At 72.6% G+C, this 55,064-nt stretch carries 54 protein-coding genes, 5 tRNA genes, 1 other RNA gene and 2 pseudogenes (2 of these 62 cut by a window edge); 34 read left to right on the top strand and 28 right to left on the bottom strand.

Annotation, left to right across the window (positions count from 1 at the left end):
• On the top strand, positions 1-323 hold the 3' end of the coding sequence (gene cimA / locus IXW69_RS03225; RefSeq protein ID WP_194784933.1) for a citramalate synthase. Its footprint begins 1,381 nt before the window's first position; only the last 323 of its 1,704 coding nucleotides appear in the window; its start codon lies beyond the left edge, outside the window; it ends in the stop codon at positions 321-323.
• Positions 324-463: 140 nt separating this feature from the next.
• On the opposite strand, the gene IXW69_RS03220 is transcribed toward cimA, so the two are convergent.
• The 6 genes from IXW69_RS03220 to orn all read right to left on the bottom strand — a co-directional run bounded on the left by IXW69_RS03220 (position 464) and on the right by orn (position 4,543).
• Entirely contained in the window at positions 464-1,495 is a 1,032-nt protein-coding gene (locus tag IXW69_RS03220) for a hypothetical protein (RefSeq protein WP_194784932.1), read from the bottom strand.
• Positions 1,496-1,509: 14 nt separating this feature from the next.
• The gene (locus IXW69_RS03215; RefSeq protein ID WP_194784931.1) at positions 1,510-2,028 is read right to left on the bottom strand and encodes a hypothetical protein; all 519 of its coding nucleotides are present in this window, start codon (positions 2,026-2,028) and stop codon (positions 1,510-1,512) included.
• Entirely contained in the window at positions 2,025-2,657 is a 633-nt protein-coding gene (locus IXW69_RS03210) for a hypothetical protein (RefSeq protein ID WP_194784930.1), read from the bottom strand. Before IXW69_RS03210 ends, IXW69_RS03215 begins: the two co-directional genes overlap by 4 nt.
• A gap of 78 nt (positions 2,658-2,735) precedes the next feature.
• Positions 2,736-3,455, bottom strand: a complete 720-nt coding sequence (locus IXW69_RS03205; protein WP_194784929.1) for a hypothetical protein — start codon at positions 3,453-3,455, stop codon at positions 2,736-2,738.
• A gap of 69 nt (positions 3,456-3,524) precedes the next feature.
• Positions 3,525-3,600, bottom strand: a tRNA-His gene (locus IXW69_RS03200).
• A gap of 322 nt (positions 3,601-3,922) precedes the next feature.
• Positions 3,923-4,543 (bottom strand): oligoribonuclease, encoded by a 621-nt coding sequence (gene orn / locus IXW69_RS03195; protein WP_194784960.1) that lies wholly within the window; start codon positions 4,541-4,543, stop codon positions 3,923-3,925.
• A 221-nt stretch (positions 4,544-4,764) separates the two neighbouring features.
• On the opposite strand from orn, the gene IXW69_RS03190 reads away from it, so the two are divergent.
• The 4 genes from IXW69_RS03190 to IXW69_RS03175 all read left to right on the top strand — a co-directional run bounded on the left by IXW69_RS03190 (position 4,765) and on the right by IXW69_RS03175 (position 9,074).
• Positions 4,765-4,840 (top strand) — tRNA-Arg (locus IXW69_RS03190).
• A 144-nt stretch (positions 4,841-4,984) separates the two neighbouring features.
• Positions 4,985-6,688 carry a GTPase domain-containing protein gene (locus tag IXW69_RS03185; protein WP_194784928.1) on the top strand — a complete coding sequence of 568 codons (1,704 nt, stop codon included), beginning with the start codon at positions 4,985-4,987 and terminating at the stop codon, positions 6,686-6,688.
• Positions 6,685-8,214 carry a GTPase gene (locus tag IXW69_RS03180; RefSeq protein ID WP_194784927.1) on the top strand — a complete coding sequence of 510 codons (1,530 nt, stop codon included), beginning with the start codon at positions 6,685-6,687 and terminating at the stop codon, positions 8,212-8,214. Before IXW69_RS03185 ends, IXW69_RS03180 begins: the two co-directional genes overlap by 4 nt.
• Before the next feature lie 173 nt (positions 8,215-8,387).
• Positions 8,388-9,074, top strand: a complete 687-nt coding sequence (locus IXW69_RS03175; RefSeq protein WP_194784926.1) for a single-stranded DNA-binding protein — start codon at positions 8,388-8,390, stop codon at positions 9,072-9,074.
• Here the strand turns inward: IXW69_RS03175 and IXW69_RS03170 are convergent.
• The gene (locus tag IXW69_RS03170; protein WP_194784925.1) at positions 9,058-9,561 is read right to left on the bottom strand and encodes a TY-Chap domain-containing protein; all 504 of its coding nucleotides are present in this window, start codon (positions 9,559-9,561) and stop codon (positions 9,058-9,060) included. The genes IXW69_RS03175 and IXW69_RS03170 overlap by 17 nt on opposite strands.
• Before the next feature lie 133 nt (positions 9,562-9,694).
• Here IXW69_RS03170 and ftsE point away from each other — a divergent pair, with 133 nt between their 5' ends.
• The 6 genes from ftsE to ssrA all read left to right on the top strand — a co-directional run bounded on the left by ftsE (position 9,695) and on the right by ssrA (position 15,642).
• On the top strand, positions 9,695-10,384 hold the full coding sequence (gene ftsE / locus IXW69_RS03165) for a cell division ATP-binding protein FtsE (protein WP_194784924.1): 690 nt from the start codon (positions 9,695-9,697) through the stop codon (positions 10,382-10,384).
• Between the two features lie 21 nt (positions 10,385-10,405).
• Positions 10,406-11,323, top strand: a complete 918-nt coding sequence (gene ftsX, locus IXW69_RS03160; RefSeq protein WP_194784923.1) for a permease-like cell division protein FtsX — start codon at positions 10,406-10,408, stop codon at positions 11,321-11,323.
• 4 nt (positions 11,324-11,327) lie between these two features.
• Positions 11,328-12,656: a M23 family metallopeptidase gene (locus IXW69_RS03155; RefSeq protein WP_228524612.1), complete on the top strand. Its 1,329-nt coding sequence runs from the start codon at positions 11,328-11,330 to the stop codon at positions 12,654-12,656.
• 155 nt (positions 12,657-12,811) lie between these two features.
• Positions 12,812-13,342: an SsrA-binding protein SmpB gene (gene smpB, locus IXW69_RS03150; protein WP_194784922.1), complete on the top strand. Its 531-nt coding sequence runs from the start codon at positions 12,812-12,814 to the stop codon at positions 13,340-13,342.
• 509 nt (positions 13,343-13,851) lie between these two features.
• Positions 13,852-15,072, top strand: a complete 1,221-nt coding sequence (locus tag IXW69_RS03145; RefSeq protein ID WP_194784921.1) for a DUF2207 family protein — start codon at positions 13,852-13,854, stop codon at positions 15,070-15,072.
• 199 nt (positions 15,073-15,271) lie between these two features.
• Positions 15,272-15,642, top strand: a transfer-messenger RNA (tmRNA) gene (ssrA, locus tag IXW69_RS03140).
• A 484-nt stretch (positions 15,643-16,126) separates the two neighbouring features.
• Here ssrA and IXW69_RS03135 read toward each other — a convergent pair.
• A pseudogene (locus tag IXW69_RS03135) lies at positions 16,127-16,420 on the bottom strand (NAD(P)-dependent oxidoreductase); the annotation flags it as partial.
• 29 nt (positions 16,421-16,449) lie between these two features.
• Here IXW69_RS03135 and IXW69_RS03130 point away from each other — a divergent pair.
• Entirely contained in the window at positions 16,450-17,265 is an 816-nt protein-coding gene (locus tag IXW69_RS03130) for an LLM class flavin-dependent oxidoreductase (RefSeq protein WP_194784919.1), read from the top strand.
• 87 nt (positions 17,266-17,352) lie between these two features.
• On the opposite strand, the gene IXW69_RS11980 is transcribed toward IXW69_RS03130, so the two are convergent.
• From IXW69_RS11980 to IXW69_RS11860, 4 genes are all read right to left on the bottom strand, one after another.
• A complete protein-coding gene (locus IXW69_RS11980; protein WP_407646520.1) occupies positions 17,353-17,856 on the bottom strand; it encodes a DUF1206 domain-containing protein in 504 nt (167 codons plus the stop codon).
• Positions 17,805-18,074 carry a DUF1206 domain-containing protein gene (locus IXW69_RS12165; RefSeq protein WP_407646519.1) on the bottom strand — a complete coding sequence of 90 codons (270 nt, stop codon included), beginning with the start codon at positions 18,072-18,074 and terminating at the stop codon, positions 17,805-17,807. The genes IXW69_RS11980 and IXW69_RS12165 overlap by 52 nt, the downstream gene beginning before the upstream one ends.
• A 196-nt stretch (positions 18,075-18,270) precedes the next feature.
• Complete coding sequence (locus IXW69_RS03115; protein WP_194784917.1) at positions 18,271-20,304, bottom strand: solute carrier family 23 protein; 2,034 nt, start codon at positions 20,302-20,304, stop codon at positions 18,271-18,273.
• 195 nt (positions 20,305-20,499) lie between these two features.
• The gene (locus IXW69_RS11860; protein WP_267240538.1) at positions 20,500-21,297 is read right to left on the bottom strand and encodes a FadR/GntR family transcriptional regulator; all 798 of its coding nucleotides are present in this window, start codon (positions 21,295-21,297) and stop codon (positions 20,500-20,502) included.
• 323 nt (positions 21,298-21,620) lie between these two features.
• Between IXW69_RS11860 and IXW69_RS03105 the strand changes: the two genes are divergently transcribed.
• The 8 genes and pseudogenes from IXW69_RS03105 (at position 21,621) to IXW69_RS03075 (ending at position 28,359) form a co-directional block, all read left to right on the top strand.
• On the top strand, positions 21,621-21,905 hold the full coding sequence (locus IXW69_RS03105) for an HU family DNA-binding protein (protein WP_194784915.1): 285 nt from the start codon (positions 21,621-21,623) through the stop codon (positions 21,903-21,905).
• A 106-nt stretch (positions 21,906-22,011) separates the two neighbouring features.
• Positions 22,012-22,647 carry a cation transporter gene (locus IXW69_RS03100; RefSeq protein WP_323745142.1) on the top strand — a complete coding sequence of 212 codons (636 nt, stop codon included), beginning with the start codon at positions 22,012-22,014 and terminating at the stop codon, positions 22,645-22,647.
• Between the two features lie 126 nt (positions 22,648-22,773).
• Positions 22,774-23,366, top strand: a pseudogene (locus IXW69_RS03095) (ABC transporter ATP-binding protein); the annotation flags it as partial.
• Between the two features lie 151 nt (positions 23,367-23,517).
• Positions 23,518-24,282, top strand: coding sequence for a hypothetical protein (locus IXW69_RS11500; RefSeq protein ID WP_228524608.1), 765 nt, complete (start codon positions 23,518-23,520; stop codon positions 24,280-24,282).
• Positions 24,283-24,368: 86 nt separating this feature from the next.
• Positions 24,369-25,088 (top strand): hypothetical protein, encoded by a 720-nt coding sequence (locus IXW69_RS11495; RefSeq protein WP_228524607.1) that lies wholly within the window; start codon positions 24,369-24,371, stop codon positions 25,086-25,088.
• Between the two features lie 176 nt (positions 25,089-25,264).
• Complete coding sequence (nagB, locus tag IXW69_RS03085; RefSeq protein ID WP_194784914.1) at positions 25,265-26,035, top strand: glucosamine-6-phosphate deaminase; 771 nt, start codon at positions 25,265-25,267, stop codon at positions 26,033-26,035.
• Between the two features lie 123 nt (positions 26,036-26,158).
• Positions 26,159-26,545 (top strand): DUF3039 domain-containing protein, encoded by a 387-nt coding sequence (locus tag IXW69_RS03080; RefSeq protein WP_194784913.1) that lies wholly within the window; start codon positions 26,159-26,161, stop codon positions 26,543-26,545.
• Positions 26,542-28,359: a DEAD/DEAH box helicase gene (locus IXW69_RS03075; RefSeq protein ID WP_194784912.1), complete on the top strand. Its 1,818-nt coding sequence runs from the start codon at positions 26,542-26,544 to the stop codon at positions 28,357-28,359. Before IXW69_RS03080 ends, IXW69_RS03075 begins: the two co-directional genes overlap by 4 nt.
• Positions 28,360-28,485: 126 nt before the next feature.
• Here the strand turns inward: IXW69_RS03075 and IXW69_RS03070 are convergent, their stop codons facing one another.
• Positions 28,486-29,883 (bottom strand): nicotinate phosphoribosyltransferase, encoded by a 1,398-nt coding sequence (locus IXW69_RS03070; protein WP_194784911.1) that lies wholly within the window; start codon positions 29,881-29,883, stop codon positions 28,486-28,488.
• Between the two features lie 273 nt (positions 29,884-30,156).
• Here IXW69_RS03070 and clpS point away from each other — a divergent pair, with 273 nt between their 5' ends.
• Genes clpS through IXW69_RS03045 form a run of 5 tightly spaced genes read left to right on the top strand, consistent with a single transcriptional unit; the run spans position 30,157 to position 33,633 of the window.
• Complete coding sequence (gene clpS / locus IXW69_RS03065) at positions 30,157-30,477, top strand: ATP-dependent Clp protease adapter ClpS (RefSeq protein ID WP_194784910.1); 321 nt, start codon at positions 30,157-30,159, stop codon at positions 30,475-30,477.
• A complete protein-coding gene (locus IXW69_RS03060) occupies positions 30,477-31,232 on the top strand; it encodes a DUF2017 family protein (protein ID WP_194784909.1) in 756 nt (251 codons plus the stop codon). Before clpS ends, IXW69_RS03060 begins: the two co-directional genes overlap by 1 nt.
• A 31-nt stretch (positions 31,233-31,263) precedes the next feature.
• On the top strand, positions 31,264-32,220 hold the full coding sequence (gene murI, locus IXW69_RS03055; protein ID WP_228524651.1) for a glutamate racemase: 957 nt from the start codon (positions 31,264-31,266) through the stop codon (positions 32,218-32,220).
• Positions 32,221-32,235: 15 nt separating this feature from the next.
• Positions 32,236-33,066 carry an MBL fold metallo-hydrolase gene (locus tag IXW69_RS03050; protein ID WP_194784907.1) on the top strand — a complete coding sequence of 277 codons (831 nt, stop codon included), beginning with the start codon at positions 32,236-32,238 and terminating at the stop codon, positions 33,064-33,066.
• Positions 33,067-33,108: 42 nt separating this feature from the next.
• Positions 33,109-33,633, top strand: coding sequence for a DUF3054 domain-containing protein (locus tag IXW69_RS03045; RefSeq protein WP_194784906.1), 525 nt, complete (start codon positions 33,109-33,111; stop codon positions 33,631-33,633).
• A gap of 230 nt (positions 33,634-33,863) precedes the next feature.
• Here IXW69_RS03045 and IXW69_RS03040 read toward each other — a convergent pair whose 3' ends face one another.
• The 4 genes from IXW69_RS03040 to rph form a co-directional block, all read right to left on the bottom strand.
• Positions 33,864-34,181, bottom strand: a complete 318-nt coding sequence (locus tag IXW69_RS03040; protein WP_194784905.1) for a transcriptional regulator — start codon at positions 34,179-34,181, stop codon at positions 33,864-33,866.
• The gene (locus IXW69_RS03035) at positions 34,174-34,599 is read right to left on the bottom strand and encodes a hypothetical protein (protein ID WP_194784904.1); all 426 of its coding nucleotides are present in this window, start codon (positions 34,597-34,599) and stop codon (positions 34,174-34,176) included. Before IXW69_RS03035 ends, IXW69_RS03040 begins: the two co-directional genes overlap by 8 nt.
• 245 nt (positions 34,600-34,844) lie before the next feature.
• Positions 34,845-35,519, bottom strand: coding sequence for an RdgB/HAM1 family non-canonical purine NTP pyrophosphatase (rdgB, locus tag IXW69_RS03030; RefSeq protein ID WP_194784903.1), 675 nt, complete (start codon positions 35,517-35,519; stop codon positions 34,845-34,847).
• A gap of 11 nt (positions 35,520-35,530) precedes the next feature.
• The gene (rph, locus tag IXW69_RS03025; protein WP_194784902.1) at positions 35,531-36,316 is read right to left on the bottom strand and encodes a ribonuclease PH; all 786 of its coding nucleotides are present in this window, start codon (positions 36,314-36,316) and stop codon (positions 35,531-35,533) included.
• Positions 36,317-36,468: 152 nt separating this feature from the next.
• On the opposite strand from rph, the gene IXW69_RS03020 reads away from it, so the two are divergent.
• Positions 36,469-36,771: an antibiotic biosynthesis monooxygenase family protein gene (locus IXW69_RS03020; RefSeq protein WP_194784901.1), complete on the top strand. Its 303-nt coding sequence runs from the start codon at positions 36,469-36,471 to the stop codon at positions 36,769-36,771.
• Positions 36,772-36,889: 118 nt separating this feature from the next.
• Here the strand turns inward: IXW69_RS03020 and IXW69_RS03015 are convergent.
• A tRNA-Leu gene (locus IXW69_RS03015) sits at positions 36,890-36,971 on the bottom strand.
• A gap of 55 nt (positions 36,972-37,026) precedes the next feature.
• Here IXW69_RS03015 and IXW69_RS03010 point away from each other — a divergent pair.
• Entirely contained in the window at positions 37,027-38,163 is a 1,137-nt protein-coding gene (locus tag IXW69_RS03010; RefSeq protein ID WP_194784900.1) for a Gfo/Idh/MocA family protein, read from the top strand.
• 117 nt (positions 38,164-38,280) lie between these two features.
• Here the strand turns inward: IXW69_RS03010 and IXW69_RS03005 are convergent, their stop codons facing one another.
• The 5 genes from IXW69_RS03005 to pip all read right to left on the bottom strand — a co-directional run bounded on the left by IXW69_RS03005 (position 38,281) and on the right by pip (position 40,873).
• Positions 38,281-38,757, bottom strand: coding sequence for a peroxiredoxin (locus IXW69_RS03005; RefSeq protein WP_194784899.1), 477 nt, complete (start codon positions 38,755-38,757; stop codon positions 38,281-38,283).
• Positions 38,758-38,920: 163 nt separating this feature from the next.
• Positions 38,921-39,106, bottom strand: coding sequence for a hypothetical protein (locus IXW69_RS03000; protein WP_067943789.1), 186 nt, complete (start codon positions 39,104-39,106; stop codon positions 38,921-38,923).
• A gap of 433 nt (positions 39,107-39,539) precedes the next feature.
• A tRNA-Lys gene (locus tag IXW69_RS02995) sits at positions 39,540-39,616 on the bottom strand.
• A 38-nt stretch (positions 39,617-39,654) separates the two neighbouring features.
• Positions 39,655-39,728: transfer RNA gene (locus IXW69_RS02990), tRNA-Lys, on the bottom strand.
• Between the two features lie 122 nt (positions 39,729-39,850).
• The gene (gene pip, locus IXW69_RS02985; protein ID WP_194784898.1) at positions 39,851-40,873 is read right to left on the bottom strand and encodes a prolyl aminopeptidase; all 1,023 of its coding nucleotides are present in this window, start codon (positions 40,871-40,873) and stop codon (positions 39,851-39,853) included.
• A gap of 58 nt (positions 40,874-40,931) precedes the next feature.
• Here pip and IXW69_RS02980 point away from each other — a divergent pair, with 58 nt between their 5' ends.
• Both IXW69_RS02980 and IXW69_RS02975 read left to right on the top strand, forming a co-directional pair.
• Positions 40,932-41,852 (top strand): ATP-grasp domain-containing protein, encoded by a 921-nt coding sequence (locus IXW69_RS02980; RefSeq protein ID WP_194784897.1) that lies wholly within the window; start codon positions 40,932-40,934, stop codon positions 41,850-41,852.
• 108 nt (positions 41,853-41,960) lie between these two features.
• Positions 41,961-42,344 (top strand): YccF domain-containing protein, encoded by a 384-nt coding sequence (locus tag IXW69_RS02975; protein ID WP_194784896.1) that lies wholly within the window; start codon positions 41,961-41,963, stop codon positions 42,342-42,344.
• A gap of 17 nt (positions 42,345-42,361) precedes the next feature.
• On the opposite strand, the gene ybaK is transcribed toward IXW69_RS02975, so the two are convergent.
• Together ybaK and IXW69_RS02965 are read right to left on the bottom strand one after the other, a co-directional pair.
• Positions 42,362-42,877: a Cys-tRNA(Pro) deacylase gene (ybaK, locus tag IXW69_RS02970; RefSeq protein ID WP_194784895.1), complete on the bottom strand. Its 516-nt coding sequence runs from the start codon at positions 42,875-42,877 to the stop codon at positions 42,362-42,364.
• 42 nt (positions 42,878-42,919) lie between these two features.
• A complete protein-coding gene (locus IXW69_RS02965; protein ID WP_228524644.1) occupies positions 42,920-44,260 on the bottom strand; it encodes an amino acid permease in 1,341 nt (446 codons plus the stop codon).
• Positions 44,261-44,414: 154 nt separating this feature from the next.
• On the opposite strand from IXW69_RS02965, the gene mmuM reads away from it, so the two are divergent.
• Positions 44,415-45,359, top strand: coding sequence for a homocysteine S-methyltransferase (mmuM, locus tag IXW69_RS02960; RefSeq protein ID WP_194784893.1), 945 nt, complete (start codon positions 44,415-44,417; stop codon positions 45,357-45,359).
• Between the two features lie 37 nt (positions 45,360-45,396).
• Here mmuM and IXW69_RS02955 read toward each other — a convergent pair whose 3' ends face one another.
• The 3 genes from IXW69_RS02955 to IXW69_RS02945 all read right to left on the bottom strand — a co-directional run bounded on the left by IXW69_RS02955 (position 45,397) and on the right by IXW69_RS02945 (position 50,166).
• On the bottom strand, positions 45,397-46,227 hold the full coding sequence (locus tag IXW69_RS02955) for a TSUP family transporter (RefSeq protein ID WP_323745141.1): 831 nt from the start codon (positions 46,225-46,227) through the stop codon (positions 45,397-45,399).
• Between the two features lie 85 nt (positions 46,228-46,312).
• The gene (locus IXW69_RS02950; RefSeq protein WP_194784892.1) at positions 46,313-49,024 is read right to left on the bottom strand and encodes a DEAD/DEAH box helicase; all 2,712 of its coding nucleotides are present in this window, start codon (positions 49,022-49,024) and stop codon (positions 46,313-46,315) included.
• A 65-nt stretch (positions 49,025-49,089) separates the two neighbouring features.
• On the bottom strand, positions 49,090-50,166 hold the full coding sequence (locus IXW69_RS02945; protein ID WP_194784891.1) for a hypothetical protein: 1,077 nt from the start codon (positions 50,164-50,166) through the stop codon (positions 49,090-49,092).
• Positions 50,167-50,501: 335 nt separating this feature from the next.
• Between IXW69_RS02945 and IXW69_RS02940 the strand changes: the two genes are divergently transcribed.
• The 4 genes from IXW69_RS02940 to IXW69_RS02925 form a co-directional block, all read left to right on the top strand.
• A complete protein-coding gene (locus IXW69_RS02940; RefSeq protein WP_194784890.1) occupies positions 50,502-51,665 on the top strand; it encodes a DUF4241 domain-containing protein in 1,164 nt (387 codons plus the stop codon).
• Positions 51,666-51,817: 152 nt separating this feature from the next.
• Entirely contained in the window at positions 51,818-53,326 is a 1,509-nt protein-coding gene (locus IXW69_RS02935) for an alanine/glycine:cation symporter family protein (protein ID WP_194784889.1), read from the top strand.
• Positions 53,323-54,864 (top strand): alanine/glycine:cation symporter family protein, encoded by a 1,542-nt coding sequence (locus tag IXW69_RS02930; protein ID WP_194784888.1) that lies wholly within the window; start codon positions 53,323-53,325, stop codon positions 54,862-54,864. Before IXW69_RS02935 ends, IXW69_RS02930 begins: the two co-directional genes overlap by 4 nt.
• A gap of 3 nt (positions 54,865-54,867) precedes the next feature.
• On the top strand, positions 54,868-55,064 hold the beginning of the coding sequence (locus IXW69_RS02925; protein WP_194784887.1) for an alanine/glycine:cation symporter family protein. The gene runs 1,258 nt beyond the window's last position; the window shows 197 of its 1,455 coding nt (coding positions 1-197); its start codon is at positions 54,868-54,870; its stop codon lies beyond the right edge, outside the window.

The following is a 55,064-nucleotide window of genomic DNA, read 5'->3' as shown; positions in this document are numbered from 1 at the left end:
TGCGCATGTGGGTCGGCGGGCGGCGCTACGCCGTCCTCGGTGAGGGCAACGGACCCGTCAACGCCCTCGACCACGCCCTGTGCGACGCGCTCGCCGAGACCTACCCCGAGATCCGAGGCTTCGAGCTCACCGACTTCAAGGTGCGCATCCTCGACTCCGAGCGCGGGACGCAGGCCATCGTGCGCGTCCTCGTCGACATCACCGACGGCGAGCGCACCTGGTCCACCGTGGGCGTGGGCACCGACATCATCGAGGCCTCCTGGGAGGCGCTGACCGACGGGCACGTCGTCGGACTCATCCGCGCCGGGCTCGAGCCGCGGTAACTTCGTACGTGCGCGAGCAGGACGTCCCTGGACGAGCGATGCGCCGTCGGCGTCGCTCTCGTCCGCAGGCGTCTGGTTGGTGCCGAGCACGGCGCCGCGAAACCGCGCGCAGGTAGCGGTCAGCCGGGCACCGGTCGAGCTCAGCCGACCCCAGGCTCCCAGGTCCCGACGTACTCGTCCGGCGTGAAGCGCCACGCGACGACGTCGGAGCCTGCAGGGGTCAGCCCGCTCAGCCCGAAGGTCTCGTCCGGGTTCCATCCGGCGACGACGCTCGCCACGCCGTCATCCACCTCGATGGCGCGACCGGCGAGCGCGAGGTACGAGGCCACCGGCAGGTGGACGCCGTCGACGCCGTCGGCCGCCACCGCGGCCCAGTCCGGCATCACCCAGGCGCCGTCACGGCCGGTCGTGCAGAACCAGTCGTGGCGCACCGATCGCGTGACGACGAGCGGGTGCCGGCGGCACAGGTCAGCCCAGTCCTCCGGCGAGCGGATCTCAAGAACGTGCGCGTCGTCGGGGACGTGGACGCCGCGCACGACCGCTCGCACCGCTCCGTCGCCGTCCTCCTCGCACCACAGGCCGACGGGGGAGCCGTCCGACAGACGCCGCGACGACGTCGGCACGCATCGAGACGGCGTCGACCACCACGCGCCCGAGGCGTCGTCGGCCGGGGCGTCCGGGAACGGGGTAGTGGAGGCCGCGTCCTCCATCTGCGTGCGCAGGACGACGTCGTCCTGCAGGGCTGCGGCGGGGTGACCCAGAACGGGAGCCGGAGGGGCGTCGTCGTCGGCCCACGTGACCTGGGCCTGCGAGGAGCTCATGGTGGACCACCACCACTCGGTGAGCGGGGATGACGCCACGTGCGCGGCCACGCGGCGAAGCGCGTCCACGACGGGCGGGGCGGCGAGCACTGTCTCGAACGGTTCCTGCGGCTGCCAGTACAGGGCCTGCCCGACCCGCACGCTCAGCGCGCGGATGAGCGAGCCCTCGGTGAGACGCGGCAGGGGGAGCGGTGCGAGCCGGGCGGCGAGGTCGCGCGCGCTCAGAGACTCGAGCTCGGGACGCCAGGTCTCGCGGTCATCGAGGAGCAGGTCGAGCAGGAGACGCCGACCGCGAGGACCCGCGAGGAGGTGACTCGTGGCGTGGGCAGGGCGCTTTACTGCGGTCCTCATCGGCAGTGACGTGCTCAGGCCGGTGCACCCACATCGCCAGCCTGGGACGCCGCAGGCGCTCCAAAGCTCGGTAGCTCGTCCCGACGCAGATAGCCGAGGACCAGCGGAGGCAGGCCGAGTGCTGCCGTAAGAGCCGTGAGGGACTGACGGACGTACGGGTAGACGAGGAAGTACGCGTTCGTCTGGATCCACGCCGCGAGATCAGCGTCTTCCACGACCAGGTCCGGCTCGGCGGAGAACTCCGCGACGTGGAAGACGATGATCGGTGTCTCGCCGCCCTCGGACCCGTCGAGCCGGCACGTGAGTGAGTGGCCGACCCGCACAAGCAGCATCTCCGGGTCGCTCGACCAGTCGTACTGGGGTGGAAGTGGGGTCACGTCGATCTGCATCTCGGGGCCGACTGCACCAACCGGACCCGCGTGCACCTCGTCGACGCGCACGTTGCGCAGCTCAGTGCCCGCGACGATCGCCGCGATCCCGGCGTGCTCAGCGACTGAGCGGGAGTGAGTCACCTTGGCGTCCGGCTCACTCACGAGACCTTCTCCCTGGTGGCCGGTGTAGCCCAGGCGTCGGTGCGCGGGGCCATGGCGGGCTTGAGCCGGACCACCTGCGCCATCGTCGCCGTAGTCGTTCGTGGAGACGGGCGTCCGGCAGCCGGCAGGTCCTTCCACTGAGGTGCCGTTGACGTCACGCGGGCGAGAGCGGTCTCCAGCTGACTCATCTCCTCGAGCGTGAGGAGCGAGTCGTCCACCAAGACCCCACGGCGGGTTCGCAACCACTCGACGATCTGGGTCCATGCCCAGAGCCGCTGGAAGTCGATGCCGACGCAGTCAAACACGGCAGGGAAGTCAGAGCGGCTCGTCCACTTCCGCACGGCCTCGCGGGAGACGCCGACCCGTACAGCGATCTGAGAGGTAGTCACGAGATCCCGGTGGACGCCCACGAGGCGCAGGGCTGGGACGGCCCGTGCGAGATCGCGGTAGGTGATGACCGCCTCATCCAGCGCACGAGGTGCCGCGACGTTGAGCGTCATGAGTGTCAGACCTGGACGCTCCTCCCACAAGATCAGCGGGAAACGGGCTCCGAGCAACTCGGCGGTCGACTCATCATCAAGGTCAATGCCAGTCACGCTGAGCGTGACCTCAACAGTGGGGTACTCCATGGTGGTTCCTCCTGCCGATACTGTACGTGAAGGTTGACAAGTGCCAACCGGATTTGCGCGTGGGTATTCCCACAGCGTTCAGCGGAGCTCGGAGCGAAGCGACAGCAGGCTCTGCTTCAGGGAGTCGTGCCGCTCCTTGAGGTGCTGCCACTCGGAGTGCCTGCGAGGCAGGTCGTCGCGCAGCTTCAGATTGGCCTCCCTGAGGGATGAGGTGGCGTCCCGTGTCAGGTCCGCAGGGGCCATCGAGGAGCGTTCCCCACCGAGGCTCGCCGCGGCACGGCGCTGCGCCGCCTCCTGGTCGATCATGGCTGCGTCGAAGTCCTGCTCCATCTCACTCAGGACACCGCTCGCGTCGTCGAGGTTCGCGAGGATGTCCTCGATTCGCTGCTCGGCATCCGCGAGGGCGAGGAGTGCCTCGGCGCCGTCGAGCAGCCGCTCTGCACCGTCGAGACGCGTGCGGATCGTCGTCAAAACCACCGACACATCGCGATGACCGCATCGCTGCACCCTCTTGAGGGAGGACTGTGCCACGGATTCGGTTCCTCGCCCCGTGGAGAAGATTCGGATCCGGTGCTCCGGAGCGTGCTCTGGGCACTGGAGGATCAGCCCTCCATGGTTGGAGGCGCGCTCGGCGTGCCAGCCGTACTCGCGTGCTACCTCAAGGACCTCCTGCCACGTCTTGTTCTGGTGGCTCCAGACGTCTTTCGTCATCCGGATGACCTCCTCGAACCCTGTGCCAATAGTGAAAGTCTTGCACGCGTGCATGACAATTATCTGCGCGTGGATGAGGCGACTCACGTCGGGATCGTGTGAGCGGCGCGTCGGGCACGACGAAGGCCCCGACTCGATGAGCCGGGGCCTTCGTGATGGGGTGGCTAACGGGGCTTGAACCCGCGACCTCCTGGACCACAACCAAGCGCTCTGCCAACTGAGCTACAGCCACCATCGCTGCGAACGCGTCGCAACGAGTCGGTACTTTATCGGCTCGTACCGGGATGGGCCAAACCGGAGCCCGTGCACTGCGTCACGTGGTGCTGAGCGGCGCCCCAGGTGCCGACGTCGGACGGCTCAGGGTGCGATGGAGCGGGGCCCGCTGGGCGCGGCGAGCTCGGGCGGGGCGGGCCGCGACGGGGCGGGGCGAGCTCGGGCGGGAGGGGGCAGCCAGACGTTGCGACGTGGACGGGATCGGCCGGGGTCGGAAGCGGCAACGCCGGCCACCGCGCGGAGGCGGCGACCGGCGTCGTCGGATGGCTCAGGGGAGCGGATCAGGCGCGGTCCGCCGTCGGGTGCGCGACGATGTCCTCCGCCACGGCCTGGCACTCCTCGCTCGTCGGGCCCTCGCCCTTGGGGAAGAGGACGGCGCGGTAGTAGCGCAGCTCGTCGATCGACTCGAGGATGTCCGCGAGCGCGCGGTGGCCGCCGTGCTTCTCCGGGGACTGGAAGTAGGTGCGCGGGTACCACCGCTTCGCCAGCTCCTTGATCGAGGAGACGTCCACGATCCGGTAGTGCAGGTAGTCGATGAGCTCGGGCATGTCGCGCGCGAGGAAGGTCTTGTCCGTGCCCACCGAGTTGCCGGCGAGCTGCGCCGTGCGGGCCTCCGGGACCAGGGACTTCACGTAGTCGAGGACCTGGCGCTGCGCCTCCTCCATCGTGAGGCCCTCCTCGAGCTCGTCGAGCAGGCCGGAGGAGGTGTGCATCTTGCGCACGAAGTCGTTCATCTGCTCCAGGGCGACGGCCGGGGGCTTGATGAGGACGTCGATGCCCTCGCCCAGCGGCTTGAGCTCGTAGTCGGTCACGACCACGGCGACCTCGATGAGCGCGTCCGCGCTGAGGTCGAGGCCGGTCATCTCGCAGTCGATCCACACCAGGGGATCTGAGGTACTCATCTGTCGACTCACGGTGGGAAGTCTAGCGCCGGCGTGATCGCGGTCCCTGGCGGGTGCGCGGCGTAGGCGGCGAGCGCGTCCGAGGGGCCGGGGGCACGTGGCCCGGGGGAGGGCGCGGCCGGGGCCGCGGCGCCTGTGCGCGTGGTGGTCGTCGTGCCGGGACGGCTCCCGCGTGTCGTAGTCTTGGCGCGCTCCCGGCGCCCGAGGCGGGTGGGGGGCCCGCCTCCGTAGCTCAATGGATAGAGCATCGGCCTTCTAATCCGCAGGTTGCCGGTTCGAGTCCGGCCGGGGGCACCACCGCGCTCGCGGGCTCGCCCCCCCCCGACGCCGATCCGCCCAAGCGCGCGGGCTCCTCCGTCCGGTGGACGCGTGCCCCGCCCGGGGCGCGCACCCTGCGGACCAATACCGGGGTCCGTCGCCACCCCCTCCTAAGGTGGCCCCATGGCCCTCCCCGACCCCTCGAGCCCCGACGGCGACGCCCCTGTCACCGCGCTCAGCCGAGGCCGGCTCTCCGACGTCCTCAGCGACACCCTCGCCTCCCTCCAGTCCCTCAGCCTCCCGCTCGCCGCCGACGGCGTCGACGACGCCCGCCGCCTGCGCGACCGCCTCACCGACCAGCTCCGTGACCAGGTCCTCCCGCGCCTGGCCGACGCCGACGCGCCCGCTGTCGTCATCGTCGGAGGCTCCACAGGCGCCGGGAAGTCCACCCTCGTCAACTCGATCCTCGGCAGCGAGGTCTCCGAGGCCGGCATCCTGCGCCCGACCACGCGCACGCCCGTTCTCGTCACCAGCACCGAGGACGCGGCCGCCCTCGCCGAGCACCCCGTCGCCCAGGTCTGCCGCACCGTCACCTCGGAGGTCGTCCCGGCTGGCCTCGCCCTCGTCGACGCCTCGGACCTCGACTCCGTGCACGCCGGCAACCGTCGCCTCGCCGCCCGTCTCCTCGAGGCCGCGGACCTCTGGCTGTTCGTCACCACCGCTGCTCGTTACGGCGACCACACCCCCTGGGCCTCGCTCGAGGAGGCGGCTCGGCGCGGCACCCCGACGGGCGTCGTCCTCAACCGCGTCCCGGACGCCTCCCTCAAGGTCGTGCGCCGCGACCTCCTCGAGCGCCTCGACGCGCTCGGCCTCGCGGACGCGCCCTTCTTCGTCGTGCCCGACGTCGGCCCCAACGAGGGCCTCCTGCCGACCGAGCTCGTCGCCGAGCTGCGCGCCTGGCTGCGCGCCCTCGCCGGCCGCCACCGCGCCGCCGGCCTCATCAGCCGCACCGGTCGGGGCGTGTGGACCGCGATGCGCACCGACCTCACCGCCCTCGCCGACGCCGTCGACGCCCAGGCGGACGCAGCCGACGCGCTCGACGCCGCCCTCACCGCCCTCCCCGCCGAGCGGCTCACCGTCCTGCGCGAGGACCTCGGCACCGGGCGCCTGGGGGAGGGAGCCCCGTCCACCCGCTGGGTCTCCCTCGCCTCCTCGGGCGGCCCGCTCGCCTCGCTCTCCCAGGGCGAGCGCCTGCGCCGGGGCCTGCTCGGCCGTGCCGAGAGGAGCCGTTCCGAGGCTCTCGCCTCCGTCGCGCAGGAGGCTCGTACCTCGATCGCGGCCCGGCTCGACGCTGCCGTCGTCACGCTCGCCGTCGAGGCCGACCGCCTGCGCGCCGCCGCCACGAGCCGCGGGAACGACGACGCCGAGGCCGAGGACGCCCCGGTCGCTGTGGCCGGCGCCCAGCGGACGAGCACCGGCCCGACCGATGCGCCCGCCGACACGGCCCGCGCCACGGCCGGCGAGACCGTGGCCCGCCGCGCCGTCACCGCCTGGGCCGACGGCCTCACGGCGCTGCCGGGCCACGCGCAGCCTCCGTGCGGCCTCACGGCTGACGCCGCACGGGACCTCGTCCTGGCCGCCGCCGTCGGCGTCGACGGCACCCGCGCGGCCTGTGACCGACTGGGCCTCGACGAGCCGCTCGCCGCTGCCCGCACCGCCCTCGACGCCACGATCGAGCGCACCCTCTCCGACGCCGTCGAGTCCCCTTCCGGGGTCGGCGTCGGCGGCGCGCAGGCCCTGACCGCACCCGACCCCTCGCTCGCAGCGGCCCTGCGTCTGCGCGCCGGCGAGCTCACGCCCCTCACCCGTCCCGGAGCCGCCGCATGACATCCACCCCCACCACGCCCTCTATCAGTGCTGCGACCGGGCGCTCCGCCGGCCGCCACCGCGCCGAGTCCGAGTACTCGGCCCGGCTCGCCACCCGCCTCGACACCCTGCGCTCGGCACTCGCGACCGCTGGCGACGAGGTCCCCACGTGGCTCGCCGGCCCCGCCCGTGAGGGCCTCGACCGCGTCGAGGAGCGCCTTGAGCTCGGCGTGGACCACACCGTCGTCGCCCTCTTCGGGGGGACCGGATCCGGCAAGTCCTCCCTCTTCAACGCCCTGTCCCGCCTCGACTTCGCCGACGTCGGCGTGCGCCGGCCTACCACATCCGTCGCGGCCGCCTGCTCGTGGGGCGACGACGCCGAGGCCCTTCTCGACTTCCTCGGCGTCGCACCGAAGCGCCGGATCCGCCGCGAGTCCCTGCTCGACGCCCACGACGAGGACGAGCTCGCGGGCCTCGTCCTGCTCGACGTGCCCGACTACGACTCCGTCACGACCGACCACGCCCTCCAGGTGGACCGCCTCGTGCCCGTCGCCGACGTCCTGCTGTGGGTCGTCGACCCGCAGAAGTACGCCGACGCTGCCCTCCACGAGGGCTACCTCCGCGACCTCGGCGCCCGCGAGGAGGACATGCTCGTCCTCGTCAACCAGGTCGACACCGTTCCCGAGTCCGGCGTCCAGCCCCTCCTCGACGACGTCCACGCCCTCCTCGCTGCTGATGGCCTCACTGACGTCGAGGTCCTCCCCGTCTCCGCCGTCCGCGGCGACAACATGGCGCGCCTGCGCGAGATCCTGCGCGGCCGCGTCGGCATCGAGTCCAACGCCGCCCGCACCGCCGACGCCGAGCTCGACGCCATTACCGGCCGGCTGCGCGGCGCCGTCGCCCCGAGGCGCGTCGCCCACGACGCCGAGATCGACGCCGCCGCAGCGAACGCCCTCATGCGCGCCGGCGGCGCCACCGCTGTCGCCGACTCCATCCGCACCGGCCTCGCCCGGCTGCGCCCGCCGGCCCTCGCCCACCCCGGCGCGCCTGCCGTCTCCGAGGCGGAGGCCGTGCGCGACTCGTGGCTGGCCCGAACGACGCCGGGACTGCCCGAGCCGTGGGTGCGTGCCGTCGACCAGGCCGCCTCCCGCCCGGCGCCCCTCGCCACGGCCACCGGTGAGGCTGCCGGTGCCGTGGGGCTCCCCGCCGCGCACCGCGCCGGGATCGAGATCGCCTGGTGGCTGGGGCTCCTCGCCCTCGTCGCCGGCGTCGGCTGGGGCGTTCTCGCCGCCGTGACGGGCGGTGCCCTCGGAGGCGCCGGTGGTGCGGCCACCGCGGCCGTCGCACCGGCGGTGCTCATCGTGCTCGGCGTCGTCCTGCTCGCCTGGGCGACAGCCGCCCGACGGCGCCGCGCCGTCCGCGAGGCGGAGGCCTACGCAGCGCGCGTGCGCGAGCGCCTCGACGCCGTCGTCTCCGCCGAGCTGGCGACCCCGGCGGACAACGTCCTGCGCCGGCACGAGGTGCTGCAGGCCGCGCTCGGGCTCTGACGCGGAGCGATCCCGGGCCGCACAGGCGCCGCGGTGACGGGCAGCTCCACAGGCGCTGGACCGTGCGCAACAGACGGAGCCGGACTGCAGCCACGCTGGTCGAGGACCGGTACCAAGACCGGCCCGACCGGCGCAGCAGCCGGTCGCAGCACGCATCCGTCAGGAGCACCGTCATGACCCGCCAGCCCGAGCTCACCGTCCAGGCCGTCCTGGGCACCAACCCGGTCCTCAGCCACGTCGGCGAGGACAAGCGCCCCTTCTGCCGCTTCCGCGCCGCCACGACGCCCTCCGTCCGCACCGCCGACGGCGGTTGGCGCGACGGTGAGACCGTCTGGCTCACCGCGAAGGCCTGGGGCGCGCTCGCCGAGAACCTCGCCTTTTCCCTGCGCAAGGGTGAGCCCGTCCTCCTGCACGGACGACTCAGTCAGGAGACCTGGAGCGGGGAGCGCGGGGAGACGACGAGCAACGTCCTCACCCTCATCACCGCCGGCCACGACCTCACCCGCGGTTACAGCCGGTACACGCGATCCGGCAGCGAGGGAGCGGCAGGCTCAGCGCTTTCAGGCCCCTCAGGGGATTCGGCCTCCAGCGCGCCGTCGGCCGCCTCCGCGGGCTCGACGGCGGGCTCCGCGGCAGGCGCCGGCCTCTCTCAGGAGCACTGGGCGACGGGCGCGTCGGACTCTGACGGCGTCGAGGGGAGCGGGGCCGAGGAGACCAGCCGAACCGACGCCACCGGCGGCGCCGAGGGCACGGCGACGATCGCGCCGTCCGGTGGCCCAGCGACGGGGGAGGAGACCGAGGCGAGCACGCCGCCCTACCTCCTTGCCGACCTCGAGGAGGGCGTCAGCCTGCCGTCGTGACGAGGTGGTCGAGGTCGGCCGGGTGCGCCACCCGCAGGATCTCGATGAGCGCGCGCGTCGCGGCGTCTGCCGCGGCGCCGGCCTCGGGGACGAGACGACGCAGGAGGTCCTCCTCGCGCGACCAGCCCAGCAGCCCCATCTCGTCGCACGCGTCCTCACTCAGCAGCACCCGACCGGCCGCGTCCAGTACGGGCGCGTCAACCTCGACGCCGTCACCGCGGCGCAGCAGCACGAGCCCCGGCACCTCCGGGCTCGGCACCCGTCGCGGCCCGCGCCGCAACCACGAGCGCAGCCCGCCACGCGTCGCCACCGACTCCTCCGTGACCACCGGGGCCGGCGCCGTCAGCAGGATCGTCGTCCCCACCGGGACCTCCTCGAGGTACCGCGCGAGGGACGGGCCGAAGGCCTGCCACGAGCCGCGGTCGACGACGTCGTCGAGGGGAGCGGGGGCCGGGGCGCCGGCGTCAGCGGGGGAGGAGGTCGTCATACGGCCAGGGTATCGGGGTGGGCGCCACAGCACTCACCCGCGTGTCCGCCGCCCTGCTCCGCCCGGCCCTCGCTACGGTGACCGCGAACCGGGGTGCGCTCGCACCCGTCTCGGCCAGGAGAGCAGACATTCGATGATCCGATTCGACCACGTGTCCAAGGTCTACAAGCGGGGCGCCCGTCCGGCCCTCGACGACGTGGACATCTCGATCGAGCGCGACGAGTTCGTCTTCCTCGTCGGAGCCTCCGGGTCGGGCAAGTCCACCTTCCTGCGCCTCGTCCTGCGCGAGGAGCGCCCCACCTCCGGGCGCGTCCACGTCCTGGGCCGCGACCTCTCCCAGGTCTCCTCCTGGAAGGTCCCCCAGCTGCGCCGCGAGATGGGCTTCGTCTTCCAGGACTTCCGGCTCCTGGAGTCCAAGAACGTCATCGAGAACGTCGCCCTCGCCTCGCAGGTCATCGGCAAGCCCGCGCACTACGTCAAGACCGCCGTGCCCGAGGCGCTCGAGCTGGTCGGCCTGTCCGGCAAGGAGAAGCGCATGCCGCACGAGCTCTCCGGCGGTGAGCAGCAGCGCGTCGCCATCGCCCGCGCCATGGTCAACCGCCCCAAGATCCTCCTGGCCGACGAGCCCACCGGCAACCTCGACCCTTCCACCTCCGTCGGCATCATGCGGCTCCTGGACCGCATCAACCGCCAGGGCACGACGGTCGTCATGGCCACCCACGACGACGAGATCGTCGACCAGATGCGCAAGCGCGTCATCGAGCTCAAGGCCGGTGAGGTCGTGCGCGACCAGGCCAACGGCGTCTACGGCTCCGACCGCTGAGCCAAGGGAGCGAGTACCACCATGCGATTCCGCTACGTCCTCTCCGAGACCGGCAAGGGACTCACCCGCAACCTCGCGATGACGGTCTCCGTCATCCTCGTCGCCTTCGTCTCCCTGCTCTTCGTCGGCGCCTCCGCCCTCCTCCAGGCGCAGATCTCCACGATGAAGGGCGACTGGTACGACAAGGTCGAGGTCAGCGTCTACATGTGCCCGCCGTCCTCCTCCTACCCGCAGTGCTCCTCGGGCGAGGCGACCCAGGCGCAGATCGGCGCCGTCGAGAAGCTCGTCAACTCCACGACTCTCGAGCCCTACGTCGCCTCCTACACGATCGAGTCGAAGGAGGCCGCCTACAAGAACTTCATGAAGGCCTACGGCAACTCGTCGATCGGTCGCAACGCCACCGAGGACATGATGCCCGTGTCCTTCCGCATCAAGCTCAAGGACGCGGAGAAGTACCAGGTGGTCGCCGAGCAGTTCGAGGGTCGCGACGGCGTCGAGCGCGTCGTCGACCAGCGCTCCACCCTCGAGCCGCTCTTCCTCGTCATGAACCGAGCCTCGTGGATCACCGGCGGCCTCGCCGCCGTCATGGCGCTCGCCGCGATCCTCCTCATCACGACGACCATCCGCCTGTCCGCCATGAGTCGTTCGCGGGAGACCGGCATCATGCGGCTCGTGGGCGCCTCGAACACCTTCATCCAGCTGCCCTTCGTCCTCGAGGGCGTCATCGCGGCGCTCATCGGTGCGCTGCTCGCCGTCGGCGCGCTCTTCGTCGGCGTCAAGTACGTCGTCACCGACTGGCTTGCCGGCTCCATCAAGTTCACCTCCGCCTTCATCGGCACGAGCGACGTACTGCGCCTGGCACCCTGGCTGCTGCTCGCGGCGGTGCTCATAGCGGCGCTGTCCTCGGCCCTCTCGCTGCGGAAGTACACGAGGGTCTGATCTCATGGGTCTCTCGCAGGTCTCAGCCGCGCGCCGTCGGCTCATCGCCACCCCCGTGGGACCTCGGGGCCGACTCGCGGTGGCGGCCGCCGTCGCCGTCGTCGTCATGGCGCCGATGAGCGCCGTCCAGGCCGATGAACGCTCCGACGCCGCCGACCAGCAGTCCTCGGCCCAGCAGAAGGAGCAGGAGCTCACCGCCTCCCTCGAGGGCGTCTCCTCCGAGCTCGGCCAGGCCTACCTCGACCTGCAGACCGCCACCCAGTCGCTCTCGACCGCGGAGTCCGACCTCTCCACGGCGGAGAAGACGCTCGCCACCAAGGAACGCGAGCAGCAGACGGCATCCGACCAGCTCGACGTCGCCCAGACCGACCTCGACGAGCTCACCAAGGACGCGGACTTCACCAAGAAGACCGCCGACGAGACCGAGTCGAGCGTCGGCCAGCTCGTCGTCTCCACCTACCAGGGGGACAACTCCCTCACCTCATGGTCCTACGTCCTCTCCTCCGACGACGTCGAGCAGCTCACCGACCGTGCCGACACCATGGAGATCGCCTCCGGCGTCCAGGAGTCCGCCCTCCAGGCTGCTGAGACCGAGCGCGCCCGGGCCGCCAACCGCAAGGCGCGTCAGGACGCCACCACCGCCCGGGTCGCCACCCTCAAGAAGCAGGCGGACGACGCCGCGAAGGCCGCACAGAGGGCCAAGGACGACGCTCAGGCCAAGCGCGACGAGGTCGCGAGCCTCAAGACCGAGAAGGAGAACGCCGCCAAGACCCTCGAGGACCAGAAGGGCGACCTCGAGGAGCAGCTCAAGCAGGCCAGTGCCGACGAGGCCGCCGCCGCCGCGAAGATCGCCGAGATCGACGCGCAGAACCAGGCCTCCGCCGCCTACACGGGCACGAGCGGCTCCGTGGACGCCTCCTCGCTCGGCTCCGGCGCTATCGGTCACCCGATCACCGGGCCCCTCACGGTCGCCTCGCCCTACGGCTACCGCGTCCACCCCATCGCCGGGGTCCGCAAGCTCCACGCGGGCGTCGACCTCGTCGCCGCCGAGGGCCAGCCCCAGTACGCCGCGGTCTCCGGCACGGTCACCTACAACCAGAACTCCTCGTGCGGCAACGGCATGTACATCAACGGCGGGATCATCAACGGCCAGTCCGTCGTCCTCGCCTACTGCCACTTGTCCGCCTACTCCGTCCCGGACGGGGCGACCGTCTCGAAGGGGGACCAGATCGGCCTCACCGGGCACACGGGCGGCGCGACAGGACCCCACTGCCACTTCGAGGTCCACATCAACGGGCAGACCCTGGACCCCATGACCCTGCCCGGATTCTGAGCCGTCGCGGGCGGTCACCGGTGCGGCTGGCGGTCCGTCGCTCGCCTGCGCGGGCCGGCGGGCCACGCCTTGACGCCTCGCGTAGGCTGAGCAACCGCGCCGCGCGCCGAGCCGGCGCCGCCGCGTCCAGCGGGACCCAGGGGAAGGAGACGCTCATGGCCAAGAAGCCCGAGAAGCCGCGCAAGCCCACGGCGGGGGAGCGTGCCAAGGCCGCCTCCGACGCCCACAAGACCATCGCCCGGAACAAGAAGGCGACCCACGACTACTTCATCGAGGACCGTTACGAGGCCGGGCTCTCCCTGACGGGAACCGAGGTCAAGGCGCTGCGCATGGGGCGGGCCTCGCTCACCGAGGCGTGGATCGAGATCGACCGCCACGGCGAGGCCTGGCTCGAGGGCGCGCACGTCCCCGAGTACCTGCAGGGCACGTGGAACAACCACGCCCCGCGTCGCAAGCGCAAGCTGCTCCTGCACCGCGCCGAGATCGATCGCCTGGCTCAGCGCGTCCAGGCCAAGGGGTACACGATCGTGCCGCTCGAGCTCTACTTCATCGGCGGACGCGTCAAGATCGAGATCGCTCTCGCGAGGGGCAAGCAGGACTGGGACAAGCGCCAGTCGCTGCGCGAGGCCCAGGACAAGCGCGAGGCCGCGCGAGCGATGTCGGCCGTCAACCGCCGTCGGGGCTGAGCCCACCGTGCTGCGAGGCGCCGCGGCCTCACGAGCGCTCCGCCGGTGCGGGGCCCGTCCCTCTCATCCCCGCAGCGCCCCGAGCGAGGGTTGGGGAGCGTCTGAGCCGCAGCGTGGCTCCGGCTCTCCCTCCTGGCGCGATCCCTTGTTGCGGTTCCGGTCGTCCTCGCCGTTCACCCCCCCCCGGGTGAATTCGGCGCTTCACCCCCTCCTGTGACCGAGGCCCCACCCGGGCCGCACGCGAGGATCTGACCAGGTGAGACGTGGGTGAGTGACGGGTGAATGCCGCGTCACCCTCGTCTACCCCGCAGGGGCCCCGAATGTCTGGGACCTAAGTCATGGCGTACGAAACGGCTCTGTCTCCATGATGTCACGGTGACGTCGCATTGCTGCAACGCACCGCAAGAAGGGGTGTCCGCCCTGCTGTCATCACAGCGGCGCTTGTAGGGTCCTAGCAGCGCCAACACATGGCGTTTGACGAATCCCCCAAAAACTATGAGGAGCTCTCAGTGAGTCCGTCCACGAACGACCGCGCGACCTCGATCGCCCGCGCCGACCTCGCCGCGCACGCCGTCGTCATCGCGTGCCTCGCCGTCGCGGCCCTGTGGCTGCTCAACGGGACTCCCGCTGCCGCCCTGCGCGGCGCCACCCGCGCCCCGCTCGCCGAGACCTCGAACGCACCCTGGGTCGAGGTCCTCACCTCCACCCGCTGGGCCGTCACCTGGGCCGTCCTCGGCTCCAGCGTCATCGCCGGCGCCCTCGCCGGCCGCGTCGGGGCGCGCCGCCGCCGCCTCGAGCGGGACGCGTGGGCCACTCCGGGTGCCACCCAGACCATCGACGGCGTCCTCGTCGCCGGGCGCGCCCCCCTGGGCCTCCACCCCGGCGTCGGCGGTGCCCTCCTTTCCGACGGCGCCACCGAGCGCGACGTCGTCACCTCCATCGTCGAGCTCGCCCGTCGTGGTCACGTGCGACTAGAGCAGGACTGCGTCGGCTCCGCGGTCGCCGGCGTCGACCGCCTCAGGGCGCTCACCGTCCGCCTCACCGCCGGCGACGACGAGCCCAGCGACCTCGAACGCGGCATCCTTGCCGCCCTCGCGGCGCACGGCGGCACCGTCGCCCCGGCGCGCGACGCCGAGGCCTGGAGGGACGTCGTCGCCCGAGGCGTCGTGGCCATCGACCGCGCTGCCATCGCCGAGGGCTACTACCGCCTGCCCCGCCGCGCCATGGTCTCCCGGATGCGTCTGGCGGGCTCGCTCATCGCCGCCGGTGCGCTCCTCATCGCCGCACTGTTCGCGATGAACGGCCTGTCCGTGCTGTGGGCGGCGCCGGTCGTCGTGGCCGGCCTCGTCGTCGCCGAGCTCGGCCACGTCGTCCCGGTCCTCACCCTTCCCGGTGCGACCACCGTTCATCAGCTCGAGGCACACCGCGCCCACCTCCTGCGCAGCTCCACGGTCGAGGCGGTCGCCGACCTGCGCGAGGGGCGCGCCGCGTCCGCGCTCACCTGGGCCAACGCCTACGCGATCGCCGTCCCCGCCACCGAGGTCGACGGCCCGCTCGGCCGAGGCGAGGCCGCCGGCGTGCGTCGGGGTCACGACTGGCTCGCCCTCTGGCCCGCCTGGGCGCTTACTGGTACGGAGTCGACCGAGGACGCGGTCAACGCCGTCGGACGCCGTGCCGCGGAGGAGATCCGCTTTGGCTCCGACCTGCGAGGCATGTCCGTGCTCGCCTGAGCGGGCTTCCACGAGCCTGGAGCCCTGCTCCTGCCAGGAGGGTCGGGGCTCCCTCGTGTCCGACACCTGTCAGACGAGGTCGGGCGCGGCCGTCGCGAAGTGACTCGGCCGGGCCGCGCTGGTACAGTAAGGAGCCGCCCGCACGCGGGCACGTTCCCCGGCTCCGACGCTCCGGCGCCGACCGGGTGACAACTCCACAGGGGATGATCGGTTTCGACGACGGTCGTGGGTTCAGGAGAAGCGGGTCGAGGATGCACAGTCATCTCGTCAACGCTCTGTGCGAACCAATAGGTGCCGATAACTCTCGCACCGACTTCGCCCTCGCCGCCTGAGCGAGCCTCGAAGTCCGTCAGCCCGGGGACTGCTTCCGCCCCGGTTCCTGGCGTCATCTAGGGAGCCACTGCTGAGGCCCCATGTCACGGGGGGCCTCGGGACTCTTACGTGACTGAGCCCGTCGGCGTCCTTGCTCGTGTGAGACGTCGGGGCTGAGAAAATCGCTAGCGAGCTGCGCCCGGAGAAGTCCTGTTGCACCACCGTCGGACCGGGGTTCGATTCCCCGCATCTCCACCTGTGAACGGCCCGGCCGCCACCCTGAGGGGAGGTGGCCGGGCCTTCGTCGTGCGCCTTGCGCGCCGTGCCAGCCCACCTGCACGTCGGTGCGGCTCGCGCCGCGCCACGCCTCGAGTGAGGCCCCCCTGGTGGGCGCCGTCCCGCGGGGTGCGTGTCGGGCCACGGCGGTGGCGAGCTGCTCGGCGTCGAGCCAGGCGCCGAAGAGTCGGCCGTCAGGGCGGAAGAGCCCGGCGTGCTCGGGCGGCACGGCCACGGCGCCGAAGCCGAGCAGGTCGACGAGCTCGCTCGCGGTCGCCTGGGCCTCGGGGTCGTCGGAGACGACGCCGAGGACGCGCCGGGTCCCGCCCTCGGAGCCTGGGCGCGCGGAGTCGATGAGCTCCTCGTAGGAGACGTGGTTGAGGGTGCGGGCCACGTGCTTGCCGGGGTAGCGGTCCGTCGCGGTGGGCGGCGCACCGGTCGGGGTGCCGGCGGTCCCCGTGGTCTCTCAGGGGTTCGTCGCGTCGATGATCGTGCCGCGCACGTGGGAGAGGTCCAGGTCCGCGACGGCGGTTGCGGGCACGGCGAGGACGACGACGTCGGCGCGCTCCTCGGGCTCGGTGAGGCGGTCCCAGCTCACGAGCTCGGCCTCGGGCAGGACGGACCCGACGATGACCGGCAGAAGGGACGAGGGGTGCGCGGTGACGAGGGTGGTGAGACCTGCGGCGGCGGCGAGCCTCCCGACGGCGGCCCCCAGCTTGCCGGCTCCGATGATGCCCGCGGTCCTGATCATCATGCCGTGGGAACCGTGCTGGTCGTGCGCGGTATTCCGTGCGAGGCCGGGCGGCCGTCATCGTCCTGTCCTCCGACGGCCCCGTGCGCGTCTACGAGCGCATCTCCACGCTCAACGCCCTGTCCGGGGGACGCGCGGAGCTTACCGTCGGACGCGGCTCCTTCACCGAGTCCTTCCCGCTCTTCGGCTGCGACCTCTCGAAGTACGAGGGCCTCTTCGAGGAGAAGCTCGCCATGCTCGTGAGGCTCTGGCGCGAGCGCCCCGCCACCTGGGACGGCGACCTCGCCCAGTCGCTGCGCGAGCAGGAGCTGTATCCGCCGCTCGACGCCGCCGGCTCCGTCCCGCCCCTCGCCGTCGCCGTCGGCGGCTCTCCTCAGTCCGTCGTTCGCGCCGCCTACGACGACCTCGACCTGCGCCTGGCCGTCATCGGCGGCGCACCCGAGCGCTTCGTCCCCTTCGCGGACCTCTACCGACGCGCCCAGGACGAGTTCGGCCACGCCCAGGACAGCTCCATCGCCTTCCACAGCCCCGGCCTCGTCGCAGACACGGACGAGGAGGCCGCGGAGGCCTTCTACCCGCAGTACGCCGCCAACAACAACCGCGTCGGTGCCGAGCGCGGCTGGCCCCGCACGACCCGGGCGCGATTCAACGACGAGGTCGCCCACGGCGCCCTCTTCGTCGGCTCTCCCGAGACCGTCGCCCGCAAGGCCGCCGACGCGATGCTGGCGCTCGGCGCCGACACCTTCGACCTCAAGATCGGACTCGGCTCCCAGGAGGCGCAGCTGCGCTCCATCGAGCTGCTGGGGATTAGGGCGGCCCCGATGGTGCGCGAGATGGTCGACGACGCGGCCTGACAGCACCTCGCCCCCCCCCGCGTACGACGACGTCGGCCGGCCCCTACGGCGGAGACGGCCGACGTCATCGCGTCTAGGGCGTGGGCCTCACATCTCCTGGTAGCGGGCCCTGAGGACCGAGTACGCGCCGTAGAGGATGAAGCCGACGCCCGCTGCGCCCAGGAGGACGCTCCCAGCCGGGAGCCTGCTCATCTCGCGGAAGGCGGCGTCCATCCCGCGGACCTTGCCCGGGTCCGTGCTCACCGAGGCCCACACGAGCATCGCCCCGACGCCGGCGAGGGCGAGGCCCTTGGCGACGTAGCCGACGGCGCCTGTCAGCGTGATCGCCCGCCCGACCTGGGCGTCACCGCTGGGGGAGAGGCCCCGCTTGAAGCGCTGCGTGGTGCCGTTGTAGACGTGGTATGCGCCGACGCCGATGACGACGAGTCCGGCGACGACGACGAGGGCGCGACCGGCCCCAGAGCCGAGGAGGCCTGACGTGGCCGACTGCGTCTGGTCGCTCGAGCTCGAGCGGCTGCCGAGGGCGAACCGGGCGGCCGTCACCGCGAGCGCGAGGCAGACGACCCCCCCCTTGCCGGCCGACTTGACGATCGAGCCCCAGCGCTCAGCGCCGTCCCGCCTCGCACCGTCCCCGCCCGCCTCGCACCGTCCCCGACGACCGCGTCGAGCGGGTAGAAGACGGCGAGCGCGACCATCGCGACAGCTCCCAGACCGAGAACGACCGCTCCGCCTGGCGCCTGGGCCAGCTCGGCGAGTGCTCCCGACTGGTCCGCTGAGCCTCCCGCGCCCCCGCCGGAGCCTCTGGCGATGCTCAGGCTGACCCACCGGGGTGGTCACTCATCGGGCAAGCGTAGAGCGCGGAGCGGGACACGTCGGGGTGAGGGCCGGAGAGGCGTTGCCGGTGCCCGGGCCGCGCCTCCCGCGAGCCGTCCAGCACGACGTGGGCCGATCCCCGCGGGGGACCGGCCGACGTCACCGTGCCCGGCTGCGGCCGGGCGACCGGGCTCAGTCGAGCTGCTCGAACTTCCGGGTCCAGGCCGAGCGGATCGGGTTCGCGTCCGCGACCATCGCGTCGAAGCGCTCGTCGGCGATGTCGACGACCTCTCCGATGGCGGTGCGCGCCTCGCGGACGGGCGATGCTTCGACGCGCTTCCAGCCGGCGGACACGAGCCGCTCGCGGTCCGCGACCCTGGCGACGCACATGACGAGTGGACGACCGAACTTCTCGTGGTACGCGTCGGTGAGGGCCCGCAGTTCGGCCTCCTCGGCGTCGTTCATGTCGGCCAGGGCGAGGGATGCCGTGTCGAGCTGCGCCTGGCGGGCCGCTTCGTCCTGCTCGCGGCCGGAGGCCGGCACGAGGAGGTCGACGACGTCGTCGTAGCCGGCGATGAGCTCCTCCTGCTCGGCCGGGGAGGCGGCGAGGACCTCGTCCTCGAAGGCCTGGCGCAGGTCGGTGGTGGAGGCGAAGGGGCGGTGCTCCCAGACGCGCTCGGCCGGCCACCGCGCGCCCGCGTGGAGCCGCGAGAAGGTCTCGACGAAGGTGCCGCGGTCCATGGCGTTGACGTCCTCGACGCTCACGGCACGGCCGTCGACGAGGGCGACGTCGGTGCTCTCCTGGTGACCCACGTGGAAGAAGAGGAGGTTGAGGACGACGGCGGTGAGCGCACCGATCGTGACGCCGGAGCCGAAGATGATGGACAGCCAGGACGGCACCATCGAGGCGATGCCGGGCTGGAACGTGACGAGCAGCGCGAGGCCGATGGAGGTCGAGACGATGACCTCGTTGCGGGTGTCGTGCATGTTGACCTTGCCGAGCGTCTGGATGCCGACGACGGCGACCGAGGCGAACATCGCGAGCGAGGCCCCGCCGATGACGGGCGTGGGGATCGCGTCGACGACGGCGCCGGCCTTGGGCAGCAGCCCCAGCACGATCATGATCGCGCCCGCGACGGTGACGACCCAGCGTGAGCGCACGCGCGTGAGCCGCACGAGGCCGACGTTCTGCGCGAAGCAGGTGTACGGGAAGGAGTTGAGGACGCCGCCGAGCATGGTGGACAGGCCGTCCGCGCGCAGGGCGTTCGCGATGTGCCGCGGCGTGATGCGGCGTCCCACGACCTCGCCGGTGGCGAAGACGTCGCCGGTGGTCTCCACGGCGGTGACCGCCATGACGATGAGCATGGACACGATGCCGGTCACCGGGAAGGTCGGCAGGCCGAAGAAGAAGGGCGTCGTCACGCCGAAGGCGTGGGCCTGGGAGACGCCGGAGAAGTCCGCGTCCCCGAGCGCCCAGGCGACGACCGTCATGGTGACGAGTGAGACGAGCACCGAGATCGTCGCCATGAAGCCCTTGAAGACGCGCTGGACCAGGACGATGAGGGCGATCGTGCCCATCGCGTAGGCGAGACCCTTGAGGGTGAGCGCCGTGGCGTCCTGCCCGGCGGTGGCGTTCGTGCCCCAGGAGACGATGTCCGAGGCGGAGACGTTCATGAGGGTCGTGCCCATGACCGTGAGGAGCGTTCCGGTGACGACCGGCGGGAAGAAGCGCAGGAGGCGCGCGAACCACGGGGCGGCGATGAAGGTGGCCAGTCCCGCGGCGATGATCGAGCCGTACATGGCGGCCAGGCCCGCGGTGCCGCCGGAGCCGCCCGAGGCGGCCAGGCCGATCGCGATGAGCGGCGAGACGGCGGTGAAGGTGACTCCCTGGATGAGGGGCAGCCGGACGCCGATGTGCTTGCCGAGTCCGGCCGACTGGATGATCGAGGCGATGCCGCAAGTGAACAGGTCGGCGTTGATGAGGTGGACCGTCGTGATCCCGTCGAGCTTGAGCCCGGAGGCGATGACGAGGGGGACGACGACGGCGCCGGCGTAGAAGGCGAGGACGTGCTGGATGCCGAGGACGGTGAGGCGGCCGACCGGGGGGACGGCGTCGACGGGGTCCTTGGGGCGGTGCGTCGTCAGCGTGGCGCTCGACGGCACGGTCGATGAGGGGCCGGAGGCGTGGGCCGCGGTGGCGGCCGAGCCCGGGGTGTCCTGAGCCATGAGTGGTGCTCCTGGGGTCCGGGGACGGTGGAGGGGACCGGAGCATTCTGCGCTCGTGCGACGCGGGCGAACGAATCGCGCTGGTGGGGGGGCTCTGCGGCCGGACGGGCGACCCGCGCGAGGGCACGCCGGTGGAGGCGCCTTCTCGCGCTCCCGGAGCGAGGGTCGTGACGGGGCGTGTCGAGCGCGGGCGGCTCAGGAGCGCGCGGGGCGCGCGGCCTGGTGCCCGGAGTCCTCGACGAGCGCGGCCAGCGCTGCGTCGCGCTCGCGCAGGGCGCCGCGCAGATCCTCGACGTCGGCCCCTCGCAGCGCCTCGACGATCGCGGCGTGCGCGCGGGCGACGCGCTCGTCCGGAGGGACGAGGCGGACCGCCTCCGGGGGAGCGGTGCGCAGGGCGACCTCGGCGGCGGCCTGGGAGAGGCGTGCCAGGAGGGGCTCGTCCCCGAGGGGCGCGAGGAGCACCTCGTGGAAGCGGTGCGCGGTGGTGAGGAGGCAGCCGGTGGACGGAACGTCGCCCTCGGTGACGGCAGGCCTTCTGGGGGAGGTCCACCCTGGACCGCCCATGGAGGCGGCGGCCTCCTCGAGGGCGAGGAGGCCTCCTGCCGGCTGTGCGGCCCACGCGCGGACGAGCTCGGGGGCGAGCGCCTCGTCCAGGACGGTGCGGGTCGCCATGACCTCGCGCAGGCTGCTCAGGTCCTCGCCCGGGCTCAGGAGCCCCCGGAACACGAGGGACTCGACGGCCGGGCGCAGCGAGACCGAACCGACGAACATCCCGTGGCCGTGCCGGACCTCGACGATGTCGAGGGCCGCGAGCGTGCGGACGGCCTCGCGCACGCTCGAGCGCGAGACTCCCAGCTCCTCGCACAGCCGCGCCTCGGTCGGCAGGGGGTCGCCCGGGGCGAGGTGGTCGCGCAGGATGTAGGAGCGGATGGCGTTCTGCGCGGCCTGTGCCTGGGTGCGGGAGGCCGCGCCCGAGCCTCGGGCGGTGCGCATGACTGCCATTGTGACCGCCTACGGGCGTCGGCGGGGCCGAACGGGAGAGGCAACCCGGACGCCCTCCTTCCTCCGGAGGGACGGCGCCTCGCGTCGGCCGGTACTGACGCCCTTGAGCCGTGTCCGCGGCGCGCTGGGGCGGCTCCGCACGCGCCCCGATGCGTGTGTGGCGGGTGTGACTCAGGGTGCGAGATCTCGGGTGAAGACGAGGCGCCACGCCGGAGAAATCGCCGTCATATCTGACAAAACGGCCCGTTTGTGCATAGCGTTGCCGCCAGCGGCACCGAGCCAGAGGTGCCGACCCACGATCGAGAGGCAGATACATGTCCGTCAACCGCACCGAGCTCATCGCCGCCATCGCCGAGAAGGCCGGCCTCACCAAGACCGACGCCGACGCCTTCCTCGGCGCCTTCCAGGACGTCCTCGTCGAGTCCGTCGCCAAGGGCGAGGCCGTCAAGATCACGGGCCTCATGGGCGTTGAGCGCGTCGAGCGCGCCGCTCGCACCGGTCGCAACCCCCGCACGGGCGAGGAGATCCAGATCCCGGCCGGCTACGGCGTCAAGCTGACCGTCGGCTCCGTCCTCAAGAAGGCTGTCTCCTCCAAGTGAGTCGGGCCTGAGGGGCGCCGCTCCCCAATCGCCGCGAGGCGCGCCGTCCCGACCGGGACGGCGCGCCTCGCGCTGTCTCCGAGCCGGCACTGGGCACCATCGGGCCGTGAGCACTCCCTCCGTCCCGAGCCCGGCGCGCCCCGTGCGCTCCCTGCGTCGCGTCATCCTGGCCGTCGCCCTCGCGAACCTCCTCTACGGCCTGCTCGAGGCCGCCGTCGGACTGCGCATCGGCTCCGTCTCCCTCCTCGCCGACGCCGCCGACTTCGGCGAGGACGCGGCGATCAACCTGCTCGTCGCCCTCGCCCTGGGCTGGAGCGCCCAGCGGCGGAGCGTCACCGGGCGCGTCCTCGCCGTCATCGTCCTCGTCCCGGCCGCCGTCGCCGGGTGGGAGCTCATCGGCAAGCTCGGCGACCCCGTCGCTCCGGCCGCGGGCGCTCTCACCCTCACCGCGGTCGGTGCCGCGGTCGTCAACCTCGGTTGCGCCCTCGCTCTCGTGCGCGTGCGCTCGCGCGGGGGCTCGCTCACGGCGGCCGCCTGGTACGCCGCCCGCAACGACGTCCTCATCAACGTTCTCGTCGTCGTCGTCGGTGCCCTCACGGCGGCCACGGGCTCCGTCCTGCCCGACGCCGTCGCCGGCGCCCTCATGATCCTGCTCGGTCTCCACGCCGCCTGGGAGGTCTGGGAGGCCGCTGAGGGCGAGGAGGACGAGGAGGACGAGGAGGATTGCGCCGGCCGGGCCTGAGGGGCGCTGGCCGAGACGCGTCCGACGCGCGGACGACCCCTGTTCGTTCCCGGGGGTGAAGTGCGTCCGTGGCCCGGCTCATAGCCTCGCCCCATGAGCAAGATCCCTCCCGGCCCTGACCTCGTCGCCGGTACCGCCCTCGTCCACGGCGTCGACGTCTGGGCTGAGCCCACCCGGTCCAAGGCGCTCCTCGGCGTCCTGCCCGACGGCCTGAGCACCTCAGACCGACTCAGCGGCCTCGACCTCGTCGCCCACTCCGGGCGCCTGCGCGGCCTCGACCGCGAGACAGTTGCCCCGCGCGCCACCGAGCTCCTCCACGTCCTCGGCCTGTGGGACGCCGGCACCACGCTCGTCGCCGACTACTCCGCCGGCATGCGCAAGAAGGTCCACCTCGCCTGCGCCCTCGTCCACTCGCCCAGCGTCCTCGTCCTCGACGAGCCCTTCGAGGCCGTCGACCCGGTCTCCGCCCAGACGATCCAGGGGATCCTGCGGGACTTCGCAGGGGCGGGCGGAACCGTCATCATCTCCAGCCACGTCATGGCCACGGTGCAGCGCTTCTGCGGCCACGTCGCCATCATCAACCGCGGGATCGTCGTCGCCGCCGGCACGACGGCGCAGGTCGCCGACGGCGCCGCGACCTCGAGGACCGCTTCGCCCAGCTCGTGGGCGCCCCGACGGCGAGGGAGGGCCTGTCGTGGTTGCGACCCTCGTCCGACTGAGGCGGCGCCTCACCCTCAACGCCGTCACCCGCAGCCCGTGGATGATCGTCACCGCCGTCATCGGGGGCCTCTACGGCCTCGCGGTGCTGGTGTCCCCGTCAGCGGGGCCGCGGCGCTGGGAAGCCGCGCCTCCACCGAGGCGATCGCCACGGTGCTCGCAGCCGTCGGCGCGCTCGCCGTCCTCGCCTGGACGCTGCTGCCGCTTCTCCTCACGGGCCTCGACTCGGCCCTCGACCCACACGCCATGGCCGCGCGGACGGTGCCCTCGCGGGGCCTCGCCCGCGCTCTCGCCGTCGGCGCCGGAGCCGGCCTGCCCGGGATCCTCACCGGGCTGGGGACGCTGCTGCCCGCGCTCACGTGGGCGCTCGCGGGGCAGTCGGGCCCGGCGCTGCTCGCCGTGCTCATGGCCCCCGCCGCCCTCGCCACCTGCGTCCTGCTCAGCCGCGTCGTCGTCATCGGCGCCGGGCTGACGGGCTCCAGGCGCGGGCGCGACGGCGTCGCCGTCATCGGGGTCGTCCTCATGCTCGCCATGTCTATGGCCCCGAGCCTCGTCTCCACGGCCGCCGCCTCGGGCTACTTCGACGGCGCACGCCTCGCCACCGCGGGTCGGGTCGCGGGCCTCACGCCCTTCGGCTGGGCCCTGGCCGCACCCGGCTACCTCGCCCTCGGGGAGCCCGTGCTCGCGGTCCTCCTCGCCCTCGGAGCGATCGCGCTCCCGGCGGCGCTGCTGCCCCTGTGGGAGCGCGTCGTCGCCCGCGTCATGACGGGGCCGGCCCGGACGGCCGGCGGAGCGCGCGCCTACGCGGAGACCGTCGTGGCTGGCCCAGGGCCCGCCTCAATGGTCGGTCTGGACACGCTCCCGCCGAGTCAGCGCGCGGTCTCGCGCACGGGGTGCTGCCCTGGCACCGGTGCCTGACGCGGGTACTGCTTTCGCCCGCGGCCGCCGTCGCCGCCCGGTGCCTGCGCTACTGGCGGACCGACCCGCGCTACCTCACGCAGGCCGTGAGCGTCGTCGCCGTCGGGCTCGTCGTGGCGGTCTCGACGATGGCGGGACACAGGGCGAGCGGGGTCGAGGTGCCGGTCGGGCCCGCGGGGACCGGGTCTCCGGGCGCGGGTGTCCTTGCCGCGCTGCTGCTCATCGCGGTCATCGGCGGCTGGGCCATCCACGACGACCTCGGCATGGACTCCACCGCGCTCTGGCTCCACCTCAGCTCCGGGGCTCGTGGGAGGGACGACCGTCTCGGTCGTGCCGTCGCGCTCATGGCCTGGCAGGTGCCCCTCGTCCTCGCCGTCGGGCTCGGCCTGTCGGCGTGGTCAGGAGCCTGGTACGCCCTGCCCGCGGTGCTGGGACTGACGGCGGCCCTGGACGGGGCGGCGCTCGCCTGGTCGAGCGTCATGAGCGTCCTTCTGCCCTACGAGACGAACCCGCCGGGGGAGAGCCCGCTGCGCTCGCGGACCTCCGGGACCGCCTTCGTCGCAGTCCTCGTCCAGATGGCTGGGCTCCTCGTCGTCGTCGCGGCCGCCCTCCCCGCGGTCGCCGGGCTCATCGCTGGCGCGGTCACCGGGGCGTGGGGCTGGGGCTGGGTGCTCCTCGTCGGCGGCGTCGCCTGGGGCGCGGGACTGAGCTGTATCGGCGTCGTGCAGGGTGGGCGACTCCTCGACGCGCGCGGTGCGCGTGTGCTCGCCACGGTCCGCACATGGCCTGGCCACGAGCTCACCTGACGGGTGTTGTGATCGGAAGTGACGGGTGTGTCGCGAGAAACGCTCGTAAAAGTCACAGTCGCGATCGAAAATGAATGAAATCATGTAGAGGTGCGCAGAATATTGCTTCTACGTGGGTGCGACGCCTAGGCTCCGAGTAACCCGCCCGAGCGGGACCGAGCAGCAGGAGGTCCACCATGGAGATCGTCGTCCTCGACAGCCCGGAGCAGATCGCCCAGCGCGCGGCCGACCTCATCGAGGGCGTCCTCGCTGAGCGCCCCGACGCCGTTCTCGGGACAGCCACCGGCTCCAGCCCCCTGCCCCTCTACGAGGAGCTCGCCCGCCGGTGCTCCTCCGGCCGTCTCAGCCTCGCCCGCGTCACCGCCTTCATGCTCGACGAGTACGTCGGTCTGCCGGATGACCACTCCGAGCGCTACCACGCCTTCATGGAGCGCCACCTCCAGACGGTGACCGACCTGCCCGCGGAGAGCCTCCACGGACCCGAGGCGCCGGCTGGAGCCGACGCCGACGCCCTCGAAGTCGCGTGCCGCCGCTACGAGGACGCGATGGCCGCCGCCGGGTACTGCGACCTGCAGATCCTCGGCATCGGCTCCGACGGCCACATCGGCTTCAACGAGCCCGGCGGCCCGCTTGACTCGCGCACCCACGTAGGCGTGCTCGCCGAGTCCACCCGGCGCGACAACGCCCGCTTCTTCGAGGGCGACGTCGACGCCGTCCCGACTCGCTGCCTCACCCAGGGCCTCGCCACCATCATGGAGGCCCGCCGTCTCGTCCTCATCGCCACGGGCGAGGGCAAGGCCTCCGCCGTCGCCGCCATGGTCGACGGGCCCGTGAGCGAGGACCTCCCTGCGAGCGTCCTCCAGCAGCACGACGACGCCCTCATCCTCCTCGACCCCGCCGCTGCCAGCGGCCTGACAAGCTGCGGCCGGGTCGTCACCGCCGCCTGAGCGCCTGTCGGTCGGTCCGTGAACCGCCTCATCCCGCGCGACCCCGTCCAGCGTCTCCGGGGAGAGAGTCACCACAGGGGGCCGCCCGGGGAGTCGTCCGCGCCGGGACCTACACTGGCGCCCATGAGCGATCCCCTCGAGCAGCCACAGGACAGCGCCGACCCCGGCCCCCCCGGCGGCCCGAGCGAGCCGGGCAGCCCGCTCTCCGACCCGGCCACCGGCGCCTCCACCGGCACCGCGGTCCTCGAGCGCGAGGAGCTGCAGCCCACGGACGACGGCGACGCCGACCGCTTCGCCCACTACGTCCGCAAGGACAAGATCGCTGCCGCCGCGGCCACGGGACGCCCCGTCGTCGCTCTGTGCGGCAAGGTCTGGACCCCCGGGCGCGACCCGTCGAAGTACCCGGTCTGCCCCACCTGCAAGCAGATCTACAACGACATGCAGTCCGGCGGCGACGGCTCCAAGGGACCGCGCCGTCCCCGCTTCCCCTTCGGCCGAGGCGGTCAGTGAGCCCCGCGCGAGGCTCCCAGGCGTCCAGCAACCCGCACCAGCCCTCGATCTTCGCCGCGGAGAACCTCTCCCCGGCGTACCCGCAGCGTGCTGCCTGGGGCACGTCGCGTCCGCTGCGCGCCTGGCAGGCCGCCGCCCTCGAGAAGTACCTGGCGGAGGGGCCGCAGGACTTCCTCGCCGTCGCCACCCCCGGCGCCGGCAAGACGACCTTCGCTCTGCGCGTCGCCACCGAGCTCCTCTCCGCGGGCGAGGCCCACAAGGTCACCATCGTGTGCCCCACCGAGCACCTCAAGTACCAGTGGGCCGAGGCCGCTGCGCGCGTCGGCATCCACATCGACCCCAGCTACACCAACAGCCAGGGGGCGCTCGGCTCGCGCTTCGACGGTGTCGCCCTCACCTACGCGCAGGTCGCCGCCAACCCCAACCTCCACCGGGCCCGCACCGACCGCACCCGCACCCTCGTCATCCTCGACGAGATCCACCACGGCGGCGACGCCCTGTCCTGGGGCGACGCCATCCGCGAGGCCTTCACACCCGCCCGGCGACGCCTCGCGCTCACGGGGACGCCTTTCCGCTCGGACACCTCGCCCATCCCCTTCGTCCGCTACACGGAGGAGACGGGCGGCATCAAGCGCTCCAAGGCGGACTACTCCTACGGCTACTCCGACGCGCTGCGCGACGGCGTCGTCCGCCCCGTCATGTTCATGACCTACTCGGGTGAGATGCGCTGGCGCACCAAGGCCGGGGACGAGGTCGCCGCCCGGCTCGGCGAGCCCCTCACCAAGGACCTCGAGGCCCAGGCCTGGCGCACCGCGCTGGACCCGACGGGGGAGTGGATCCCCGCCGTCCTCGCCGCCGCCGACCAGCGTCTCACCGAGGTGCGCCGCCAGGTCCCCGACGCCGGCGGCCTCGTCATCGCCACCGACCAGACCAGGGCCCGCGCCTACGCCAAGCAGCTGCGAGCCATCACCGGCGAGTCGCCCACCGTCGTCCTGTCCGACGACTCGGGCGCCTCCAGCCGTATCGAGACCTTCTCGGAGTCCACCGACCGGTGGATGGTGGCCGTGCGCATGGTCTCCGAGGGCGTCGACGTGCCCCGCCTCGCCGTCGGCGTCTACGCGACGAGCACCTCCACCCCGCTGTTCTTCGCCCAGGCCGTCGGGCGCTTCGTGCGCTCCCGCGCCCGCGGCGAGACCGCCAGCGTCTTCCTGCCCACGGTCACGCCCCTCCTGGGCCTGGCCAATGAGATGGAGGTCGCCCGCGACCACGTCCTCGGCCGCCCCGCCTCCAACGAGGACGAGGTCTTCGGCTGGGCCGAGGACAGCCTCATCGAGCAGGCCAACAAGGAGGAGAAGGCCTCCGACGACCTCCTGGGCGGCTACGAGTCCATGGGCTCCACCGCTGAGTTCGACCGCGTCCTGTTCGACGGCGGCGAGTTCGGCACCGGCGCCATGGTCGGGAGCGTCGAGGAGCAGGAGTACCTCGGACTGCCGGGCCTGCTCGAGCCTGAGCAGGTGACCGCCCTCCTGCGCCAGCGCCAGGACAAGCAGATCGCCTCCCAGAAGCGCGAGGCCGCAGCCGCCAAGCAGCGCCGGGCCAACTCCGGCGTCGATGACGCCCGCCGCCGTCAGGCCGCCCGCAAGGAGCTCAGCCAGCTCGTCGCGGCCTGGGCGCGCCGGACCAACAAGCCCCACGGTGTCGTCCACAACGACCTGCGCCGCGTGTGCGGCGGCCCCGAGGTCGCCCAGGCCTCCACCGAGCAGATCGAGAAGCGCGTCCAGACGCTCCGCCGCTGGTTCGTCGGCAAGCGCTGAGCGCCTGGAACCGGTCCGGCTCGAGCACGACGTCGCCCGTCTCCCCACGTGGGGAGACGGGCGACGTCGTCGTGCTGGGAGGCCGTCGGCAGCCCGGGCCGCCGCGGAGGGACCCGTGGCGGTGGCTCAGCCCTGAAGCGTCTTGCGGCCGTCGAGGTCGAGGTGGCGCGTCGGGACGGCCGGCTCGCCCTCCGAGAGGCGCCAGGCGTCGTAGGGCAGCTCGGCGCGCGAGGCGCGGTGGCGCTCGGCGGCGGCCTTGAGGGCCTGCGGCCCACGGTGCTCCTCGACGATCTCGCCGTTCCTCACCAGGTCCACCTGGAGCGGGCGGGCACCGGCCTCCTCGAGCGCCGCGAGGGCCTCGCCCTCCTCCCGGGCGGAGACGACGAGCTCCTCGACGGCCGTGCCCCTGGCGTCCAGGACGCGTCCGGCCCACTTGCGCCCGCCGACGGTGGCCTTGCCGCCCGCGGAGAACTTGGCGACCTCCTGCATGACGCCGTCGTCGTCGACGCGCTCGACGAGCTTGTAGACGAGCGCCGCCGTGGGGCGACCGGAGCCGGTGACGAGCTTCGTGCCGACGCCGTAGGAGTCGACCGGGGCCGCTCCGAGCGCCGCGATGGCGTACTCGTCGAGGTCGTTGGTGACGGTGATCCTCGTGCTCGTGGCGCCCAGGTCGTCGAGCTGCTTGCGGGCCTTGAAGGCCTCGGCCACGAGGTCGCCGGAGTCGAGGCGGACCGCGCCGAGCTCGCCGCCGCCGTCGCGCGCGGCCTGGACGGCGCGGGTGATCCCGCGCTCGATGTTGTAGGTGTCGACGAGGATCGTCGTGCCCGGGCCGAGGGCCGCGACCTGCGCCGCGAAGGCCTCCGCCTCGGAGTCGTGCAGGAGCGTGAAGGAGTGGGCTGAGGTGCCCACCGTGGGGATGTCGTAGCGCATGCCGGCCTCGAGGTTCGAGGTCGAGGTGAAGCCGCCGACGACGGCGGCGCGGGCGGCGGCCACGGCGGCCTGCTCCTCGGCGCGGCGCGCGCCGAAGTCGGCGCAGGGTCGGCCGTGGGCGGCGATCGTCATGCGGGAGGCGGCCGAGGCGACGGCGCAGTCGTAGTTGAAGATCGACAGCGCGACGGTCTCCAGGATGCATGCCTCCGCGAAGGTGCCCTCGACCGTGAGGAGCGGCGAGCCGGAGAAGTAGCACTCGCCCTCGGCGTAGCCGCGGACGTTCCCGCTGAAGCGGTAGTCGCGCAGGTAGTCCAGGGTCGTGTCGTCGACGACGTGGGTGCGGTGGAGGAAGTCGATCTGCTCCGGGGTGAAGGTGAAGGCCTCGATGGCGTCCAGGAGCCGGCCCGTGCCGGCGACGACGCCGAAGCGCCGCGAGGCGGGCAGTGAGCGGCCGAAGAGCTCAAAGACGCTGCGCCGCTCGGCGCGGCCCGAGCGCAGGGCGCCCTGGAGCATCGTGAGCTCGTACATGTCCGTCAGCAGCGAGGTGCTCGGTGACGGGGTGGCGGACGGGGCGGGGGCCGGGCGGCTTGTCATGACAGTGACCCTAGCGTGCGGACGCGCCCCGGAGGGTGGGCGCGGCCCGCACACTCTGGCCCGCACGGGGACGCGGCTCCGGCCTGCGCTCTCCGGTCCGCGCCTCCGCCGGATACCGGGGGCACGAGCCGGGTGACCCGGTGGCGTGCGCGGGATCTCGCATCGGGCGTCCCAGTGACGGCGAGTCCCACCTCACGGCGCCGTTGCCGTCCTGTGACCCGCGGGGCCCCTCCCGTCCGTCGTCATGGAGGGGAGCGCCGCTAGCCTTGCCCCATGCCTCCCCGGACCCCTGTCGCCGAACCCGTCACCCAGCGGGACCAGCGCCTCGACCTCGCGCGGGAGTGGTGCACCGTCGTTCACGACGACCCGGTCAACACCATGGACTACGTCGTGTGGGTCTTCCACACCTACTTCGGCTTCCCCCTTCCTCTCGCCGAGCGGCGCATGATGGAGGTCCACACGGCCGATCGCGCCGTCGTCTCCCGCGGCGCCCGTGAGCGCATGGAGGTCGACGTCACCGCCATGCACTCCTACGGCCTGCGCGCCACCATCGAGCCCGTCGCCGCCGAGGGCGCGGCCGACGAGGCTGCCTGATGCGGGGCTTCGTCCCCGTCCCCGACGGCTGGACCTCCGGGCTGGAGGCCTGGGAGCGCGAGTTCATCGCCGGGCTGCTCGACCAGGTCGGCGGTGTTCTCGCCAGCGCCGGGAGCCCCGTCGAGAGTGACGCGAGGGCGGAGCGCGGCGGGCATGACGCTACCGACTGGGGGAGCAGCACGACCGAAGGTGCCGGGCGGCCCGCTCTCGCCGTCGCCCGGGACGGCGAGAGCGCCGAGGACGCCGCCGTGCTCGCCTCGCTCGACTTCGCCGCGCCCGACCCCGAGGACGCCGGGCCGGCCGCGGCCCGCTCACTGGCCGGCGGCGTCCCGGCCTCCCTGGCACCGCTCCTCGAGGTGCTCCTGCCGGACGCCTCCGAGGACCCCGACGTCGCGGTGGAGGTCGTCGGCATGACCCGCGGCCACCTTCGAGCCCTCAAGCACGAGCGGCTCGAGGGCGTCGTCGCCGAGCTCCTCGAGCCGACCGGCGAGGCCGGCTCCGTCCTCGTGCGCCGCGGTGAGGAGGGGAGCTGGCTCGGCGCCCTCAACGACGCCCGCCTCGTGCTCGCGGAGCGGCTCGGCATCGAGGACGCCGAGGACGCCGACGACGTCCACGCCCTCGCCTACGAGGACGCGCCGGAGGGGGAGGACGAGGACACGCGCTGGCGCCGCGGGCTGGCCCTCGCCTACGACATGATCACCTGGTGGCAGGAATCACTGGTGGCCGTCCTCCTCCACCCGGAGGCCCGCTCATAGTCTGGGGCGCGTGAATGACGCGCCCATCGGTATGTTCGACTCAGGAGTCGGCGGCCTGACGGTGGCGCGCGCGGTCATGGACCAGCTCCCCGGCGAGCAGATCCTCTACATCGGGGACACCGCCCACAGCCCCTACGGGCCGCGCTCCATCTCCGACGTCCGCAGCCTCGCCCTCGGCATCATGGACGAGCTCGTCGACGCCGGCGTCAAGATGCTCGTCATCGCCTGCAACACCGCCTCCGCCGCTGTGCTGCACGACGCCCGCCGCCGCTACACCGAGGAGCGCGGCGTCCCCGTCATCGAGGTCATCCACCCCGCTGCACGCGCCGCCGCCCGTGTCACCCGCAACGGGCGCATCGGCCTCATCGCCACCCAGGGCACCGTGCGCTCGCGCGCGTACTCGGACGCCCTCGAGGCCGTCCCCGACGTCCAGCTCTTCTCCGAGGCCTGCCCGCGCTTCGTCGAGCTCGCCGAGCGCGGGATCACCACCGGCCCCGAGGTCATGGCCACCGCCGAGGAGTACCTGGCTCCCATGCGCGACTTCGACGTCGACACCCTCATCCTGGGGTGCACCCACTACCCGCTGCTCATCGGCCCCATCTCCTACGTCATGGGGGAGGACGTCACCCTCGTCACCTCCAGCGAGGAGACCGCCAAGGACGTCTACCGCGAGCTCGCCCGCCGCGACGTCCTGCGCGACCCCGAGGCGCCCGCGCCCCGCCACGAGTTCCGCTCCACCGGGGACCCCGAGTCCTTCGCGGTGCTCGCCCGCCGATTCCTGGGCCCCGAGGTCGGGCGCGTCTCCCGTGCCGACCTCGTGCCCGGCTCGACCCACATGGTCTTCTCCTCCGACGCGCCCGCCCCGGCCCGCCTCGTCGCCGACCGGGACGGCGCGCTCGGCGGCGGCGCACCCGCCGCGAGCCCGTCCCAGGCCGCGTCGACCGCGTCCGAGACCCCCGACCTCCCCGACCCCGTCCCACCCTCCTGATCCCCGAGGAGATCCATGAAGCTCACCGTCATCGGCTGCACCGGCTCCATGTCAGGGCCCGAGTCCTCCGCGTCCAGCTACCTCGTGCAGGCGCGCGGGACCGACGCCGACGGCTTCGAGCGCACCTGGTCCGTCGTCCTCGACCTCGGCCCGGGCTCGATGGGGCAGATGCTGAACCACGTCGACCCGCGCGACCTCGACGCCCTGGCGATCTCCCACTGCCACGCCGACCACATGGTCGATCTCGTCGGCATGCACGTGTTCCGCCGCTGGTACCCCGAGGGCGCTCTCGGGCCGGTCCTCACCCTGGGCCCGTCCGAGCTGCTGCCGCGCCTCAACGGCGTCGACGGCACCCCGGCGTCGGAGACCTACTCGACCGAGTTCACCTTCCGCACCGCCGTGCCGGGGGAGAGCGTCCAGGTCGGTCCCATGACGATCACGCCCTTCGAGGCGGTCCACCCCGTCGAGGCCTACGGCTACCGCGTCGAGGGCCCCAGCGAGGAGGCCGGCGAGGACGGCTCGCCGCGCACGGTGTCGCTGGCCTTCACCGGGGACACGGACCTGTGCCCCGGCATCGAGGCCATGGCCGACGGCGTCGACCTCCTCCTGTCCGAGGCGGCCTTCGTCGAGGGGCGCGACACCCTGCGCGGCATGCACCTCACCGGCAAGCGCGCCGGCGAGCTGGCGGCCGGCACGAGCGGCGAGGGCGGCCGCGCCCCCGCCGGTGCTCTCGTCCTCACCCACATCCAGCCCTGGACCGAGCACGACGTGCCGCTCGCCGAGGCGGCGCAGGTCTACGACGGCCCGCTCGAGGCCGCGACGGCCGGCGCCTCCTGGGAGATCTGAGGTCCCGGTTCGCGGGGCGGCGGCGCTCGTAGGCTCAGCGCTGTGAAGGAGCCGATCAGCTGGACGCCCGCCGTGCCCGACGGGCCGGACCGCCCGTGGACGCGCGGGAGGCGGACGCGCTGGTGGCTCGTCGTCCCGGCCGACGTCGTCGCCGTCGTCCTGGTCGCGGTGCTCGTCGCCGCGTCGGGGCACGACATGTCCGTCGCCGGAGGCCTCGGACGGGACGGGCTGGGCTCGCTCGTGTGGGGCTGGCTCGTGGCCTGGGGCTTCACGCGACGCGACGGGGACCACCTGGAGTCGCCGGTGCCCGAGGGGGTCGTCGTGCTCGTGGTCGTGTGCGCGCTGTGGCTGGCGCGTCGGGCGTTCCTGCTCGGCGCGGCGGTGGCGCTGCACGAGGCGGCCCCGCTGGTCGTCGGTGGAGCGATCGCGCTGCTGGGCTGGCGCTGGCTCTACGGCTTCGCGAAGGCGCAGGAGTCGCTCACGCCCCGCGGCATCCAGCGCCGTCTCGCCGAGCAGGCGCAGAACGTCGAGATCGGGACATCTGAACCGCGAGATCGGGACACCTGAGCCCTGATCCCAGCCGACGGAACGCCCCACCGCTCAATTCGGTCGTGTGGCGCGCTGAGTTCGGTCAGAAGACGGGGCGGTCGGGCTGACCTCGTCGAACGCGCACCTTTCGCGCCGAGGTCGGTACTGCGAGCACCGCGATCGACGCGAAAGGTACGTGTTCGACGCGGGTGCTGGTGCCAGGCCGGCCAGGGTCGTGCGCCGGTCGCGCACCGGCCCCAGGCCCAGGGCTACTGCGCCGCGATCTCTCGGAGCGCGGCGACGTGCCCCTCGAAGGCGGCGAGGCCGGCAGGCGTGAGCGACACCCAGACGATGTCCTTGCCGCGCATCGAGCCGTAGTCGCGGTGGCGCGCCACGTAGCCCGCCTCCTCGAGGGCGCTCAGCTGCTTCGACAGCGCGGAGTCCGAGAGCCCGACGGCGTCGCGCAGGGCGCTGAATCGCATCTCGCCGCCGTTGGGGAGCCGGCCGCCGTCGCTCAGCGCGTGCACCGAGCGCAGGACGGCGCAGATCCGCAGCCGGTTGACCGGGTGGATGACGGGATCAAGCATCGGCGTCCGTCCGGGACCAGCGCAGGCAGAACCAGACGTGGACTGCCGCGGCGAGGCCGGCAAGGCACGCGAGCACGGGCTTGTGCGGCACCTCGAGGTTCATGAGGGTCGGAGCGATGAAGATCCACACGAAGTGGCTCTGCGAGAGCCACCGGCGCGATCCGCTCGGCAGCTCCGCGAGGCGCCGCCGGGTCCCACGCGGACGGCCGAAGTGGATGTCGACGAGGACCTGCACCGGGATACCGACGAGGAGGACGAGAAGGAGGCCCCACCAGCTCTGCATGACGAGCGCGGTCATGGTGAGGCCGTACACCGCGGGAGCGATGAGGGTGGCCCACGCAGGAGGGTGCCAGTGCGCGTACCGGGCCTCGACCTCGTCGAGGACGGCGAGGTCGGCGCGGGCGCTGTTCGGTGTCACTTGTTCAGCGGCGTCAGCTTCCACCGCGATCACTGTCCTTTCATATGCGGAAAGTGTCTGCTTTCCGGAGCGGAAAGTAAAGGGGGTGGCGCCGACCGGGGCGAGCGATGAACGCCGTCGAGCTCGTAGCTTGCGATCTGAGACCACCAGCAAGGGCGGTGGTCTCGAGACGGAAGGTACGAGCTCGACGTGAAGAGGTGGCGGGGTGAGAAGGACGGTGACCCTTCGTCTCGGGCCCGCTGCCGTCAGCGTGCGAGGAGCTCGGCGAGCACCGGCGCCAGGTCGCGGAAGGCCTGGCCGCGGTGCGAGATCGCGTTCTTCTCCTCCGCGCTCATCTGCGACGTCGTCCGGCCTGCGGCGCCGGCCTCGTCCTCCTGGACGGGGACGAAGATCGGGTCGTAGCCGAAGCCGCCCTCCCCGATCGGCGCACGCAGCAGCCGGCCCTCCATGGAGCGCTCGATGACGGTCGGCTCCTCGGCGCCCGGCACGACGAGCACCGCGGCGCAGGTGAATCGCGCCGTACGGTGCGGGTCTGCGACGTCGGAGACCTGGTTCAGGAGCAGGTCGAGGTTCGCCTGGTCATCGCCGTGGTGCCCGCACCAGCGCGCCGAGAAGATCCCCGGCGCACCCCCGAGGACGTCGACGCACAGGCCGGAGTCGTCCGCGACGGCGGGCAGGCCGGTCGCCTCGGCGAGCGCGCGCGCCTTGATGAGGGCGTTCTCGGCGAAGGTGAGTCCGTCCTCGACCGGCTCCGGCGTGCCGAGCGCGGCCGCGGAGATGATCGCCTCCGGCTCGAGCCCGGGCACGAGCGGCGTGAGGATGGCGCGCAGCTCGGAGAGCTTGCCGGGGTTGTGGGTCGCCAGGACCAGCCGGGCGCCGTCGGGCACCGCGGCCCGGTCAGCGGACGTCGTCGTGCTCATGCTCGCCGCCCTCAGACCAGGTCCGCGCTGCGGACGGTGACGGGCTCGCCCGACGGGCCGGCGAGGACGCGCTTCTGCAGCTCGGCGAGCTCGGCGTTGCCCTTGGTGGCGAGGTCGAGCAGCTGGCCGAGCTCGTCGCGGTCGAAGGGGGCGTGCTCGGCGGTGCCCTGGACCTCGATGAACTTCCCGGAGCCGGTCTGGATGACGTTCATGTCCGTCTGAGCGCGCACGTCCTCCTCGTAGGGCAGGTCGAGGCAGGGGACGCCGTCGATGATGCCGACGCTGATCGCGGACAGGGAGTCCGACAGGACCGGCTTGCCGGCGCGCGCCTTGATGAGGCCGCGCTCCGTGCCCCAGGCGACGGCGTCGGCCAGGGCCACGTAGGCGCCGGTGACGGAGGCGGTGCGGGTGCCGCCGTCGGCCTGGAGGACGTCGCAGTCCAGGGCGATCGTGTTCTCACCGAGCGCGGCGACGTCGATGATGCCGCGCAGGCCGCGGCCGATGAGGCGGGAGATCTCGTGGGTGCGGCCGCCGACCTTGCCGCGCACGGACTCGCGGCCGCTTCGCTCGGAGCCGGCGCGGGGGAGCATCGCGTACTCGGCGGTCACCCAGCCCTCGCCGCTGCCCTTGCGCCAGCGCGGCACGCCCTCGGTGAAGGAGGCGACGCACAGGACGCGCGTGCGGCCGAACTCGGCGAGGACGCTGCCCTCGCCGTGCTCCTGCCAGCGGCGGGTGATGGTGACGGGGCGCATCTCGTCGACGGCGCGCCCGTCCTTGCGGGTGAACTCAGAAGCCATGCCCGCAGGTTACCCGGCGCGTGCGGGGCGGGTCCGGGCGGCCCCGTGCTCCGCCCAGGCGTGGCGGCTAGCCTGGCCGGGGTCGCCGACGACGGCGCCCCGCCGTCGGCCGGTACCGTGCCGACGACGTCGTCACCACCAAGGAGACGCCCGTGTCCTTCGTCAACATCACCGCCCTGACCGCGCCCGAGGGCGCCGGCGCCGAGATCGAGAAGCGCTTCGCCGCCCGTGCCCACTCCACCGACTCTGCCCCGGGCTTCGAGGGCTTCGAGCTGCTGCGCCCGGTCTACGGCGAGTCCCGCTACTTCGTCATCACGCGGTGGGAGAGCCAGGAGGCCTTCCAGGCCTGGTCCGACGGGCGCCCCAAGGGCCGCCACGAGGGCGACAAGGCGCGCGGCATGAGCGTCGAGCTGCTCGGCTTCGAGGTCGTCCAGGACGAGCCCGCGGGGGAGTGAAGCGGCCGCGAGGCGGCGCGAGACGAGGCCAGGATGTCCCGATCTCGAGGTCACGATGTCCCGATCTCGGCGACGGGGGCGGCGGGGCGCGCGGCGGGGTCGGAGACGGGCCGAGCGGTGCGCGAGAAGGGACTCGAACCCTCACGCCCGAAGGCACCAGGACCTAAACCTGGGGCGTCTACCAGTTCCGCCACTCGCGCTCGGCCGCCCAGCCTACCGCCCACGGCGGCCGGACCCGGTGCATAGGCTCGTCCCATGGCAGCCGACCACGCCCCCGCCCCCGGAACCCGCACCATCGAGGCGTTCCCGCCCCTCCCCGAGCCGCTCCTCGCGGCCCTGGCCGAGGCGGGCGCGCCCTTCGACCTCGCCGACGCCGTCCCCGAGCCGCAGGACGCCCCGCCCCTGCGCTGGGGCATCATCGGCGCCGGCGGCATCGCCGGCACCTTCTACCACGACGCCCAGGCCTGGTCCTCTGCCCGCGTCGTCGCCGTCGGCTCGCGGGACCGCGACCGCGCCCAGGCCTTCATCGATGACCACCCGGTGAAGGGGATCGAGCCCGCCCGCGCGCTCGGCTCCTACGAGGAGCTCGTCGAGGATCCCGAGGTCGAGGCCGTCTACGTCGCCACCCCGCACGCCCTCCACGCCGAGCACGCCCGCCTCGCCCTCGAGGCCGGCAAGCCCGTCCTCGTGGAGAAGTCCTTCACGCGCAACGCCGCCGAGGCCCGCGCCGTCCTCGACCTCGCCCGCGAGCGGGGCCTGTTCGCCATGGAGGCGATGTGGACCCGGTTCCTCCCCGGCCAGGTGCTCGCCCGCCACGTCCTGGCCTCCGGGCTCATCGGCGAGCCCCGGTACGTGCGCGCCGACCACTACCAGCCGATCAGCCACGTGCCGCGCCTCGCCCGAGCTGAGCTCGCCGGCGGCGCCCTCCTCGACCTCGGCGTTTACCCCGTCTCGTGGATCCACTCCCTCCTCGGGGCGCCCGAGCGCGTCGACGCCGTCGGGCACCTCACCGAGGCGGGCGTGGACCTCGACGAGGGCGTCACCCTGAACTACCCGCGGGCCACCGGCGTCGCCGCCTCCGGCATGGACGCGCGCAGCGCCACGAGCGGCGAGGTCGACGCCACCGGCGGGCGCATCGTGTGGGCCCAGCAGTTCTACCGCCCGGCCCCGCTGCGCGTCGTCGTCGACGGCGAGGGCGGGAAGGCGCGCGTCAACGCCGTCTGGGACGCGACCCTGCCCGGCGGCTTCCAGCTCCAGGCGGCCGAGGTCGCCCGCTGCGTCGCCGCCGGACGCACCGAGTCCGCCACCGTGCCGTGGTCGACGACGCTCGAGGTCATGGAGATTCTCGACGCCGTCCGCGGCCGTCTCGGGGTGCGCTACCCGGGGGAGTGACGCCGTCGCCGGCCGCGGCCCACAGCGGCGCGCGGCAGGAGCGTCGCAGCGCCGCTCGCGCTCGGGCCCGACCGAACTCAGTGCGCCGTACGACCGAGCTCAGCGGGAGGGGGGGCGTCAGTCGATGCCGAGCTCCCGGCGGAGCCGGTCGACGTGCCCGGTGGCCTTGACGTTGTACTTGGCGAGCTCGACCGTCCCGTTCTTGCCGACGACGACGGTGGAGCGGATGACCCCCGTGTACCTCTTGCCGTAGTTCTTCTTCTCGCCCCAGGCGCCCCACGCCTCGAGGACCTCGTGCTCCGGGTCCGAGAGCAGGGGGAAGGGCAGGGACTGGCGGTCGATGAACTTGCGCTGCAGGTCGGGCTTGTCGGGGGAAACGCCGACGACGTTGTAGCCGGCGGCCCGCCACGCGGCCAGGGAGTCGCGGAAGTCGCAGGCCTCGCGCGTGCAGCCGGGGGTGCAGGCCTTCGGGTAGAAGTAGACGACAACGCCCTTCGAGCCGCCCTCGAGGAGGCTCTCGAGCGTGGTCTCACGGCCTTCGGCGTCCGGGAGGGCGAAGGCGGGGGCGGTCTGTCCGACGGCGAGCTGGGGCATGAGGATCTCCTGACCGGTCAGGGGCCGGAGGGCCCGGCCCCGCGTGCTGCCCCCAATCCTCGCACCGCCGTCGGCCACGCGAAAGCGGTGCCGCCCCGGTGAGGGGGCGGCACCGCTCATGGTGCAGTGGGGCGCGCCGACGCGCAGCGCGCCGTGGGGCGCCTCAGGCGGCGAGCGCCAGGGCGGCCTGCGCGGCCTCGACGCGCTCGAGGGCGCGCTCCAGGCGGGACGGCGAGGCGGCGGCGTCGAGCGAGGCGAGCTCGCTGCGGGCGGCGGACAGCTCGCGCTCGGCGCGCTGGCGGTTCTCGGTCTCGACGTGGGCGCGACCGGCGTGGTTCATCGTGTTCATCTGTGTTCTCTTCTCTTCTTCTCGGCCCTCTGGCGGGCCCTTCCGCGCCGGGCTGGAATGGCAGGTCTGTCCTGCGCCCGGCATGTCTGTGGTGGGCGCCCGGTCCTCGAAGTCCGCGCCCGCTCGTGGCGGCGACGGGGGAGTGCCCGGGCTGGTCGGGAGCTCGGCCGGCGTTGAGCCCGTGTGCTGAGCCCGCGGCGCCGACGTCCTCGACCGACGCAAGGATCAACGCTCCAGGTGACCGCAGGTATTCCGGCGGGTCACGGGGGCCCCACGATCAGGTGAACATCCGGTGGTGACGGGCGGAGCCCGACGGTCCGGCCGGAGCCTGAGCGGGGAAGCGGACCTCACCGATCAATGCTGATCCGGTCCGTGCTGCCTGCGCCGCGGTGACGGGTTCGCTCCCGCCGGCGTGCGCCAGACCGATCCTGCGTGGTACCCCCTCAGGGACTCGAACCCTGGACACCCTGATTAAGAGTCAGGTGCTCTAACCAACTGAGCTAAGGAGGCGTTGGTGTGTGGTGACCCTCCGGGGAGGGCCTCCGCGGTACCCCCTCAGGGACTCGAACCCTGGACACCCTGATTAAGAGTCAGGTGCTCTAACCAACTGAGCTAAGGAGGCATTCCGTCAACGGGCTCGCGCCCGGCGACGGAGGAAGACTCTACGTCCTCGATCGAGGCGCGTCCAATCGGGAGCGGCCGAAAACGGCCTGGTGTGCGGGAAGTCTCAGCGCCGCCCCGTCGTCACCGGGCCAGCTCCTCCGCGAAGCGGTCGGTCGCCTCGATGAGGGTCGAGAGGGTCTCGGGCTCGGCGAACGAGTGGCCCGCCGTCGGCGAGATCCGCAGCTCCGCCTCCGGCCAGGCGCGGTGCAGCGCCCAGGCCGTGCCGATCGGGCAGCACATGTCGTAGCGGCCCTGCGCGATGACGCCCGGGATCGAGTGCTCGGCGAGGACGTGCGCGCCGTCGAGCAGCTGCCCGTCCTCCATCCACCCGTGGTGGAAGAAGAAGTGGTTCTCGATGCGCGCGAAGGTGACGGCGTAGGCGGGGTCCTGCACCTCGTCGACGTGCTCCTGGTCGCGCAGCAGCGTGGAGGTGGCGGCCTCCCACGTCGTCCAGGCGATGCCGGCCGGGCCGTGGACGGCCGGGTCCGGGTCGGTGAGCAGCTCGTGGTAGCGCTCGATGTAGCCGCCAGGGCCCACGCCCTCGCCGGCCGCGGCGACGTAGGCCTCCCACTCGTCCGGCCAGACCATGTCCGCGCCGCCGGCCTCGTAGTACCAGTCGAGCTCCCGCTTGCGCAGGGTGAAGATGCCGCGCAGCACGAGGGCGAGGACCCGCTCCGGGTGCGTTTCCGCGTAAGCGAGACCCAGGGTGGAGCCCCACGAGCCGCCGAAGACGAGCCAGCGGTCCACGCCGAGGGCCACCCGGATGGTCTCCATGTCCGCCACGAGGTTCCAGGTGGTGTTGGCCGACAGGTCCGCCTCGGGCTCCCAGGCGTGGGGGAGGGAGCGCCCGCAGCCGCGCTGGTCGAACAGGATGATCCGGTAGCGCTCGGGGTCGAAGACGCGGCGGTGCGCGGGCGAGCAGCCGCCGCCCGGGCCGCCGTGGACGAAGACCGCGGGGATCCCCTCGGGGTTGCCGCACTCCTCGACGTAGACGCTCTGGCCGTCGCCGACCTCGAGCATGCGCGTCGCGTAGGGCTCGATCGCGGGGTAGAAGCCGCGCAGCGGCTCGCCGTCGTTGAGGGGGATGCTCCGGGACGTGGTCATGGGCGCATTCTGGCACCGCAGGGCGTGCCGGGCGGCGCGGGACGGTAGCGTGTGCCGGGTGACCATGCCGATCGTGACGCTGGCGACCTCCGCCGACTACCCGAAACTGGACGACGACGACCAGGGCCTGCCCGACGCGCTGCGAGAGCGCGGCATCGAGCCCCGGATCGCCGTGTGGAACGACCCCTCCGTCAACTGGGAGGAGGCCGGCGTCGTCGTCCTGCGCTCCGTGCGCGACTACGCCAAGAAGCGCAACTACGAGAGCTTCCTCGCCTGGACCCGCTCCGTGCCGCGGCTCGTCAACCATCCCGACGTCGTCGAGTGGAACTCGGACAAGCACTACCTCAAGCGCATGGCCGAGCTCGGCGCCCCCATGATCCCCACGACCTGGCTCGAGCCCGAGGCCGGTTACTCCAAGCACCAGGTCCACACCCGCTTCCCCGCCCACGGCGACTTCGTCGTCAAGCCCGCCGTCTCCTCCGGGGGCCGCGGCACCGGGCGCTACACCGCGACGGACGCCAAGTCGCGCTCCGAGGCCATCAACGACGCCATGCACCACCTCGGCCGCGGCCGCACCGTCATGGTGCAGCGCTACCTCGAGGAGGTCGACCGCAAGGGCGAGCTCTCCCTCGTCTACTTCAACGGCGTCCTGTCGCACGCGGTCGAGAAGGCCCCGATGCTGCACCCCTCCTTCCGCTCCACCGACGAGGTCCACGAGGAGATCGTCACCGCCCGCGAGCCCAGCGAGCAGGAGTGGCTCTGGGGCGAGAGGGTCCGCAAGGCCATCCACGGCGTCGTCAAGGAGCACGCGGGGCGCGACATCCAGCTCCTCTTCAACCGCGTCGACGTCGTCGAGGACGGCAACGGCGGCTTCTACCTCATGGAGGTCTCCCTCATCGACGCCGGCCTCTACCTGGGGTCCGCTCCGCAGGCCCTCGATAACTTCGCCGACGCGATCGCCCAGCGCGTCTTCTGGTGACCCGTACCGGTCGCCCAGACCGCGCGGAATAGCCGAGCGGGCCGCCGGGTTCCCACGGTGCCCGGGCGCCCGCCCGGGTCCTCGGCCCCTCACCCCCTCGGAGCGAGCGTGCGCACCCTCCTCAACCTCATCTGGGTCGTCACCGGCGGCCTGTGGCTCTGGCTCGGCTACCTCCTCGCCGGGGTCATCGCCTGCCTCTTCATCGTGACGATCCCCGCCGGGGTCGCCTGCTTCCGCATCGCCGGCTACGCGCTGTGGCCCTTCGGCCGTGACGTCGTCGAGCGCCCGGACGCGGGAGGCATGAGCGGTCTGGCGAACGTCGTGTGGTTCCTCGTGGCGGGTCTGTGGCTCGCGGTCGGTCACGTGACGACGGCGGCCGCGCAGGCCGTCACGATCATCGGGATCCCGCTGGCCGTCGCGAACCTCAAGATGATCCCGGTGACCTGCTTCCCCTTCGGCAAGGTCGTCGTCCCCGGCCGCGGCATCCTCTGAGCCGGGCGGGGCGAGCCTCAGACGGTGAGGGCGGCGAAGGAGCCGCCGGTGACGGCGACGAGGTCGGCCGGCGCCACGCGGACGCTCATCCCTCGACGGCCCCCGGAGACGAGGACGTGCTCGGCGCCCTCGACGCTCGCGTCGACGACGGTGGGCAGGCGCTTCTTCTGGCCCAGCGGGGAGATTCCGCCGACGACGTAGCCCGTGATCCGCTCAGCCGCGGACGGCTCGATGAGCGCCACCTTCTTCATCCCGAGGGCGTGGGCGGCCGCCTTGAGGCCGAGGCGGTGGTCGGCGGGCAGGACGCAGACGCCGACCACCTTGGCCTTGCCGCCCTCGCCGACGAGGAGCGTCTTGAGCAGGTGGGCGGGGTCCTCGCCGAGCTTGGCGGCGGCCTCCATCCCGAAGCCGAGCTCGGAGCGGTCGTCGTGCTCGTAGGTGACCGTCTCGTAGGCGACGCCGGCCGCGTCGAGCGCCGCGATGGCGGGCGTCGCGCCCGCGTGCTTGTCCTTGGAGGCCTTCTTCTTCCCCATACCGCCGAGCCTACGCGCGGGTTCCGGGGCGGCCCCTCGCCGTCAGGCGGAGACCCGGCCCTGACGCACCCAGGCGACGACGTAGCAGAGGATGAGGAAGGCCGCCGTCATCCACAGGGCCGGACGCTGCGTGGGGTCGAAGACGATGAGGACGCAGGACAGCGCGGAGGCGACGAGTGCCGCGATCGACACCGCCGGGTAGCCGGGTGCTCGGTAGCCGAGCTCGTCGTCGGAGTGGCCCTCGGCGCGCCAGCGGCGTCGGAAGGACAGGTGCGAGGCGGCGATCGCCACCCAGACGAGCACGACCGCCAGCCCGGAGACGGAGACGAGCACGATGTAGACGGTCGAGGCTGCGACGACGCTCGTGAGGAGCGCGGCCAGCCCGCCGACCATCGACAGGGCCATCGCCCGGGCGGGGACCCCGAAGCGGTTCGTCGCGGCGAGCGAGCGCGGCACCGTCCCCTCGTTCGCGAGCGACCAGAGCATGCGGGTCGAGGCGTAGAGGCCGGAGTTCGCCGCCGAGAGGATCGCGGTGAGGATGACGACGTTCATGATCGTGCCCGCGTAGGGCACGCCCATCGCGTGGAAGACCGTGACGAAGGGGCTCTGCTCCACGCCCGCGCTGCGCCACGGGATGAGGCAGGACATGACGGTGATGGAGCCGATGAAGAACAGGATGAGGCGAGCGAGCGTCGCCCGGATCGCCCTCGGGATGGTCCGGCCGGGCTCGGCCGTCTCGCCGGCCGTGATGCCGATGAGCTCGGTGCCCGAGAAGGCGAAGTTCACCGCGAGCATCGTCGTGAACACCGCGCCGAGGCCCCTGGGGAACAGCCCGTCGGCGGTGAGGTTGTGCAGCCCGGGCGCCGAGGAGTAGCCCTCGTAGGGGATGACGCCGACGATGGCGAGCGCGCCCATGACGATGAAGATGAGGATCGCCGCCACCTTGACGGAGGACAGGAAGGTTTCCGCCTCCGCGAAGACGCGCACGCTCGTCACGTTGAGCGCGAGGACGAGCGCGATGAAGAGGGCGGCCCACATCCACGTCGGGGTCGTGGGGAACCAGCCCTTCATGATCATGGCCGCACCCGTGAACTCGCTGCCCAGCGCGACCGTCCAGGTGAGCCAGTACAGGACGGCCGTCACGAAGCCCGTCGCGGGCCCGAGGAAGCGGGTCGCGTAGACGTGGAAGGCGCCCGTGAAGGGCATCGCGACGCTCAGCTCCCCCAGGCACAGCATGACGAGGTAGACGATGACAGCGCCGACGCCGTAGGCGAGGATCGTGCCGACCGGACCGGTCTGGTTCACCGTGTAGCCGGTCGAGAGGAACAGACCGGTGCCGATGACGCCTCCGAAGGAGATCATCATGAGGTGGCGGCTCGTCATGCGGCGCTCGAGTGCCCGGGCACGGCCCTCGTGAGCGGGCACGTCGGCGGATGCGGGGGACGCTGGGAGCACGGAGCCAGGGCGCTCCGCGGAGGTGGGTTCCATGGGCGGTCACGCTAGACGGGTGGCGGGGCCCACTCGGTACGGTTCCGGCATGCGGCGCTCCGACTCCTCCCTGGCCGACCTGCTCGCCGATGGCCCCGTCGTCCTCGACGGCGCCATGGGCACCGAGCTCGACGCCCGCGGCGTCGACACCCGCCACTCCCTGTGGTCGGCTCTCGCCCTGCTCACCGAGCCCGACGCCGTCGCCGCCGTCCACCGCGACTACCTGGCCGCCGGGGCTCGGGTGCTGACCACCGCCTCCTACCAGGCGAGCGTGCCCGCCTTCGAGGCCGCCGGCATGAGCGCCGACGACGCCCGGCGCGCGATCGCCGGCTCCGCCCGGCTCGCGCTCGACACCGCGGCCGACTGGGAGCGCGAGCGCCCCGGGGACCGCGTCGCCGTCGCCGGCGGGATCGGTCCCTACGGCGCGTACCTCGCCGACGGCTCGGAGTACACCGGCGACTACCACCCGACGCCGGAGCGGCTCGCGGCCGTGCACCGCCCGCGCCTCGAGGCGCTCGCGGGCGAGGGGCTCACCGACTTCGGGCTCGAGACGATGCCGCGGCTCGACGAGGCCGTCGCCGTCGTCGGGTGGATGGGCGAGACCGTGCCGGCCGCCCGCTGCTGGGTCTCCTTCCAGGTACGACCCGACGGCGCCCACCTCGCCGACGACACCCCGCTGAGGGAGGCGGCCGCCTGGGCGGTCGGGGAGGACGCGGTCCTCGCCGTCGGGCTCAACTGCGTCGCACCCGAGGTCGTCGCCCCGGCCCTCGAGGTGCTGCGCTCGGCGACCTCGAAGCCCCTCGTCGCCTACCCCAACGCCGGTGACGCCTACGACCCCGTGAGCAAGACGTGGATCGAGGCGAGCGCCCACGAGCGCTTCACGGCCTCCGCCGACTCGTGGCTCGACTCCGGCGTGGGACTGCTGGGCGGCTGCTGCCGCACGACGCCCGCCGACACGCGCGCCCTCGCAGGATCGGTCGCGGCGCGCCGCTGAGCGCCGGGAACTCGGCCCGGTCGCGCAGCGCGCTCCGTCAGCCGAGGACCTGGAGCACGAGCTTCACGAGCAGCGCCACGACGACGACGATGAGGACGATCCGCACGAAGCCCGCGCCGAAGCGGGTCGCCGTGCGGGCCCCGAGCAACCCGCCGAGCATGTTGAAGCAGCCCATGAGGAGGCCGAGGCGCCACTGCACCGCGCCCGCGACGGCGAAGAGGATGAGCGCCCCCAGGTTCGTCGCGAGGTTGACGGCCTTTGTCATCGCCGTGGCCCGCAGCGCGTCGAGGCCGACGAGCAGGATGAAGCCGAGCACGAGGAAGGACCCGGTGCCCGGCCCCATGACGCCGTCGTAGAGGCCGACGACGGCACCGATGGCGCAGCCCCGCAGGAGGGCCCTTCTGTGCGGGAGGATCGGGCGCTCGCGGTCGGCCGCGAAGGCGGAGGGCTTGAGGACCGTGATGAGGAGGACCACGGCCAGTGCGACGATGATGATCGGGGTGAGGACCTCGGTGGGCAGCCGGGTGGCGACGACCGCGCCGGCCATCGAGCCGACGAAGGCGAGCGCCGCGGCGGGGGCGACGCCGCTCGGGAAGCCGACCCTGCGCCGGTAGGTGGTCGCGGCCGCTGTCGTGCCCATGGCCGATGAGGCCTTGTTCGTCGCGATGGCGTGGACGGGGGCGAGGCCGGGGACGAGGAGGATCGCGGGGAGCTGGATGAGCCCGCCGCCTCCGACGATCGCGTCGACCCACCCGGCGAGGGTGGCCGCGGCGAGGAGGAGCAGCGCCGTCCCGGGCGTGAGTGCAGGGACGCCGAGGAGCCCGCCGACGTCGGAGCCGAGGACCTGGGGAAGGAGTGCGGGGATCACGCGGGCAGGCTAGCGGCGGGCCCTCTTCGGCGTGTTTCGCGCCTCCCTCGTGGGACGGGGCAGGTCCCGGGACCGAGGGGCGTGCTCAGCCCTGCGGGCCGACCTTGAGGAGGTGGACGATCGCCCTGTCCGCCTCGTCGCACTCGGCGAGGTCCACGAGGCCGACGAGCCGCCAGTCGTGGTCCCCGTCAGGGTCCTCGATGACCTGGGTCGCCAGCCAGACCTTCCGGCCCGACCTCTCCAGCACCTCGATCAGGCGGTCCGAGACACCGGCCGCTGCGAGGTCCGAGGCGTCGGGCGACTCGTTGAGCGGTGCGAGGGCGGCCGCCCGGGCCGCGTTGTCGGTGCCGACCCAGTCGTACTCGTCCCAGTAGCGGCCCAGCGCCTCGTCCCAGCGGTCCTCTCCCCAGCCCGAGGCCCTGTCCAGGCGGCCGAGCCCCTCGACGTCGTCGAGCGCCATGAGCTCGACGCGCCGCCACATCTCCTTGCGGACGGCCACGCGGAAGCGGTGGAGGTTGCGGGAGAAGGCGACGTGCCCGTCCGCGTCGGCGCCGAAGGCCCGCTCGACTCCGACCGAGTCGTCCTCACCGGGGCGGTCGCCCTCGAGGAGCGCCGCGCCGGCCTCGGCGTCACCGTTCTGGGCGGCGCCGAGCGCCTCCCACTCGTCCAGGAGCGAGGAGTCGACGGCGCGCACGAGGCCGCCGAGCCACTCGATGACGGCCTCGACGTCCTCGGTCCGGTGCTCGTCGGGGACGACCTGACGCAGTGCCCGGTAAGCGTCGGTGAGATAGCGCAGCACGACGCCCTCGGAGCGCCCGAGCTCGTAGCGGGAGACGAGGTCGGAGAAGGTCATCGCCGCCTCGACCATGTCGCGGACGACGGACTTGGGCCGCAGCTCGTACTCGGCGATCCACGGGTTCGACTTCTTGTACATCTCGAGGGCCGGCTCCAGGAGCTCCTTGAGCGGCTGCGGCCAGGTCACCTCCTCGAGGGCCTCCATGCGCTGGTCGTAGTCGAGTCCCTCGGCCTTCATCGCGGCGATCGCCGCGCCGCGGGCCTGACGCTGCTGGGCGTACAGGAGCGGGCGGGGGTCGTCGAGCGTGGACTCGACGACGCTGACGACGTCGACGGTGTGCTCGGGGGACTCGGGGTTGAGCAGGTCCATGGCCGCGAGCCCGAAGGGGGCGAGCGGCTGGTTGAGCGCGAAGTCGTCGGGGAGGTCGACGGCGAGGCGCAGCCGGGGCCGCCCGTCCTGCTCGGCCTGCGCGGAGGAGACGTGCTCGAGGACGCCGGCGGTGCGCAGGGACTGGTAGATCTTGACCGCGCGGCGCACGTGGACACGGCGCTGCGCGGCGGGCTCGTGGACACGGTCGAGGAGGTCGCTCATGGCGGCCACCGGGTCCCCGCCCCGCTCCATGAGGTTGAGCACCATCGTCGTCGTCACCTGGAACTGGCTCGTCAGAGTCTCCGGGGCGGCGTCGCGCAGTCGCTCGAAGGTCTTGTCCGTCCAGTTGACGCGGCCCTCGGGGGCCTTCTTGCGCACGATCCTGCGGCGCCTGCGCTCGTCGTCGCCGGCCTTGGCCAGGGCCTTCGCGTTCTCGATGACGTGCTCGGGAGCCTGGACGCTGACGTAGCCGCGAGTGTCGAAGCCGGCGCGGCCGGCGCGCCCAGCGATCTGGTGGAACTCGCGGGCGGTGAGGTGGCGCTCCTTGGAGCCGTCGAACTTGACGAGGCTGGTGAGGACGACCGAACGGATCGGCACGTTGATCCCGACGCCGAGCGTGTCCGTGCCGCAGATGACGGCGAGGAGCCCGGCGCGCGCGAGCCGCTCGACGAGGCGGCGGTAGCGGGGCAGCATCCCGGCGTGGTGGACGCCGATCCCGGCGCGCAGGAGGCGCGAGAGCGTCGCACCGAAGCCACCGCCGAAGCGGAAGGACCCGAGGGCCTCAGCCACCGCCGCCTTTCGCTCCTTGCTCACGAGGTCGACCGACAGCAGCGAGGTGGCCCGCTCCACGGCCTCCTTCTGGGAGAAATGGACGACGTAGACGGGGGCCTTGTCCTGCTGGACGAGGCGCTTGAGGAGCTCAGCGATGGGCTCGACGACGTACTCCATCTCGAGGGGGACGGGGCGGACGGCGGCGTCGACGACGGCGACCTCCCGGCCGGTGCGCTCCTCGATGTCGCGCACGAAGAAGGTGACGTCGCCGAGCGTCGCGGAGAGCAGGACCATCTGCGCCTGCGGGAGCTCGAGGAGGGGGACCTGCCAGGCCCAGCCGCGCTGCGGGTCCGCGTAGTAGTGGAACTCGTCCATGACGACGGAGTCGACGTCCATGTTCTCACCCTCGCGCAGCGACTGGTTCGCGAGGATCTCCTGCGTGCAGCAGATGATGGGGGCGGCCGCGTTGATGGAGGTGTCGCCGGTGACCATGCCGACGTTCTCCGCGCCGAAGAGGCGGACGAGCTCGAAGAACTTCTCGCTCACGAGCGCCTTGAGGGGAGCCGTGTAGTAGGAGCGGCCACCGCGCGCCAGTGAGGCGGTGTGCGCGGCGAGCGCGATCATCGACTTGCCCGAGCCGGTCGGGGTGGCGGCGATGACGTGGTGGCCCGCGAGGATCTCCGAGAGCGCCTCGTCCTGGTGCGGGTAGAGCGGCCGGCCCGTGGACTCCGCCCACTCGCTGAAGGCGAGGTAGACCTCCTCGGGCTCCGGGACGCGCTCCGGGTCATCGGCGGGGATGAGGGAGTCGAGCAGCGCGTTGAGGGCCGGCGTGACGGAGGAGCCTGAGGGGGAGGGGGCCATGGCGCCATGCTCGCACACGGCCACGACATCGAGCCGAGCCGCGGTCGGCTGGACCCGAGCGGGGCTCAGCCGGTGATCACGTGGAGGTACGTGAGGACGTACTGACCGGGTGCGTCGCGGCGCGCGGTGGCCGAGACCCCGAGCTCGCCCTGACCGCCTCCGGAGATCGTGCAGATGAAGGTCGTCGAGGCGGCCGCGTCGGCTCCGGTCGTCTCCGCCACGTCGTCGCCGGCCTGGCACGAACCCGTGTCGGTGACGCTCATCGTGGACAGCAGGTCGGCGGAGGACTTCCCGTCGATCGGCAGGTCCTGGCTCGTGAGGGCCTCGACGGCGCCCGGGTCGATCGCGCTGATCTGCGAGGGAGAGGTGCCGGCGTGGAGCTGGTCGATGACCGAGGTGAGAGCGACGAGCGGGCTGTGCAGGACCGGGTCCGAGACCGTGACGTCCGAGCCCTTCCACGTGAGGTCCGCCTCGAGGTCGTCGAGCGTCGAGCCCGCGGGGAACGCCGCGTCGCTGTCGGCCATCTGGCCGTAGGCGCTCCACGTCGCGTGGAGGCTGCCCGGGGTGCTTCCGGCCTCGAGTGCCACGGGGTACCAGTTCATCTCTGTGCTGGGCACGGCTGCGGCGAGGACGGAGTCGGTGACGCCCGATCCGAGCGGCTGCATGGCGTGCTGGCCGATGAGCTTGAGGTCGGCGTCGTAGAGGCCGATCGCGCCGCCGGCACCGTCACCGGCGGTGCAGGAGAAGGCCACGGCGCGCGCCTGCGTCCCGTTGACCGTGACGACGGCGTCGCCGGCGTCCGCCATCCTGACGTCGAAGTAGCTGACGCCGGACTCGGACGTGTACAGGCCGTCCGCGAAGGTCACGGGCGTGTCCGCCTTGCAGCCCTCGGGGAGCTGGAGGGTCGCGTTGCGCAGGGTGTCGTGGCTCGGCGCCGGCGCGCTGCTGCGGGTCGCCGACGGGGTCGGCTCGGCGGTCGGGGACGGGGTGGCTCCCGCGGGCGTGGACTGGGGCGCCGCCGTGGTCGCGCTCGCGGTGGTGGCTGCGGCTGAGCCTGCGGCGTCGGAACCCTGCGAGCAGGCGCCCAGCGGCAGGAGCGAGGCAGCAAGGAGGAGAGGAAGAGGGGAGCGGCGGGGAGTCACGGGTTCAGCTCCAGGACGTGGGGGTGGGCACTGGCATGCTAGCGTCGCCCTCGTTCGTGGACAGGTCCGTCGACGCGGCGTCGTCGAGGTCGTCGTCGGATCGTGACCGTCGGGTCCTACGGCTCAGCCAGCGGTTCTCCGCACACAGCCCCAGGGCGATGGACCCGGGGCAGGGGGTCGAGAAGCGTGTTGAGCACCGGGGCACCGAGCGCACACGGAACGGGGGAGCCCTGCGGCCACGCACCAGCACAGGGGAGGAGTCCCCTCCCTCGGGTACGGCTCGCGTCCGAGGGCCGTGCCACGATCATCTGGTCCACCGCTGAACAGGAGGCCCCATGCCCGTCGCAGCCACTCCGACCGATCGCCTCAACATCTACCTCCAGGACTTCGAGCGAGCCCACGACCAGGTCGCGCCGCTCTTCTCCAGCCGTCGTGTCAAGGATCGCGACGCCTTCACCGCGTGGCGAGAGGCGCTCGCGCAGGTCGACGCGGCGAACCGCTGCGGCGGGGCGCGGACGGACGCGAACGGGTTCGCCACGCCGCCCCTCTTCGCGCTGAGCTCGATCACGATCACGTCCGTCCTCGAGTACGGTTCGGCGGCGGTTGCACGGATGACCCGGTCGGCCGGTCTCACCGCCTACATCGAGGCCGCCCTCAGCCTCGTCGACGGCGACTGGCGGCTCGGAGCGATCCGGGAGTACCTCGACGACCCCGACTCCCTCCTCACCGAGCCGCAGCAGCTCGAGGACCGTCTTGCCTCCCTCAGCGAGTTCGCTCCGCTCGCCGACCCCGAGGAGGACGAGAACCCCAACCTCGACGCGATCTTCCAGGACGGGTGGGCCCGCGAGGCCGTCTGGGAGGAGACGCTCGAGTCCGACGACGACGTCGACGACTCCGACCCCGTGGCGTGGGCCGCCTTCGTCGCCCGGAAACAGGCCGAGGCTCCCGTGCGCGCGACGCGCGTCCTCGAGCTCGGCACCTTCGAGCACGGCGAGCACCTCGCCTTCCTCGACCCCGGCTGGCCGCACGAGACCGTCATCACCGCACTTCCCGTCCCACCCGGGACGGCCCGCGCCCAGGCGCTCGAGGTCGATGAGGACGACGACGACCGCATCGCCGCCCTGCGACTCCTCCTCGGCCCGGCCGCGGCCGACCCCACCTCGGCACCCGTCCCGGTGAGCTGGCACGAAGCGATGGGGGACAAGGGGACCCACGTCGTCGGCGTCGAGGCGGGAACGGCTGCGCTCGCGGACGCGGAGCGCCTGCTCACCCTCGACCACCGCACGTGGCAGCGCATCGAGGACACCCTCCTCGACAGCGACGCGGGGCTCCTCGCCGATCCAGGGACCGGCAGCGCCCCCGTCGGGGCCTTCTCCCGAAGCGGCTGGGGCGATGGCGGCTACGGCGTGTACTGGGGGCTCGCCGAGGACGGCGCACCGCTGCACCTGGTCATCGACTTCGGTCTCATCTGTGCACCTGCACCCGCGCCGGAGCAGTGACGCCGTGGCGCGGCGCCGGCCATAGCCCCGTGCGGGCCAGTGTGTCCGGACGAAGGACCCAGGCCAGGGATCGGGCGGTAGGACGCACAACGCCGCCTCCGTGAGACGATGCCCGGCGTTCCCCCACCCGCCGAGCACGAAGGTCCCTTCCCATGGACGCCCTCGCAGCCAACCTCCTCACGGTCGCCGACTGGATCACGGCCCACATCACCATGTGGGTCCTCATCGCGACCGGTCTGTTCCTCACGGTCATCACCCGAGCGGTCCAGGTCCGCCACCTGCCCGACATGTTCAGGCAGGTCGTCGGCTCGCGCTCCGGCGCCGAGGACGGCATCTCCTCCTTCCAGGCCTTCGCCATCTCGCTCGCCGCGCGCGTCGGCGTCGGCAACGTCTTCGGCGTCGCCGCGGCCCTCCTCATGGGCGGCCCCGGAGCCATCTTCTGGATGTGGGTCGTCGCCCTCGTCGGCATGGCCACCGCCTTCTTCGAGGCCACCCTCGCGCAGGTCTTCAAGGCGCGCGCCGCCGACGGCACCTTCCGCGGCGGCCCCGCCTTCTACATGGCCGGCGGCATGCGCTCCAAGGCCCTGGGCGGCACCTTCGCCGTCATCACGGTCCTCACCTGCGGCCTCGTCATCACCTCGGTGCAGTCCAACGCCTTCGCCGGCACTCTCGTCGAGGCCTTCGGCTCCGGCGAGTCCGCGCTGCCCGGCTTCGGCGGGATCACCGCCACCCAGCTCGTCCTCGCGGCCCTCACCTTCGTGCTCACCGCCGTCGTCGTCTTCGGCGGCATCCGCTCCGTGGCGCGCGTGACCGAGTGGATGGCGCCGATCATGGCGCTCGTCTACGTCGTCCTCGTCTTCTTCATCTGCCTCACCAACCTCGGCTCCTTCTTCGACGTCATCGGCCAGATTCTGCGTGGGGCCTTCGCGCCGCAGCCGATCCTGGGCGGCCTCGGCGGAGGGATCATGGCGGCCGTCGTCAACGGCACCAAGCGCGGTCTCTTCTCCAACGAGGCCGGCCAGGGCACCGCCCCGAACGCCGCGGCCACCGCCACCGTGACCCACCCCGTCCAGCAGGGCTTCATCCAGTCCCTCGGCGTCTTCATCGACACCATCGTCGTGTGCACGGCGACCGCCTTCGTCATCCTCATCGCCGGACCCGAGACCTGGGCCTCCGACGGCGCCAACCCCGCCAACCTCACGACGCTCGCCATCTCCCACGAGCTCGGCGGCTGGACCGTCGCCCCCATGGCCGTCCTCATCTTCGTCCTCGCCTACTCCTCGATCATCGCGGCCTACGTCTACTCCGACGTCAACATGTCCTTCCTGACCGGCGGCAAGAGGTGGGCGAGCTGGTTCGTGCGCTGGCTGTGCGCCCTGTCCGCCACCGCGGGCGCGGTCCTCTCCCTCGACGTCGTCTGGAACGCCGTCGACATCGCGATGGCGATCATGACGCTCACGAACCTCGTCGCCCTCATCGCCCTGTCCCGGTGGGGCATCGGGGCCCTCAAGGACTACGAGGCCCAGCGCGCCGCCGGCGTCGCGGAACCCGTCTTCCACGGCAGCGGGAACCGCTTCCTGCCGGCCGACGTCCCCGGCGACGTCTGGTCCGGCACCCCCGAGACCACCCAGCCCGCCGCCGTGACGGGAGCCGAGCGATGAGCGCGCCTGTCCGGGTCACCCCGGCCCTCCACGCGCCCGCCCTCGCCCCGGCGCTCAGCACCGCCGACGTCGAGGCCGCCCTCAACACCCTCGACGACCGCTTCTACACCTACGTCCTCGCGGTCCTCCTCATCGCCTGCGGCCTCTACTTCACCGTCCGCACCCGCGGCCTCCAGCTCCGCCACTTCGGCACGATGCTTCGCACCATCACCTCGTCCCGCTCCGGCGCCGAGGGCGGGATCTCCTCCTTCCAGGCCTTCGCCGTCGGGCTTGCCGCCCGCGTCGGCATCGGCAACGTCGCCGGTGTCGCCCTCGCCGTCGTCGCCGGCGGCCCCGGGGCACTGTTCTGGATGTGGGTCGTCGCGATCCTCGGGATGGCGACCGCCTTCGTCGAGTCGACCCTCGCCCAGGTCTTCAAGGTGCGGGGCCGCGGCCTCACCTTCCACGGCGGCCCCGCCTACTACATCCGCCACGGCCTGGGCTCTCGCTTCTGGGCGGGCGTCTTCGCCGTCCTGTGCGTCGTCGCCGTCGGCGTCACTGTCGTCATGGTCCAGACGAACTCGCTGGCCGGCGTCATCAACGCGACCGTCCCGAGCGTCCAGCCGTGGATGGTCGGCGTCGTCCTCGTCGTGCTGACCCTGCCGATCGTGCTCGGTGGCCTCAGCTCCGTCGCGCGCGTCACCGAGTGGCTCGCGCCGCTCATGGCCCTCGTCTACATCCTCATGACGCTCGTCGTCATCCTCATGAACCTCGGGCAGCTCCCGGACGTCCTCGGCGAGATCCTCCGCGGAGCCTTCGGCACCGACCAGGCCCTCTACGGCGTCGCCGGGGGCGTCTTCGCGGCCGTCCTCAACGGCGTGCGTCGCGGCCTGTTCTCCAACGAGGCGGGTCTGGGCACCGCCCCGAACGCCGCCGGCACCGCGACCACCTCGCACCCCGTCAAGCAGGGACTCATCCAGTCCTTCGGCGTCTTCGTCGACACGCTCCTCGTGTGCACGGCCACCGGCCTGCTCATCCTGCTCGCCACGGACACCTACCAGCCGGGGCGGGAGGACCTCGCCGGCGCCGTCCTCACCCAGCAGGCCGTCGTCGAGCACCTCGGGACCTGGGCGACCTGGCCGATGGCCGTCCTCATCTTCGTCCTCGTCTTCTCCACCGTCCTGGGCTGCTACTCCTACACGCAGGTCAACGTGAACTTTCTCGGCGGGGAGCGACGCGCCGAGCAGCTCCTCGGGATCGTGCTCACGGCCGCCTCCTTCGCCGGCACCGTCCTCACCCTCCCGATCGTGTGGGCGCTCACCGACATAGCCCTCGGCGTGCTCGGCATCATCAACCTCGTCGCCATCGTCCGGCTCGCCCCCTGGGCGCTCGGGGCCCTGCGCGACTTCGAGGCGCAGCGCGCCGCCGGCGTCGCCGACCCGGTCTTCGTCGGACACGGCAACCCGCTCTTGCCCGGCGACACCGCCGACGGCGTCTGGGAGGCCCGTCCGCAGGGTGGCGCCCGCCAGGCAGCACCGACCACGAGCACGCAGGCCTGAGCCGTGGGAGTCGTCGACAACGTCCTGTCTACCCTGTCGAACTGGTTGTTCGGCACGATCCTCGTCTGGCTGCTCCTCGGGGTCGGCGCCTTCGTCACCTGGCGCACCCGCGCCGTCCAGCTGCGCCACGTCCGCTCCGTCCTGCGCGCCGTCGCCGGCTCGCGCTCGGGGGCGGAGGGTGGGATCTCCTCCTTCCAGGC

The sequence above is a fragment of the Actinomyces haliotis genome (assembly GCF_015355765.1).
Lineage (GTDB): Bacteria > Actinomycetota > Actinomycetes > Actinomycetales > Actinomycetaceae > Actinomyces > Actinomyces haliotis.
Note: the sequence above shows the minus strand (reverse complement) of the source record. Positions and strands in the feature narration are given on the sequence as shown.

What these genes read in the sequence shown, in the direction of transcription:
- IXW69_RS03220 (WP_194784932.1), bottom strand. Translation starts at nt 1,495, where the DNA reads ATGAGGACCGCAGTAAAGCGCCCTGCCCACGCCACGAGTCACCTCCTC.
- IXW69_RS03210 (WP_194784930.1), bottom strand. Translation starts at nt 2,657, where the DNA reads ATGGAGTACCCCACTGTTGAGGTCACGCTCAGCGTGACTGGCATTGAC.
- orn (WP_194784960.1), bottom strand. Translation starts at nt 4,543, where the DNA reads ATGAGTACCTCAGATCCCCTGGTGTGGATCGACTGCGAGATGACCGGC.
- IXW69_RS03185 (WP_194784928.1), top strand. Translation starts at nt 4,985, where the DNA reads ATGGCCCTCCCCGACCCCTCGAGCCCCGACGGCGACGCCCCTGTCACC.
- IXW69_RS03180 (WP_194784927.1), top strand. Translation starts at nt 6,685, where the DNA reads ATGACATCCACCCCCACCACGCCCTCTATCAGTGCTGCGACCGGGCGC.
- IXW69_RS03175 (WP_194784926.1), top strand. Translation starts at nt 8,388, where the DNA reads ATGACCCGCCAGCCCGAGCTCACCGTCCAGGCCGTCCTGGGCACCAAC.
- IXW69_RS03170 (WP_194784925.1), bottom strand. Translation starts at nt 9,561, where the DNA reads ATGACGACCTCCTCCCCCGCTGACGCCGGCGCCCCGGCCCCCGCTCCC.
- ftsE (WP_194784924.1), top strand. Translation starts at nt 9,695, where the DNA reads ATGATCCGATTCGACCACGTGTCCAAGGTCTACAAGCGGGGCGCCCGT.
- ftsX (WP_194784923.1), top strand. Translation starts at nt 10,406, where the DNA reads ATGCGATTCCGCTACGTCCTCTCCGAGACCGGCAAGGGACTCACCCGC.
- IXW69_RS03155 (WP_228524612.1), top strand. Translation starts at nt 11,328, where the DNA reads ATGGGTCTCTCGCAGGTCTCAGCCGCGCGCCGTCGGCTCATCGCCACC.
- smpB (WP_194784922.1), top strand. Translation starts at nt 12,812, where the DNA reads ATGGCCAAGAAGCCCGAGAAGCCGCGCAAGCCCACGGCGGGGGAGCGT.
- IXW69_RS03115 (WP_194784917.1), bottom strand. Translation starts at nt 20,304, where the DNA reads ATGGCTCAGGACACCCCGGGCTCGGCCGCCACCGCGGCCCACGCCTCC.
- IXW69_RS11860 (WP_267240538.1), bottom strand. Translation starts at nt 21,297, where the DNA reads ATGCGCACCGCCCGAGGCTCGGGCGCGGCCTCCCGCACCCAGGCACAG.
- IXW69_RS03105 (WP_194784915.1), top strand. Translation starts at nt 21,621, where the DNA reads ATGTCCGTCAACCGCACCGAGCTCATCGCCGCCATCGCCGAGAAGGCC.
- nagB (WP_194784914.1), top strand. Translation starts at nt 25,265, where the DNA reads ATGGAGATCGTCGTCCTCGACAGCCCGGAGCAGATCGCCCAGCGCGCG.
- IXW69_RS03080 (WP_194784913.1), top strand. Translation starts at nt 26,159, where the DNA reads ATGAGCGATCCCCTCGAGCAGCCACAGGACAGCGCCGACCCCGGCCCC.
- IXW69_RS03070 (WP_194784911.1), bottom strand. Translation starts at nt 29,883, where the DNA reads ATGACAAGCCGCCCGGCCCCCGCCCCGTCCGCCACCCCGTCACCGAGC.
- clpS (WP_194784910.1), top strand. Translation starts at nt 30,157, where the DNA reads ATGCCTCCCCGGACCCCTGTCGCCGAACCCGTCACCCAGCGGGACCAG.
- IXW69_RS03060 (WP_194784909.1), top strand. Translation starts at nt 30,477, where the DNA reads ATGCGGGGCTTCGTCCCCGTCCCCGACGGCTGGACCTCCGGGCTGGAG.
- murI (WP_228524651.1), top strand. Translation starts at nt 31,264, where the DNA reads ATGTTCGACTCAGGAGTCGGCGGCCTGACGGTGGCGCGCGCGGTCATG.
- IXW69_RS03050 (WP_194784907.1), top strand. Translation starts at nt 32,236, where the DNA reads ATGAAGCTCACCGTCATCGGCTGCACCGGCTCCATGTCAGGGCCCGAG.
- IXW69_RS03040 (WP_194784905.1), bottom strand. Translation starts at nt 34,181, where the DNA reads ATGCTTGATCCCGTCATCCACCCGGTCAACCGGCTGCGGATCTGCGCC.
- rdgB (WP_194784903.1), bottom strand. Translation starts at nt 35,519, where the DNA reads ATGAGCACGACGACGTCCGCTGACCGGGCCGCGGTGCCCGACGGCGCC.
- rph (WP_194784902.1), bottom strand. Translation starts at nt 36,316, where the DNA reads ATGGCTTCTGAGTTCACCCGCAAGGACGGGCGCGCCGTCGACGAGATG.
- IXW69_RS03010 (WP_194784900.1), top strand. Translation starts at nt 37,027, where the DNA reads ATGGCAGCCGACCACGCCCCCGCCCCCGGAACCCGCACCATCGAGGCG.
- IXW69_RS03005 (WP_194784899.1), bottom strand. Translation starts at nt 38,757, where the DNA reads ATGCCCCAGCTCGCCGTCGGACAGACCGCCCCCGCCTTCGCCCTCCCG.
- IXW69_RS03000 (WP_067943789.1), bottom strand. Translation starts at nt 39,106, where the DNA reads ATGAACACGATGAACCACGCCGGTCGCGCCCACGTCGAGACCGAGAAC.
- pip (WP_194784898.1), bottom strand. Translation starts at nt 40,873, where the DNA reads ATGACCACGTCCCGGAGCATCCCCCTCAACGACGGCGAGCCGCTGCGC.
- ybaK (WP_194784895.1), bottom strand. Translation starts at nt 42,877, where the DNA reads ATGGGGAAGAAGAAGGCCTCCAAGGACAAGCACGCGGGCGCGACGCCC.
- IXW69_RS02965 (WP_228524644.1), bottom strand. Translation starts at nt 44,260, where the DNA reads ATGACGAGCCGCCACCTCATGATGATCTCCTTCGGAGGCGTCATCGGC.
- mmuM (WP_194784893.1), top strand. Translation starts at nt 44,415, where the DNA reads ATGCGGCGCTCCGACTCCTCCCTGGCCGACCTGCTCGCCGATGGCCCC.
- IXW69_RS02950 (WP_194784892.1), bottom strand. Translation starts at nt 49,024, where the DNA reads ATGGCCCCCTCCCCCTCAGGCTCCTCCGTCACGCCGGCCCTCAACGCG.
- IXW69_RS02940 (WP_194784890.1), top strand. Translation starts at nt 50,502, where the DNA reads ATGCCCGTCGCAGCCACTCCGACCGATCGCCTCAACATCTACCTCCAG.
- IXW69_RS02935 (WP_194784889.1), top strand. Translation starts at nt 51,818, where the DNA reads ATGGACGCCCTCGCAGCCAACCTCCTCACGGTCGCCGACTGGATCACG.
- IXW69_RS02930 (WP_194784888.1), top strand. Translation starts at nt 53,323, where the DNA reads ATGAGCGCGCCTGTCCGGGTCACCCCGGCCCTCCACGCGCCCGCCCTC.